Below are 57,671 nucleotides of genomic sequence, written 5' to 3'. Positions count from 1 at the left end.
ACCGCCGGCACCCCGCCCAGCAGGGTGCCGTTGCCTCCCTGCGCCTTCTCCAGGCTGTGGGCGCCGGCCTGGATCGCCATCCGCCCCGCCACCTCGGACATGGGCGCCAGCAGCGGCAGGCCGCCGCGATCGTCGGTCACCGTCTCGTAGGCGATGGCCACCGCCCCCGAGTGCACCAGCAGCTGGGTCTGCACCGGATCCGGCGCCAGGTGCAGGTAGGTGAACAGCAGCTGACCCGGTCTGAGCAGTTCGCACTCCTCCGGCTGGGGCTCCTTCACCTTCACTATCATCTCGGCCCGGGCGAAGATCTCCGCCGCGCTGGCCACCAGTTCGGCACCGGCTGCCTGGTACTCGGCGTCGGACAGCCCGATCGCCTCGCCTCCCTGCTGCTGCACCAGCACCTTGTGTCCCCGGGCCGTCAGCTCCTGCACTCCGGCGGGAGTCATGCCGACCCGGTATTCATGGTTTTTGATTTCCTTGGGTACGCCAATAATCATGCTCGCTCTCCTGCTGTGATCCCGCCGGCGGCCGTGTCGGCGCCGGGCAGGATGCCCAAAAATTGCAACAACCACTGCATCATGGTGGCCGAATCCACCTCTCCCTCCAGCGAGGAGAGGCTGCGCTGATAGCGGTCATCGGACAGGAAGTCCCGCCGCCGCTCGATCAGCGCCCGGTTGTACGCCACCGAGAATTCCGGATGTCCCTGGATGGCCACGATGTGGTCACCCTGCAAAAACATGAAATTGGGACAAAAATCATTGCCCGCCAGCCGGGTGGCCCCCGGTGGCAACTGCTCCACCTGATCCTGGTGACTGGCCAGGATCCGGATGGTCTCGAGCCCGGGTTCCATCCAGGGTTGCCTGGCCAGCATGGGATGGACCGACACCCCCAGCCCCCACCCCTTGGTGGACTTCACCACCTCGCCCCCCAGCGCCTGGGCGATCACCTGATGGCCGAAGCAGACCCCGGCCAGCTTGACGTCGGCATCGTGGGCGCGCCGGATCCAGTCGCGCAGCGCCTGGATCCAGGGGATGTCGCTGTAGGCATCGTGGCGCGAGCCGGTGATGAGCCAGGCATCGCACTCGTGCAGATCGGCCGGCAGCTCACCATCGAGCGCCGACCAGACCCGAAATTCCAGCCCGGGGGCCAGTGCCCGGAAGCCCTTGATAAACATCTCGGAGTAAACGGGGCCGAAGTCCCCCGCCAAATCGGGGTCCAGCCGGTCACAATCGAGAATTCCCAGTCGCATCTGTTACTCCTTCACAGTGATAGCGGCGAACGAAGGTGGATTCCTGCCACCGGGCCATGTCCGGGCTAGCTGCTGCATGGTTGATTACTTCATGGTCGGCATGGAGAACTCCGCGCCAGCCCGCAGGCTCTGGGGCCAGCGGGCAGTCACCGTCTTCATCCGGGTATAGAAGCGCACCCCATCCGGCCCGTGCATGTTGAGCGGCCCGAAAATGGACCGCTTCCAGCCGCCAAAGCTGTGAAACGCCATGGGCACCGGGATGGGAACGTTCACCCCTACCATACCGACCTGCACGCGAGCGGTGAAGTCCCGCGCTGTGTCGCCGTCGCAGGTGAAGATGGCGGTGCCGTTGCCGTACTCGTGCTCGTTGATGAGCCTGAGCGCCGTCTCGTAGTCCGGCGCCCGCACGATAGCCAGCACCGGGCCGAAGATCTCCTCCCGGTAGATGCGCATCTTGGGGCTCACCCGGTCGAACAGGCTGCCGCCGATGAAGTAACCCTCGCCGTGGCTCAGGCCGCGACCGTCCACCACCAGTTCAGCCCCCTCGGCCACCCCCTGATCCACATAGCCGCGCACCTTGGCCAGGTGCTCGCGGCTGATGAGGGGCCCCATCTCGTTCTCCGGGCTCTGGCCCAGCCCCGGGCCCACCCGCAGCGCCGCCACCAGCGGCGACAGCCTGGCCACCAACGCATCGGCCGTGTCGTCCCCCACCACCACGGCCACCGAAATGGCCATGCAGCGCTCACCGGCGGCACCGTAGGCCGCCCCCATCAGGGCGGAGACCGCCTGCTCGAGATCCGCATCCGGCATCACCAGCATGTGGTTCTTGGCGCCGCCCAACGCCTGTACCCGCTTGCCGTGGGCCGAGGCGGTGGCATAGATGTACTGGGCGATGGGGGTGGAGCCGACGAACGACACGGCGCCGACCCGCGGGTCGGTCAACAGCACGTCCACCACCTCCTTGTCGCCGTTGACCACGTTGAGCACCCCGTCCGGCAGGCCGGCCTGCTTGAGCAGCTCGGCCATCCGCAGGGAGAGGGAGGGATCCTTCTCGGAGGGCTTGAGGATGAAGGTGTTGCCGCAGGCGATGGCCACCGGAAACATCCAGAGCGGCACCATGGCCGGGAAGTTGAACGGGGTGATGCCGGCACAGACCCCCACCGGCTGCATCATGGAGTGGCTGTCGACCCCGCGGCCCACGTTGAGGGAATGCTCCCCCTTGAGTAGGTGGGGAATGCCGCAGGCGAACTCCACCACCTCGAGACCGCGGGTCAGCTCGCCCTGAGCATCGGAGAACACCTTGCCGTGCTCGCGACTGATCAGCCGCGCCAGATCGTCCCTGTGCTGCTCCATCAGCTCCTTGAAGCGAAACAGCACCCGGGCCCGCACCAGGGGCGGGGTCTGCGCCCAGTCGACCAGGGCGCGCTCGGCGCTGGCGATGGCATCCTGGCACTCGGCGGCGGTGCTGAGCACCACCTGGCCCTGCTGCTGGCCGGTGGCGGGGTTGAAGATGGCCCCGAAGCGCTCGCTGCGGCTCTCGGTCGTCTCGCCGTCGATGAAGTTGCTGACCCTGTATGTCATAAATCCTCCGTGATGGGTTATTCGTCCCTGCCCGCGCCGTCCCGGGGAGCAGGCACGGGCAAGTGGCGCCGCGACGGGCGCCATCAACCGGTTAAAAGTCAGTCCTGGGCCTGCAGGGCGTCCTGCAGCAGGGTGAAGAGATCGTCGATCTGGCTGCGCTCTATGATGAGGGGCGGCGACAGGGCGATGATGTCGCCGGTGACGCGGATAAGCGCCCCCTTCTCGAAGCAGCGCACGAACACCTCGTAGGCGCGCTTGCCCGGCGCATCCGGCATGGACTCGAGCTCGATGCCCGCCACCAGCCCGTAGTTGCGCACGTCCTTCACGTGCTTGCAGCCCTTCAGCGAATGGGCCGCCTCCTCCCAGTAACCCGCCAGATCGGCGGCGCGGCTCAGCAGGTTTTCGTTGCGGTAGATCTCGAGGGTCGCGAGGCCCGAGGCGGCGGCCACCGGATGGCCGGAGTAGGTGTAGCCGTGGAACAGCTCGATGGCTCCCTTACCGGCCGCCATCATGTCGTCATAGATGTGGTTCTGTACCAGCACGGCGCCCATGGGGATGGCCCCGTTGGTGAGCCCCTTGGCACAGGTGATCATGTCGGGGATGACGTCGAACTCCTGGGCGGCAAACGGGGAGCCGAGGCGGCCGAAACCGGTGATCACCTCGTCGAAGATCAGCAGGATGCCGTGTTTGGTACAGATCTCCCGCAGCCGCTTGAGGTAGCCTTTGGGGGGCATCAGCACGCCGGTACTGCCGGCAATGGGTTCGACAATTACCGCCGCTATGTTGCTGGCATCGTGCAGGAAGACGATCTTCTCCAGCTCGTCGGCCAGGCTGAGATCTTCCTCCGGCAGCCCCTTGGTGAAGGCATTCTTGGTGATGTTGAGGGTGTGTGGCAAATGATCCACCCCGCCCAGCAGGGAGCCGAACCACTTGCGGTTGCCGGGAATGCCCCCCACCGAGATGCCGCCGAAGCCGACCCCGTGGTAGCCGCGCTCACGGCCGATGAGCCGGGTACGGGTACCCTGACCTCGCGCCCGCTGCCAGGCCAGCGCGATCTTGAGCGCGGTATCCACCGATTCCGAACCTGAGTTGGTATAGAAGACGTGGCCGAAGCCCTTGGGGGCGATCTCCACCAGCCGGTTGGCCAGCTCGAATGGCAGGGGGTGCCCCATCTGGAACGTGGGGGCAAAATCGAGGTGGGAAATCTGCTGGGAGACCGCCTCGGCAATCTCGCGCCGACCATGACCCGCGTTGCAACACCAGAGCCCGGCGGTGCCATCCAGTATCTTGCGGCCATCCTCTGAGTGATAATACATTCCCTCGGCCGACTTCAGGATGCGCGGCGCCGCCTTGAACTGCTGGTTGGCGGTAAACGGCATCCAGAAGGCGGACATGTCGGAGGGCGTATTGATGTCGCTGATCGGTTTCATGGTCACCTCATCCTTAAGGTGTTTAGTAACTGTCGGCCAATGCCTATTAAATTAAACACCTAAAATCTTAAAAAAGGGCTCAAACTTGCCCCATATGGTGTCACCCGGCTAGCTGCTCTGAGCGGGGTGGTATAAGATATTTAACACAAATTTAATAATAGTAAACAGTCAAGGAGTGTCTATCGATGGATATCGGTCACCGCCTTAAGGCGGTTCGCACCAAAGCCGCCCTCTCCCAGCGCGAGCTGGCCAAACGCTCCGGTGTGACCAACGGCTTTATCTCCCAGATCGAGAAAAATCAGGTGAGCCCCTCGGTCGCCTCCCTGCGCAAGGTGCTGGAAGGCATTCCCATGTCGCTGGCCACCTTCTTCACCGATGAGACGGAGATGGATTCCGAGGTGATCTTCCGCGCCGCCGACATGCCGGATCTCGGCACCCACCCCATCAGCTACCGACTGGTGGGCCACAGCCGCGCCAACCGCGCCATCGGCATGATGCAGGAGATACTGCCACCGGGCGCCGACACCGGCGACGACATGCTGAGCCACGAGGGCGAAGAGTGCGGCATCGTCATCCAGGGCCAGGTGGAGGTCACCGTCGGCGAGCAGGTCTACCTGCTGGCGCCGGGGGACGGCTACTACTTCGACAGCCGCACCCCGCACCGTTTTCGCAATGTGGATGAGCACGAATGCGTGCTGATCTCGGCCAACACCCCCGCCAGCTTCTAAGCCATGAGAGGGGAGCTCCTCCCCTTTGGCGGACCCAGCAGCACGACCAGCCCCTTAGTACCGGGCGTCGGTTTGGCAGGCGTCGACGGCCCGCACTTGCGGTGCGGTTTGCCCCGCCGGATACCCTCGCCGGGACGGATTCCGGATGAGGCCAAACCGGCAAAGTGTTTAACGAATTGTTACAGGATGGATTTACAAGCGGCAGGATGTTTAGCATATTGATACGCGGAAACTGACTTTTTGCCGGTTCAAGGAGTGAACATGAGTGACCTGACCCTGGCCCAGTGGCAACACAAGGCCTCCCACCTGACCCTGCCCTCGCAAGCCTTCGTCGACGGCAGCTACCGGGACGCCATCAACGGCGCCACCTTCGACTGCATCAACCCGGCCAACGGCAAACTGCTGACCAAGGTCGCCGCCTGCGACGCCGCCGATGCCGAACTGGCGGTGCAGGCCGCCCGCGCCGCCTTCGACGACAAACGCTGGAGCGGTCTGTCGCCCAAGCAGCGCAAGCAGATCCTGCAGCGCTTCGCCGAACTGATGCGGCTCAATCTGGTGGAGCTGGCACTGCTGGAATCGCTCGACATGGGCAAGCCCATCGGTGACGCCATGGGTTATGACGCCCCCGCCGCCGCCAACTGCATCGCCTGGAACGCCGAGGCCATCGACAAGATCTACGATCAGGTCGCGCCGGTCGAGGAGTCCGCCCTGGCCCTGGTGACCCGCGAGCCGCTCGGCGTCGTGGCCGCCATCGTCCCCTGGAACTTCCCGCTGGTGATGGCCTGCTGGAAGCTGGGCCCGGCACTTGCCACCGGCAACTCGGTGATCCTCAAACCCTCCGAGAAATCCCCGCTCACCGCCCTGCGCATCGCCGGTCTGGCCAAGGAGGCCGGCATCCCCGACGGGGTGTTCAACGTGCTGCCCGGCTTCGGCCACACGGTCGGCGAGGCGCTGGCCATGCACATGGACGTCGACTGCATCACCTTCACCGGCTCCACCAAGATCGGCAAGCATCTGGTGCAGTGCTCCGGCAAGTCCAACCTCAAGCGCGCCTTTATGGAGTGCGGCGGCAAGAGCCCCAACATCATACTGGCGGATGCACCGGATCTGGACGCCGCCGCCCGCAGCGCGGCCGGCGCCATCTTCTACAACCAGGGCGAGGTGTGCACCGCCGCCTCCCGCCTGCTGGTGCAAAACAGCATCAAGCCGCAGTTCATGGAGCGGCTGCTGGCCCATGCCCGCGAGTGGATCTCGGCCAACCCGCTCGACCCCACCACCCGCATCGGCGCCATGGTGGATCACATCCAGATGGAGCAGGTGCTCAACTACATCGCCATCGGCCAGCAGCAGGGCGCCAAACTGCTGCTGGGGGGCAAGCGCACCAATACCGAGAGCGGCGGCTTCTATATCGAGCCCACCATCTTCGACGAGGTGACCCCAGAGATGCGCATCTTTCGCGAGGAGATCTTCGGCCCCGTGCTGGCGGTGACCGGCTTCGACACCCTGGAAGAGGCCATTGCGCTGGGCAACGACACCGACTACGGTCTGGCGGCCGCAATCTGGACGGCGGATCTCAACAAGGCGGTGAAGGGCTCCCGCGCCCTGCGCGCCGGCACCGTGTTCGTCAACAACTGGGATGGCGGCGACATGACCATGCCGTTCGGCGGTTTCAAGCAGTCCGGCAACGGTCGCGACAAGTCGCTGCATGCGCTGGAGAAGTACACCGAGCTGAAAAGCACCTGGATCCAGCTCGAATAGCATCAGAAATGACGCTCATTTATCGAAAAGGGGGGGAAATCCCCCTTTTTCATTTTTACCCTTTCATCGCCGGCCTCAATCGATATAATCATCAAATATACAAGCCCTTAAATATAAAGATAAAAATGTTATTTTTTCTGGGAAGTGTACTGTTTCTGGTAATAGGACTGCCGCTGCTGTTCTACATACTGGGACACGGTGAGGCCTACGTGACCTGGGGTCCGTGGATCTCAGCCATCGCACTCATGCTGTGGCTGCTGCTGGACGTGGACAAGATCCGCCGCGGCGGAGGCCGCTGAGCCGGGCAGTACGCCGTTAAAATCCGCTGATCACCATTTATTCGCTTCTTTCCCCGCAAAAGGATCGCTACACTGATTTTTTGCGATGCGTTCCAGCATCCGCCTCTCCAGTGAAGGTTATCCGCATGCAGCAACACGTTCAGCGCCAGGGCGTCATCTACGCCTTGTGCGCCTATACCCTTTGGGGCCTGGCGCCCATCTACTTCAAGACTATCGCCGCCGTGCCGGCCGCCGAGATCCTGACCCACCGGATGATCTGGTCGTGCGCCCTGCTGCTGGTACTGACCCTGCTCGGCCGCCAGTGGCACAAGGTACAGGCGGTACTGCGCCAGCCGAAGGTGCTGCTCACCCTGGCCTTCACCTCCATCACGGTCGGCGGCAACTGGCTGCTGTTCATCTGGGCCATCAACAACGGCCACATGCTGGATGCCAGCCTCGGCTACTACATCAACCCGCTGTTCAACGTGCTGCTCGGCATGTTGTTCCTGAGCGAGAAGCTGCGCCGCCTGCAGTGGTGGGCGGTGGGACTGGCCGCGATCGGCGTCGCCATCCAGATCATCGCCTTCGGCTCCCTGCCCTGGATCGCCCTGGTGCTGGCCTCGAGCTTCGCCATCTACGGCCTCATTCGCAAGAAGCTGGCCCTCGACGCACTGACCGGCCTCTTGATCGAGACCCTGATCATGCTGCCGCCGGCCGCCATCTATCTGTGGGGCATCGCCGACAGCCCTACCAGCCATCTCACCCAGAATGACTGGCACCTCAACCTGCTGCTGATCGCCGCCGGTGCCGTCACCACGGCGCCGCTGCTCTGCTTCACCGCCGCGGCCACCCGGCTCAAGCTCTCCACCCTGGGTTTCTTCCAGTACATAGGGCCGAGCCTGATGTTCATCCTGGCGGTCACCCTCTATGGCGAAGCGCTGGCGCTGGACAAGATGATCACCTTCGCCTTCATCTGGAGCGCGCTGGTGCTGTTCAGTCTGGACGGGCTGCGCAGCGGCAAGCGCCGGCAGGCTGCGGAGCAGGCTTGACGGGACGCCGCCCGGCGCTGCAATAATCTACAAGCCCATGCCCGGGTTTCAGGTTATCAATAGCCGATGAGCGCCCCCCAATCCCGCATCCACTACTGGCAATCCCGGCTGCTGCCGGGAGTTGAACTCTCCCACTCCCACCACAGGGAGTTCAGCTATGGCCGCCATGTTCACCTGGACTACCACATAGGTCTGGTGCAGCAGGGCGGCCAGAAATTCATCCACAAGGGCAACAGCCACCACCTGGTGCGCGGCGAGCTCTCCACCGTCAACCCGGACGAGATGCACGACGGCCTCAGCCTGCGGCCGGAAGGGTACGAGGTGCGGGTGTTCGCCATCGCCCCCGAGCAGCTGGCCCGCTGGCTGCCAGACAGCCCGGAGCCTTTCTTCGACAAGGGGTTGCAGAGCCGCCCCGATCTCTATCAGGGCTTCGCCCGGCTGCACATGTACCTGGACAACCCCAGCCCCGACGGCCTGCTGGCGGAGAGCCAACTGCTGGCCCTGCTCGGCGAGCTGCTGCACATCGCCCCCGAGCGCCACGCCCTGGCCGACCCTCAGCTCAGGTACCTGCGCGACTATCTGATGGCCCGGCTGGATCAGCGCCACAGCCTGGAAGATCTGGCCGCCCTGTTCGGGCTGGATCGCTTCGCCTTCCTGCGCCAGTTCAAGAAGAAGACCGGCATGACCCCCTACGCCTGGCTCAAGCGGCTGCGGCTCGAGCAGAGCAAGCGCCTGCTCGGCAGCGGCCTGCCGGTGAGCGAAGTGGCGCTGGCGGTCGGCTTCTTCGATCAGAGCCACTTCCACCACGGCTTTCGCCAGGCGTTCGGCCTCACCCCTGCCGATTTTCGCCAGCAGATGCTGGCCGCCAGCGGGCGCGTCGACTAACTCCGCACTGCAATCTTTTACAATCCTGCGCCCTCGCGATCCGCCATGCTGTCGCCTCGTACCATCATCGAGGTTTCACCATGTTCACCAGCCTGTTTCTGACCATAGGTCTCATCCACCTCATCGCCCTGGCGAGCCCGGGCCCCGACTTCGCGCTGATCCTGCGCACCAGCCTGCACAGGCCCACCGCCCTCGGGGCGGCGCTGGGCATCGCCTTGGCGATTGTGGTGCACGCCACCCTCAGCCTCACCGGCATCAGCCTGCTGATTGCCGAACACCCCTGGCTGTTCATGACGGTGAAGGTGGTCGGCGCCCTCTATCTTGGCTGGCTCGGCTGGGGGGCGCTGAAGGCGGCCTGGCACAGCTCGGCCGAGCTCGCCCTGCACGCCGGCGGCGAAGCGCAGGGCTGGCGCAAGGGGGTGCAGCGCGGCATTGCCACCAACCTGCTCAACCCCAAGGCGTTGCTGTTCTTCATGGGGCTGCTGGCCGCCATGGTGACGCCCCAGGTGGACGGCCTGACCCGCGGCCTGCTGGTACTGGAGCTGTTCCTGCTCTCGCTGGCCTGGTTCGGGGTGCTGGCCTGGAGCCTCTCCACCGTGCGAGCCCAGCGCCTGCTCGGCCGCGTGCAGCGTCCGCTCAACCTGGTCACCGGCCTGCTGTTCGGCGCGGTCAGCCTCTCCATCCTGACCGGCATGGCCGGCGAGGCCTCTGCCCTGGTCCTGCACTGACATCTGTTTTGCAGCCATGAAAAAGAGGGATGGCCCGGGCCATCCCTCTTTGCGTTCATTGTTCCTGACCGGGTAACCGGCCCTCTCACTGGCCCTTCATCAGAACCACTGACCGTGGCGCTTGATATAGAGGGTCTTGACGGTCTGGGTCAGCCCCATGTAGGCCAGCATGGTGATCACCAGCCACATGAAGTACTTGGGCCCATCCAGAGTGATGAAGCCGAAGTGCTCGGCCAGCGGCGAGAACGGCAGGTAGCAGCCGATGGCGATGGCGATCGAGGTGGAGAGCAGCACCGGCAGGGTGGCGGTACTCTGCAGGAAGGGGATCTTGCGGGTACGCAGCATATGCACCACCAGGGTCTGCGACACCAGCCCCTCGATAAACCAGCCGGAGTTCATGATGGCCTGACCGTTGACCAGCGGATCCATGCTGCCGTTGGCGGTGGCATAGAGGGCACCGGCGCCGAACACGAACCACATCAGGCAGTAGGTGCTGATGTCGAACACCGAGGAGGTCGGGCCGAGCCAGAGCATGAAGCGCTTGATGTTGCTCGCCTCCCACTTGCGCGGCCGCTTGAGGAACTCGGGGTCCATCTTGTCCCACGGCAGCAGCATCTGGGAGACGTCGTAAACCAGATTCTGGATCAGCATCTGCATCGCCAGCATGGGTGCCCAGGGCAGCCAGGCGGAGGCCACCAGCACCGAGAAGACGTTGCCGAAGTTGGAACTGGCGGTCATGTTGAGGTACTTCAAGATATTGCCAAAGGTCTCGCGCCCCTTGATCACCCCCTCCTCCAGCACCATCAGGCTCTTCTCCAGCAGGATGATGTCGGCGGTCTCCTTGGCGATGTCGGCACCGCTGTCCACCGAGATCCCCACGTCTGCATCCCGCAGCGCCGGCGCATCGTTGATGCCGTCACCGAGGAAACCGACGGTATTGCCGTTGGCCTGCAGCGCCTTCACCACCCGCGACTTCTGCAGCGGGGTGAGCTTGGCGAAGATGGTGGTCTGCTTGACCGCCTCGCACAGCGCCACGTCGTCCATCCCCTCGATATCCTTGCCGAGCAGCGGCACGCCGGGCGCCAGCCCCACATCACGACACACCTTGCTGGTGATGATGGGGTTGTCGCCGGTCAGCACCTTGACCGCCACCCCGTACTCGTTCAGCGCGCGGATGGCCGGCGCGGCCGAATCCTTGGGCGGATCGAAGAAGGTGAGGAAGCCGCGTACCACCAGCTTGGCCTCGTCGCGGGTCTGATAGCTCTGCTTGCACTCACCCGCCGGGATCTCGCGGGTCGCCACGATCAGCACCCGATAGCCCTCGGCGTTGAACTCCTCGCTCTGGCGCAGCAGGGCACGGCGATCCGCGTCGATCAGCTCCCTAACCTCCTGGCCATCGGCGATCTCGCTGGAAACGGCCAGCATCTCTTCCACCGCCCCCTTGGAGACCATCAGCTGCTGGCCCAGATCGTCCTGCACAATGACTGACAGGCGCCGGCGCACGAAGTCGAACGGCAGCTCGTCCACCTTGCGGTAGTTGGCCGGCTTGCAGCTCTCCCCCAGCGCATCGGCGTGCTCGACCACCGCGATGTCCATCAGGTTCTTCATGCCGCTCTGGTGAAAGCTGTTGAGCCAGGCCAGCTGCAGGATCCGGTCGTCCCGGTTGCCACGCACGTCGTAGTGGTGCTCGAGGATGATCTTGTCCTGGGTCAGGGTGCCGGTCTTGTCGGTGCAGAGCACGTCCATGGCGCCGAAGTTCTGCACCGAGTTGAGCCGCTTCACCACCACCTTGCGCTTGGCCATGGCCACCGCGCCCCGCGCCAGATTGGCGGAGACGATCATCGGCAGCATCTCGGGGGTGAGCCCCACCGCCACCGCCAGCGCGAAGGTGAGCGCCGACATCCAGTCCCCGCTGCTGATGCCGCTCAGCATGAAGACGATGGGCACCATCACCAGCATGAAGCGGATCAGCAGCCTGGTGACGCTGTTCACGCCGCGATCGAAACTGGTCTCGATGCGCTTGTGGCTCACCACGTTGCGGGCCAGCGAACCGAAATAGGTGTCGCTGCCGGTGGCCACCACCACGGCGCGGGCGGTGCCGCTCACCACGTTGGTGCCCATGAAGCAGATGTTGGGCAGATCGAGCATCCCCCCCTCGGCTGCAGCGCTCCCTTCCGCCGACTTGCCAGCCACGGCGCCCAGGGTGTCGTACTTCTCCACCGGCAGCGCTTCGCCGGTCAGCACCGCCTGGCTGATGAAGAGATCGCGGGATTCGATCAGCTTGATGTCGGCCGGGATCATGTCCCCCGCCTGCAAGTGCACTATGTCACCGGCCACCAGTTCGGTCATCGCCACCTCCTTGCGCTGGGGGGCGACTCCCGGCGAGGGGCGACGCTGCACGGTGGCGGTGTTGCGCACCAGCGACTTGAGCGCCTCGGCCGCCTTGGCGGAGCGGTACTCCTGCCAGAAGCGCAGCAGACCGCTCAGCCCCACCATGACGCCGAGGATGATCACCTTGACCCAATCCCCGTCGCCCGGCTCGGCCATCAGCACGTCCATCACGTAGCTGACCAGCCCGAGCACGATCAGCACCATCACGAAGGGGTTCTTGAACGCCTGCAGCAGCTGGATCAGCGCGTGGGGCGGCTTGTCGTGGGTCACCTCGTTGGGACCAAACTGGATCAGGCGGTTGGCGGCCTCGGTCGCGGTGAGGCCGTCGATGTTGCCGCGCACGGCGGTGAGGGTGTACTCGAGGGACTTGTCGGCCTCGTCGAGCACCCGGGAGGAGAGCTTCTCCTTCTGGCTGCCCGGGGCGACGAACCCTCTCTGCTTGTGCCGGCTGGCGGTATGTTGTTGCTTCATGACTCTTTATCCTGATTTTTACGCGCAAGCGGGCGCTGTCGCGGGCCGGGCCTGGCGTCAGTACTGAAATCGAAGGCTGTGAACCCAACACAATGCCGGCACGGTCAATCGCCGCGCGCAGGGCGGCCCGTCAGACAAATGTCTGCCGTCGTGCCTACCGGCATGGTCAGGTCGGATCAGGGGTCAGGACACCGCATCCCGTCCCGCAGGGATCAGGAGTGGGCAGGCGTGGACCCCGAGGGTCTAGGTTTGGGCTCTTCGGTCATGGCGGTTCCTCCGAGTTGGGCTGCAGCAAGCCGGCCCGACATATCGAGGGCACAGCTGGTCATCGCCGGCGGGCAGATCCGCGCGGCGGCATTATCGACAGGGCATGAATCGCGACGACGGCGACTCATTGCACAAAAGAAGATCAGGATAACGGCAAGCAACCATAACGGCATGATGGTCGAACAATAACGAGCGGCAGCTCATGGGCCGGTTAAGCAGGGAAACAACCGCACCCCATGAATATATTTCAAAAGCACCAAGGCATATTTTGAAATATATATGGCAAAAACTTTCATTATTTAAATTCGCAACCCGTCCTATCGAAAACAACATTGTTTTCAATACACACGGTCCATCCTGTTATTTCACGCCAGCCTGGCTGACCATGCTCACGAAGAAACTTTCGAGCGGCCATGACGAGCAGACACGTGCCCAGTACCAAGGGCTCGCGTGACAAGGCGTGCAATTGCTGGGGCGCGAGGCGGCATGGCTCGCAGAGGGAGTGGAACAATCCGGGGAGCAACACAGATCCCGGCGGGACTGGGTTGCAAGAGTCGGGATGACTCGCTAGATGCCACACTCTGAGCGATCAGAGTGAGGGAGAAGAAGGGATATCAACCTCAGTTCTGATTAGCCCACATCGCGCTGTGCAATCGGCTACAACTGTCGCTGTCCATAATATCCTTCCACCTGTTGATAACACGCCAAGATTCTACCCAGAAATATTGGGTGGCGCAAAATATAAATTCATCTTTCGTCATCAAATTCCAATTCAAGACGGCAGAGATATTAATTATTACGCGAAAACGGATTCATCCTCATTTCGCTCTGCAACACAGGGTTAATTGATCTGGATGGGGTTTTGCCCGAATTTTCCGGCCATCCACCGGATCCGGGCTGGAATCGGACTCAATGTGGGAATAGGATGCACGGCTTCCATCCATGACGCACAGGAAACAACAGGCATGAATCGAAAATGGTCGCTCCCCATCGTGGCAATCGCGGGGGGAGCGTTACTCTGGCTCGGCAACACCTTTGGTATGAAATGGGCTCTGATGGCCCTGATCGGATTCGGCTTCGGCTTCACCCTCTCCTTCAGTCGCTTCGGCATCGTGTTCGGTTGGCGCGAGATGCTGACCAAGCGCAACAGCTACTACGTGCGGGTTCACCTGCTCACCATCGCCATCGAAATTCTGCTGTTCACCTGCTTCCTCTCCTTTAGCCACGCCCTGTTTGGCGACGCCATGGTGGGCAACGTGATGGCCATCGGCATTCCCTTCATCGTCGGTGCCTTCCTGTTCGGCATCGGCATGCAGCTGGCGGGCGTCTGCGCCACCGGCACCCTCTACTGCTGCGGCGAGGGGCAACCCCGCTTCTGGCTGGTGCTGCTCTGCTACGGCATCGGCACCCTGATCAGCAACCAGTTCCGCCCCGAACTGGAGGCCACCTTCTCCAGCCATGTGGTGCTGGCAAAAGACCTGACCGGCAATATCTGGAGCGGCATGCTGCTCAACCTGGCGCTGGTCGCCGCGCTGTTCCTGCTGTTTCGCAAGAGCGAACTCAAGCGCACCGGTGAGCTCAAGCCCCTCTTCAGCGGCGGCAACCTGTTCTGGCGCGACGGCCGCTTCACCGTGCTGACCGGCGGCATCATCATCGCCGTGCTCAACTCCAGCGTGCTCGCCCTGCACGGCTCGGCCTGGACCATCACAGGCGCCGTCTATGACATGGCGCTGCGCGGCGCCTCCCTGTTCGGTCTGTTCGAGGGGCACCCCAAGCTGGCCCAGCCGCTGTTCATCAACCCCATGGTCGGCATGTTCTGGCTGGGGATCCTGGGGGCCATGCTGGCTCGCTGCATCAGCGGTGGCGGCCAATTCGCCCCGATGCGGCTCGGCAACAGCCTGGCCTCCATCCTCGGCGGCCTGCTGATGGGAATGGGCGCCATGTACAGCGCCTGCAACCTCGGCGGCTTCTTCGACGGCACGGCATCGGGCAGCCTGCACGGCTGGGTCTGGATGTTGATGGCCCTCGCCGGCAGCCTGATCGGTATTCGCCTGCGCCCGCTGTTCAAGCTCTGATAAAACAACGGGATGGCGCGGTTAAACGCCATCCCGCCACTATTCCCCTTTCAAGCCGGTTCGCAGATCCCACGCGGCCCCCCAGCCCCTTCTTCTCTATCTCAGTCCTTTAAACAACAGCAACAGGGCGAAGCCGGTGAACATCACCGCCGACAGCCGGTTGATCCCCCTGGCGAAGCGTTCGCCATAGCCTTGCGCCCCCACCCAGTGAAACACCAGACAGTAGCCGCCATGCACCACCAGCACCACGGCGCTGAAGGTGACTGCCAGCAGCATGCACTGACCCAGCGCCCCGTGTTGAAAGTCGATGAACTGGGGGAACAGGCTGGTGAAGAAGATGATCGCCTTGGGGTTGAGCAGGCTGATGAGCGCCCCCTTGATGAAGCTGCGACGGCAATCCCGATCCGGCCCTGCCCCCGGCACCGGGCTCACCGCCCGCTGGCGCCAGGAGTTGAGCCCCAGATAGAGCAGATAGAGCGCGCCGCCCAGGGTGAGGATCTGCTGGCCCGCGGCCAGCCAGCGGGTGAACCAGAGCACCGCCAGCGAGGCCAGGCTCGCCACCAGCAGGATGCCCACCGCCACCCCGCAAAAGCCGGCGATGGCATGGCGGGCGCCCCGGGTCAGGGTGTTGCCTATGGTGTAGATCACGGCGGGCCCCGGGCTCAGCACTGTGCCGATGGCGAGCAGCAGATAGAGGGCGTAATAGTCGAGCGTCATCGAGAGAGATTCCAGCGTGGATTGGCTGCCGCCCAGTATATTGACAGCCGCGACGCCAGCCAGACATAGTGGCGCCGGGCTTTATAAACCAGGAGTTTAGAGTGGACCGCTTGACCGCCATCGAGATCTTCGTCGAGGTTGCCCGGGCGGGCAGTTTCGCCGCCGTGGCGGAGCGCTTCGCGATGACGCCGGCCATGATCGGCAAGTACATCAAGTGGCTGGAGGCTAGGGTCGGCTCCCGTCTGCTCAATCGCAACACCCGTTGCCAGAGCCTGACCGAAGCGGGCCAGGAGTACCTCGCCGGCTGCCAGAGCCTGCTGCAGCACTACCGGGAGCTGGAGCAGAACACCCTGGCCAATACCGGCCAGGCGGCGGGCAGGATCCGCATCAACGCCCCCGTCACCTTCGGCAGCTACCGGCTGACGCCGCTGCTGTGCCGCTTCATGGAGCGCTACCCGCAGATCCGCATCGAGCTGGATCTGTCGGATCGGCTGGTGGACGTCATCGGCGACGGCTTCGACCTCATCTTCCGGATCGGCCAGCCCAAGGATGCCGGCTACATAGCCCGGCCACTGACCAGCACGGGCTCGGTGTTCTGCGCATCGCCAGACTATCTGCAACGCCACGGCACTCCCCTCACGCTGGCGGATCTGGCCAGCCACCACTGTCTGGGATTCAGCCCCTGGCTCGGGCAGTCACGCCTGGCCGAGGCCTTTCCCCTCGAACAGCTGCACCTGTGGGACAGCCCCTTCATCAGCAACCACGGCGGCGCCCTCAAGGTGGCCGCCCTCAACCACGCCGGCATCCTGCTGCAACCGCGCGCCCTGCTGAGCGAGGAGCTGGCGCGCGGCACCCTGCAGGAGATCCTGGCGGATGCGTTGCCCGCCCCGCGTCCGGTCAACCTGCTCTACCCGGCCAGGGAGCCGCTGCCGCTGCGCCTGCGGCTGCTCATCGACTACCTGATCGAGCAGCGCCACCAGCTGTAGGGGGCAAGCCTATTCGCCGCGCTGCTTCACCCGGCGCAGATAGACATAGCCCTCCCCCGGGCTGCCCCAGCGCTGATGAGCATCGGTGTCATAGGCCCGATCCAGCAGTCGCACGCTGTGGGGACCGATCCAGAGGTATTGCACCAGGGTGCTGGCACCGCCGAAATTGGTGGAGCAGCTGCCCACCTTGCTGTGGCCGGCGTACTCCCCCGACGGCTGGCGAGTCAGCCAGATCTCGCAGCCCTGGCGCAAAGAGAGTTGCTGCGGGGTGAGGGAGTCGAGCAGCTCGGGCCGGCGCCAGGCACCGGCGAAGTCGATGGCTCGCGGCATGGTCAGCTCGGCCATCAGGATGCGGCCATCGGGCACCAGCGAGAAGCGATAGATGCGCTGGCGAAACGGGCGCACCGCCCGCTCGGTCAGGTACTGCTCGGCATAGACCCAGCGAAAGCCCTTGTAGCCGGGCCAGATCTCCACCAACCGCAGCTCGGCGCTGGTAAAGCGGCTGTCGTAGCTGGCCTGCTCGCGGCTGGAGAACTCGCCAGTAAACCAGGAGAGCAGCGGCTCCATGCTGGCAGGCTGCGTCGTGGTGGTGCCGTCAGGGGGCGTGGTGACGAAGGGGTTGGGTGCCGCCCAGGCCAGGCAGGAGAAGAGCAGCCCCCACAGGGCCGCCATCAGGCTGGTCATCGAATCCTTCCGAATCAGTGTCATGGCGGCGATTATATGAGCGAACGGCGTCAATATCCGCAACCTTGATCAAATGATTGCCGATCCGAAACAAAATCATCGTATTGGCGTCATGTCCCGGCAACCGGACAGCCATCTACGCCAGGCTGGATCCGGCCTGAACACCCCGCATTCTGTCCTTGTGGGCGCTCTTTGAATCGGTTATCTCTCTTGCCATGCCCTGTGCAGCGGATGCCAGGGTCGGACAAGCAGCGCAATCAGGAGCAAGAGATGAAGAGAGCCGTAATCGCGGGCATGGTGGCCATTCTGCTGAGTGGCTGCGCGGTGAAGAACCAGGTCTCCCACAGCCTGCAGGCGATCCCGCTGACCGCCTTCCAGCAGAGCGAAAGCAACCCCAACCAGCGCATCTACAAGGAGTCCGGTGTGGATCTGCGCCAGTACCATCAGGTGCTGCTCGACCCCTTGCAGTTCATCCGCCAGGAGAACGGCCTGTGGTACCTGCTGACCGCCAACGAGCAGAACGAGATCGGCCGCTACTACCACGCCACCTTCCAGCGCGAGCTGTTGAATCACGGCGTCAAGATCGCCACCGCCCCCGGCCCTGGCGTGCTGCGGGTACAGGCCGCCATCACCAACTTCGACCTGACCCGGCCCGACCCCAAGCTGCGGGATCTGCTGCCCGCCAAGATCGCCATCAACGTCACCCGCGAGGTGATCGGCAAGGAGCCCTATCTGCTCAGGGTGGGCAGCATGGCTCAGCTGCTCGACTCCCAAAGCGGCAAGCTGCTGGTGCGGGTGATGGATGCGCGCGAGAGCCCGGACACCACCCACAAGGAGAGCCCCATCACCGCCGGCGAGATGGCGAAGATGATCGACCAGTGGGCCGCCGGCCGCGCCAAGCAACTGGCCGACAACCTGGGTCGCTGAACGGGCCGGCCGCCTCCCAAAAGGGGGGCTTTTGGAGCCATGACAGCTGCGTTATCGCCCGAATGTTGATAAGGTCATTACTTTATTGGCTGGAGGAAAATATATGAAAAAAGCGCTGTTTCCCATTCTGGTTGCCGGCCTGCTGAGCGCCTGCAGCATGGCTCCGCAGCAGCAGGAGTGCGCCCCCATGGCTGGCGGATGGCAGAGTCAGCCGTTGCCGAACGCAGAGGCCGAAGCGGCGCTGGCCAGCGTGCTGGCGCGCATGAACACCTCCGCCAGGCTGGAGCGCATTCTCGAGGTGCGCAGCCAGGTGGTCTCCGGGATCAACTACGACATCGCCTTCCAGCTCGACAACGGCGAGGTGTGGAATACCCGCGTCTATCGGGATCTCGCCGGCCACTACCAGATGACCCGGCCGGCATCCCAGGGGGAACTGCCCGCCATGCCTTGCGTCAAGGCCAAGTAGCCCCGACGATCGGGCCCCTCGCCAGAGGGGCTCATCTGACCAGCAAATCTCTGCTGTTCTCCCCGCACTCCGGCAGTCAGGATGACCCTTCCCGTGACCACATCCCCATAGAAAAGGAACCACTATGACCCGTCACCCCAGCATCAAGCACTGGCGCGAGCTGCAGGAGCCCGAACCCGGCCGCTACTCCGGCAGCCAGGAGCCGCTCTCTCTGGGCAGTGCCCTCGGCAGACACTACGGCTTTGCCCGTCTCGGCATTCACCACGAGCTGCTGCCGCCGGGTCGGCGCACCAGCTGGCCTCACGCCGAGGAGACCGAGGACGAGTTCGTCCACGTGCTGGAAGGCACTCCGGACGTCTGGCTCGACGGCGTGCTCCATCGGCTGCAACCCGGCGACTCAGTCGGCTTCAAGGCGGGCGACGGGCTGGCCCACACCTTCATCAACAACACAAATCAGCCGGTGCGGCTGCTCTGCGTGGGCGACACCGACCGGGCGGACAACCACATCCACTACGCCCTGCACCCCGAGCGCAATCGCTTCATCGGTGAGCGGCACTGGGATGCGGTACCCGAGCGCGAGCTGGGGGATCACGACGGCCTGCCCGACCAGCTGCGCGAGCGCAACGGCCCCTTCTAGGGCGCCGCAACCGGCCTCTGGTCGGCAAGCGGACGCAACCGACTATCCTTGATGGACCCAAGGCAACGAGGAAGAGAGATGAAGACAGGAACAGTGCGACTGCATCGGGTGCTCAAGGCGCCGCCGATGCGGATCTACCGGGCCTTTATCGAGGCCGATGCGCTGGCCAAATGGCTGCCACCCCATGGCTTCACCTGCCAGGTGGAACAGCTGGAGGCCAGGGTCGGCGGCCACTTCCGAATGGCGTTCACCCAGTTCGGCAACGGCCACAGCCACGCCTTTGGCGGCGAATACCTGGAGCTCGAACCGGGCAAGCGCATTCGCTACACCGACAGCTTCGACGACCCCAACCTGCCGGGGGTGATGCACGTGACCGTGATCCTGACCGGGGTGGTGTGCGGCACCGAACTCGTCATCGTGCAGGAGGGGATCCCCGCGGCCATCCCGGTGGAGATGTGCTATCTCGGCTGGCAGGAGTCGTTGGCCCAACTGGCGGCCCTGGTGGAGCCGGAGATCCCGCCGGGCTGAGTGACGCCCACGAAAAAGCCTGCCAGCCGGCAGGCTTTTTTTATTGCTGGTGGCCTGTGCGCCAAACCACCATCCGGGCTCAGCGGCCGGGGGCCTTGTCCAGCGGGAAGGCGAAGAGATCGCGGCGATAGGTCTCGACCACCAGGCTGAACGGCACGCCATCCCCCCGTGAGAGGATGGCCCTATGCTGCAACACCCGCTCGGGGATCGCCAGCGGTTGGGCACTGCTGGTGAGGGTGGGCATCTGCATCTCCCAACCGGCCGGCAGGGGTGCCCACAGCAGGGTGGAAGAGAGGGTCCGGCGGCTGAAGTTCAGCGCCTTGACGGCCAGGCCAAACGGGGTATCGCTGATGTCGAGGAGCCGGTTCATCTCGGGTGTGAGGCGGCTTTTCACATACCAGTTGTCCGCTTCGGAGAAGACATGATCGCCGCAGGCGAGCTGTACCCGGCGATAGCCGACGGGCTCGTCGGCCGCGATCTTGAGCTGCTCGCGGACGGCGGCATCGGCCGGTTTGCGGGTATCCTGATCACGCAGGGCGCGGATGCGCGGCTCCCCGGCCATCCGGTGGTCGGCGCACCAGTTCTGCAGGGTGACGGTGGCGCTCGGGTTGCTGAGCAGGGTGGCATTGAGGGTCTGCAGCAGCGCCTGCGCCTTGAGACGGGTGACGGGGGTGTCGGGCCAGCTTGCGGCGACGCTTTCCTGCGCCTGCGCGGCGCCATGGCACAGCAAGGCCGCCAGCATCATTACTCGGATCTTCATGTTTCTCTTACCCTTTCTACTTTGACGCCGGATTGTAACCGCGCGAGGGCCGAAGACCACGCCTTTATGCCCAGAGCCGTCGCCAGCACTCATGCAGCTAGATCTGATTCCCCCCCCCGTTCGCAGATAAAAAAAGCCTGCCAGCGGGCAGGCATTTTCGTTCCTGAATACAGCTTATTGCAGCTTGATGGCGCCCAGGTAATCTCCCTTGCCGAGCTCGACCCCGGCCTGGCGCAACAGGGCATAGGTCATGGTGAGGTGGAAGTAGAAGTTGGGGATGCCGTACTCGTGCACGCAGGTGTGACCGTCCATTCCCTTGCCACCGGCCCAGTAGGGGGTGTAGTGGCCGCTCGCATACTGGCTGAAGTCGGCATCCAGCTTGCTCTGCAGATAGGTGAGGGTCTTGGTCACATGGGCGCGCAGATCCGCCATGGTCTTGGGGTCATCCCCCAGCACCGGCGGCTCGCTCAGGCTGGCGGTGGCCACCACGGCGCGGGCGCTGTCGCAGCAGATCAGCACCTGCTTGGCCAGCGGCAGCATGTCGACGATGAGCCGCTCATTGAAGAAGTTCTCCGCGTTGAACTTCTTGGCGGCGGCATGGGCCTCGGCCTTGGCCAGACAGTGGTCGAGGTTGGTCAGCATCTTGATAAACTGGGCGGCGATCTCACGATTCATAATGCGCTCTCGGTTGGTTGAAGGCGGTTGCACGAGCGGCATCCACTATAGCGTATCCCCCCGTTTGTTCGAGCCCGCCCCCACAAAATGCCGGACCCGGCCAGCTGCCCAGCGACAGGATTGGACGGCCCCTGCGGCTGCCGATATGCCGAGGCCCTCTTTGGCTCTTTTTTGATCTGTGACATGCATCACTCTTTTACAGGGGCGTAGGCTGATTCGCGCAGCCCGGGCATGTCGCCGGGCACCATCAAAGGAGAGTGCCATGGAAATCTATGACCGAAACCGCAATGCGCTGACACCGGGTCAGCGGGTGATGAGCGCCGCCACCGGCGCCGTCGACGTACTGAAAGAGGCCCACACCGACAACCTGACCCCCTATCAGGCCGAGCACGAGCAGTGCGTGCTGCTGGCCAACTCCCGGGAGCGCTACGCCCCCATCGAGTTGATTAGACTAGGCTGATCCCTTTCCCTGTCACCCTACTCTTTACAATTCACCCGGCCGCCGCGCCCCGTTGGGGCCGGGTTTCTGCGCTCGACCTCAGTCCCCACACCGCGTCATGGGAGCATGCACGCTATCGGCAAGGGGATCACCATGAACAGGGTGTGGCTCAACCCCTTCCACTACATCTACTCACCTGTACGGACTACCCTCATCGGGGTGCCACATAACAAGGAGAGTGAGTCATGTACGGGAAAATCCTTCTGATTGTCTGTCTGCTATTACAAGGTTGTACCAATACTCCTCAACGCCGGCTTGCCTCGGCAGAAAAGCAATTGAGTACGGATGGTGAAACCACCATGCTGTATCACTCTGTTCTTTATTATCCGGATGAACTGAGTTTGCGTTTTGATGGTTATCTGATTGGCGTGGAGAAAAGCCCGCGTGATCTGGTCTCTACACCACAAAGCGTGAAGGTCAGCACACCCTCAGAGAAGACCTTGAAGACATCAACAGACGCATTATTAAACCAGCCCAAGTTGTTGTATATCTCGCATATTCTGCGAGAGCAGGCCCAGCCCCAATCCGCCGAAAACCATACCTGTGCCTTGTATAACCTTTATCAACGACTGGAGCCCGCACAATCCCAGCTGGTTGAACCCTGCGCCGAACAGAATTTGCTACCGATGGCCACCACGCATCGGCGTTGCCAGGATAAAGAGGTCTGCGGTTATGACGACAGTTGGGATGCGCTGAAGCTGTTAAAACAGAGCATGATTCAGCGCCTGATGACGCAGGCCAATACAGGCAAGCCTTACAGCGACATTGTGGTCATTGTCATGGGCTGGAATACGGTGCAAGAGGAGGCCATTCGCAACTTCAACTCCATCATGCTCAATGTGAAACGCAGTGCCCCTGCCGATTTCAATCCCCTGGTTATCGGTGTCACCTGGCCTAGCCAATGGAGCAGCAGTTGGATTGAACCGGTTTATCGACTCACCAGCTTCCCCACCAAGGCAGGCGACGCCGACGAACTCGGCCTGAGCTGGCTGGGAGTGCTGATACAGCAGACACTGCCGGAAGTAAAAGCCGCATTGCCTCAAGCCCAGCAAGCGCAACTCACGACCTCGCTGATTGGCCATAGCTTTGGCAGCCGTGCTTCCAATGTGGCTGCCTGCTTTGGTCCGGCCATTTATCAGGATCACTACCAGCTCCCCACGGCGGGCATTGATAACCTGATCAACCTGCAAGGAGCCTTTAAACTGACCCGGCTAACCGATAACGCCACATCGACCTCAGCGACGGTGTTTTGCCCTCTGGTCAAGCAGGTAGCGCTGACGGCATCGATCAATGACCAAGCCATGAACAAGGCGCCCGGGGGAGGCTATGCCGGCGATGCCAGGAGCTATGCAGAGATTTGCTCCAATACCAACACCCTTATTCGCTGCGCCTTCGCCGATCATCACGGTAACCTGTTCGGTGTCAGCGGCCCAGCCCGCAGCAACATCACATATATCGAGGCGAGCAGCCTCATCAGTGAGAACGCCTATCTAAGTGGTGGTGGCGCGCACAGTGACATCTATCGCAAAGAACATGGCCGCCTGATTTATCAGCTGATGCGACAGGGAAAAACTCCCCCTCTTGATTGAGAGAGCAGCGCAGGATTCACACAGAATCCGTCAGTCTGCTGCGCCATATCGTTCCGGCGGGTGATCACAACACCCCACCCGCCACCATCAACGACCTCAGGAGACGGGCGCGATGGCGCTGGCCGGGATCCAGCCCGATTGCCCTTGATCGTTATGTACCCAGAGCCAGCCTGCCAGCTCCAGCTCCACCCGTACCCGCTCCCCCGCCACCACATCCAGCTCGCGGGCGGTATAGTCCTGGCGTGCCAGCGCCTCCTCCGTGCTGATCGGCGTCAGCAGCGACAGGGGCGCCCACCCCTCGTTACCGTCTGCGGTAAAGGTGCGCACCCAGCCCGGAAACTCGTCATCCTCGTGGCCGATGCGCACCCGCTCTCCGGCCCGAAAGACGATGGGATTGGGGTAACAGGTGTGGTGTGCCGTGGTGATCAACGCCAGCATCATCGTGTCCTCCGACGGGTTCTGATGGGTGATGCCCCGAGTCATACCACAATCCAGGCCCCGTTGTGTTATCCGAGCTCACATCCTCTGGCAGGGGATACTATCCCCCGAAGTAGCCCCCCTGCCCCCTGCTATTCATTACTGGCAGTGAATTTTCATATCATCCGAGTGCCATTTCAGTGTACTTTCCACCGCCCTAGACTGCTTCTCGAACCTTAACGAGGAGTCTTGTATGAAACTCACCCATATTACTTTGCTGGCCGGCACCATCGCTTCGACCCTCTCTTTCAACACCTTCGCCGGTGACCTGGTCTCGGTGCAGTTCAGCGATGGCCGCGCCGCCGTGACCGGAGTCGAGGCGGTCAACAAAGCGCTCAACCCCATCGGCGTCAACGTGGTCACCGTCGACATCCCCGACGCCGCCAGGCCGCTGCTGGAGGCCTCCTACCGCCGCGCGTTGACCAAAGCGGAGCACGGCGCCCTGATTGCGGCCTTCAACCTGAGTCAGGGGGAGCTGCTGGAGCAGGCCAGGCTAGCAGGGCGTGCGCCCGCGGTGCAGGGGGGCGGCGTCGCCACCGAAGAGACAGGCGTCGGCCCCTACCCCAAGGTCTATGACCTGATGGCGCTGGACGAGCGCACCCGCAGCGCCGTACTGGGGAAATACGGCCGCATGCACGTCAACTCTGCAGAGGACGGCACCGACATCGACGAGGTGATGACTGTGGTCAGCGGCGGGCCGTTCCGCTGGGGCTTTACCCTGCAAGACGGCAGCATCGCCCGCTTCCAGATCGACAAGGTGGGCCTTGAGGACAAGGCCGTGCGAGTCAGCTATCACGGGCTCGGCATGCACGCCGGGTTGATGGATGCAAAACAGGGGCTGCTGGTGGCCTTCGCCCACGGCCCCAGGGCGTTCACCATGCGCTACCAGGCGGACGTGCCCCACGCCCAGCTGCTCGGCACCAACCCCTGGGCCGATGTCGGCATCAGCCTGCCCCCCGCCCCCGGCAAGGTGCAATAGGCCACCGCGACACCGGGCGGTCGGGTCAAGGCCCTGCCGCCCTTGTTGTGCCTCTCTGTTACCTGGCGCCCGGCGAGCCGGATTGGGTGAATTCACCGCGCCATAATGGCACCATCATTTACCAGTGGTGAATTATCGGGGGCAGGATGAACAAGATCACGGCGCTGAACGTCTTTCGCCGGGTGGTGGAGATGGGCACCTTCAGGGCAGCGGCAGATGACCTGCACCTCTCACAGGCAGCGGTCAGCAAGAACATCAACGAGCTGGAAGCCTATCTCGGCATCGCCCTCATCAACCGCACCACCCGGCGGCTGAGCGTCACCGAAGCCGGCATGACCTATTACCGCCAGATATGCGCCGTACTGGACGGGCTGGAGGCCGCCGACCAGTCCATCATGGCCACCTCTTTCACCCCCAGGGGCAGGCTGAGGATCGGCATGCCCATGTCCTACGGGCTGATCCGGCTCAACCCCCTCGTCTGCGAGTTTCAGCGCCGCTATCCGGCGATCGGTATCGAGGTGATCCTGAGCGACGCCTATATGGACCTGGTGGATCAGGGGCTGGATGTGGTGATCCGGGGGGCTGGCACCCTGGAGGACTCCACCCTGCGCGCCAAACCCCTGTGCCAGGTGCAGCGGGTGCTGTGCGCCGCCCCCGATTACCTGAAGGAGGCGGGTCAGCCCGCCCACCCGGAGGATCTCAAGGCCCACAACTGCCTGCGCTACAGCCTCTCAGCTTCCCCCGGCAAGTGGTGCTTTAGCCGGGCAGAGGAGAGCGTGACTGTGGACGTGCTCCCTGCCAGCTTCTGCGCCAACAACGGCATCGCCCTCAAACAGGCGGCAGTGCAAGGGCTTGGGGTGATCCTGGTGCCACACGAGTTCGTGGCAAGCGAACTGGCGGACGGCACCCTGGTCAAACTGCTCCCCGACTGGAAACCCCACCCACACGCCCTGTTCGCCGTCTACCCCTTCCACAAGGAGCAGTCCCCCAACGTGCGGCTCTTTATCGAATTTATCGTCAAGGCGTTTCAGTTGAGGTAGCCCGACAGGCGGGAGCTTGAGGCATTCACCTGTTGGAACCCGCCTGCATGTAGGTTCGATTAGCGAAGCGTAATCGGACGTTCGTGGAATCGGACGATCGCGTCATCGATCGCTCCCTCTGGCTACCGCCCGCCGTCCAGGATGACGCCCCCTGCCTGTGTTGCCGATGTATCCGCAAATAGTCGCCTGCCAAGCTGGCGGATCAGCAGCAGCGGCGACAACAGGGTGAGCAGCAGCCAGTGGGTGTGGGGCAGGAGAAAGCTCCAGATGATCTCGTGAGGTAGCCAGGTCGACGCGGTTGCCGTCATAAAGGCGATGTCATAGGTCTCCCACAACCAGAGTCCGGCAAAGAGCGGCAACAACAGCGGACGGGGTGTCAGCAAAAACAGCGGCAAGTAAACACAGGCAAGTACGGCGCTGAACTCCAGCATGGCCGGGGTCAGCTCAGCCAAGGTATGACTGGGGGAGAGACCGCTCCATTGGACAGGCGTCCCCTCGGCCAGTGCAGGCCACCAGGATGCGTATTGAAACAGGGTAAACGAAATCAGAAACAGCAGGCTGCTCAGCAGCGCCAGCGCCGTTTTTCGCAACAGCCAGCGCCCCATCCGGCGCAGTGTCGGCATCCACTTAGACATCAATGACTCCCATTTGGTGACGGGGCAGTATGCCTTGGCCGGCGGCGTGATCAAAGCCGCCCTGCAGACTCTCTTGCCTACGCCCACACGCTTTTCTGCCCCCGAGTTACAGCCAAGAGCGGCATGTTGGTTCCATTGACCAAACGTCATCGGGCATATGGGGAGCTAGACGGGTACCCGCATCTGAAGATGTGTCACTCGTTGACACCCTGCCTGGGTGATTGTTGATCACCAGGCTTCGTGCGAGACTCATCATCGCGTTATCCAGTGACAATTGAGACCAATTTGGACAACGTCGCCTTGACGACCCCTCTGTCCTGACAAGCCAGAAGGCCAGGGCCAAAAACAGGCCCATCCCATGATGAGGCAGCAAAACAGTCATCAGGACATGACGAGGGTACAGGGCTCAATGACATGACGCAGGAGCCTGCAAGATCACCCCCGCTCCATGACCAGACACAGGGGAGCAAACATGAAGGATCAGGCTGCAACCGTACTCTGCTTTGAGCATGTCACCATAGCGAGAGACTGCATGGACACGCTCCAGGCGTTGGGGTTTAACGTGATTCGCATCGCCTATTCTGCCGAGGTGTTTACCAGGCTGCCATTTCTCAATTTTGATTACCTTTTCAGCATCAACTTCAACCCTCTCCTCTCTCAAGCGGCCGAAGCGTTGCGCAAGCCCTACATTGCCTGGGTGGTCGATACACCTTGCTATGGCATGCATCATGACGCCATCTCCAACCCCCTCTCCTTCACGTTTGTCTACGACCTTGCCGTAGCAAGCAGGCTCAAGGAGCGGAGCAATGGCAACGTCTACTACCTGCCGGTCGCCATCAACGAGCAGCGCCAACTGCCAGCCGAGCCGGGTTATGATCACGATATCTCCTTCATCGCCAACCTGACCCCGCCGGAATACCAGACCCACATCAAGCCACGGCTGGCCCCCGGACCGCTGCAAACGCTGGAAGAGTTGATTGGGCACATCGATGCGCACCTGGAGGGGCGGCCCTTGACCGCACAACTCACGGAATCTCATATACGGCTTGTCAAAGAGGTGTATCCGCTGAGCGGGCTACCCTACCTGAGCGAATATGAAAAACTGGCGTATCTGCTGGGCCGCGAACACTCCTATCGGGAAAGGGTGTCCTGTATCCAGACTCTGGCGGCCCGGTTTGAGCGGGTCGCCGTGTATGGAAACCCGGAGTGGGCGACACACACGCAGAGCTATTGCGGATACGCAGAGCATTACCAAGCAATGCCACGCCTGTTTCAACGCAGCAGGAGCAACCTGAATCTGGTGCGCAGTTTCGTCGAGTCTGGGCTCCCCATGCGGGTGTTTGATATTCTTGGCGCCGGTGGATTCATGGTGACAAACGACAAGGAGGATCTGCATCATCTCTTCACCCCGGGCAAGGATCTGGTGATCTTCCGCGACAAGCAGGATCTGCTGGAAATCTGTCGCTATTACCTGCACCACGAGGAAGAGCGCGCCGCCATCGCCGCCCATGGGCAACAGACGGTGCTGACCCACCACACCTATCGAGCGCGCCTGATCAGCTTGTTCCAGACCGTCCAGAGTGAGCTGGCAAGCATGCAACCCCCTGGTGTACAAGCGCATTCGAATAACTGACGGCCATGTTTGATGTCAGACGGTGAGTGGCCATTCTCCCTGTCAGCCCGTGCAGGTTCGATCAGCGAGGTGTAATCGAACCTAAGTCCCTGGCCTGCGTAGCGTCAGCATCCATTTAGGCATCAATGACAAGCGGCATGCCGCGGTTCGCTGCACCGTCCAAGTGCCGCACCATGCCGGTAAATTGCCGGAATATTGAATCCCGTCACACCGGCAGCGGTTTCAGTGGTTGCCCAGCCACAAAGCCTCATGCGAACCTTTAAATCCCGTTAACTCACTCAAACCAAACCACTATGTTCAGGCAAATAATGATGGGGGCAGCCCTGCTGTCGGCGGCGCTGCTTTCCGGTTGTGCTTCCGTACCCATGGCCGATGCCACCGCAGACGCGCAGGCCAAGCAGTTTATGGCGCCCAAGGATGCGGCCAACCTCTATATCTATCGCAATGAAACCTTCGGTGCGGCGGTGAAAATGCCGCTGCTGGTGGATGGTATGGCGGTCGGCGACACCGTGGCCCACACCTATATCCTCAAGCAGGTGACGCCGGGTAGCCACACCATCACCTCCAAGTCGGAGAACGATGCCACCCTGACCCTCAGCACCGAGGCGGGCAAAAACTACTACGTCTGGCAGGAGGTCAAAATGGGCCTGCTGATGGCCCGCTCCAAGCTGAGTCAGGTCAGTGAAGAGGAAGGCAAACAAGGGGTGATGGAGAGCAAGTTGGTTAAGTGACCAGATATTTTCACCTCACAAGCAGGGCGTAGCCTTACCAGCTACGCCTCTGTCAGAAAGGTGGGTGGCCCATATTTCCTGTCCGTGTAGGTTCGATTAGCGAAGCGTAATCGGACGATCGCGTAATGGAACATCCGCGTCATCATGGCCTGCAAGCAGATCGAAGTGAGGCAAGGCTATGCTTGGCTTTTCGGCCGAGGCGAGAGGAAGGGGATGGCCAACTGGCGGCGGGCATGGTGGCCCGGAGGAACATGGTTCTTTACCGTCAACCTGCTGGAGCGGCGCAACAACCGGTTGCTGGTGGAGCAGATCGACCTGCTGCGCCACAGCGTTGCCAAGGTGCAACAGGCTCACCCCTTCGCCATTCACGCCTGGGTGGTGTTGCCCGACCATCTCCACTGCATTCTCTCTTTGCCGGAGGGGGACACCGACTTCCCCCTGCGTTGGCGGCTGATCAAAAGCCATTTTTCCCGCGCCTTGCCGGTGAACGAGCGACGCAGCCATACCCGCTTGCGCCACGGGGAGCGGGGCATCTGGCAACGCCATTATTGGGAACACCTGATCCGGGATGAGCAGGATTACCGCCGCCATATGGATTACGTCCATATCAACCCCCTCAAACATGGTCATGTCACCCGGGTGGCCGATTGGCCGTATTCCACCTTCCATCGTTATGTGACGAGTGGCGTCTATCCGCCGGATTGGGGCGGGTCGGTGGATGGGGTGGGGGGATTGGAGTAAACACCTAAAAGGGTTGTTCCGTTGTAAGCGTCCGATAACGCGAACGTCTTACGCGATCGTCCGATTACGCTTCGCTAATCGAACCTACGGCCCTGATGGCCCGCTCCAAGCTGAGTCAGGTCAGTGAAGAGGAGGGCAAGCAAGGGGTGATGGAGAGCAAGTTGGTTAAGTGATCCGATACATTTATCTAACGAACGAGGCGTAGCCTTACCGCTACGCCTCTATCAGAAGGGGGGACCAGAATTTATTTTCACTTTATGTGATATTTGATTTAGAATAATTTTCCTCTTTGCAGTGATAATGAGTTTTATATGAGAAACCTTGAATTTATATTCAGTGCTTTTATTAAGGAACATCATAATCCAATTGATTATGAACTTATGTCGTTTGAATTAAGGAAAATATTGCCACAAATTAATTTCATTTCACCATCCACATATATGAATATTCCATTCGATGCTCCTCCTGAAATTCCCAGGATGCAGATGACGCGAAGTGATGGAAAGGTAAAATTTACTTTTTCAAAAAACAGAATTGACTTGGCTTTTAATGAATCTTTTTTGAATGAAAGCTCAATGGATTCTCTAAGTAAAATAAATCCTTTGATTTCTAGTGTTATGCAGTTGTTGATGAGTTCTCTAGGATTGCATTTCAATAGGTTTGCTATCGTCAATAGGCGCTACGATGTTAACCCCGCACCTGAAAAATATCTATCAATGAAACTCCTGAAAAGTAGTGAAAATATTGATTCATTGGAGGTTTCATATTCTGTCAAGGAAGAGAGGGATGGCCTTACTTTAAATACTTCCTATCAATTCTCTCATGGGCATTTAAACGACTCTCGTGAAAATATTTATTTAGTGACTATAGAGGTTAATAATGAGGTTTCAAGTTCGATAGATCTCGGGAATATTAATACTATCTTCTCAACAGCTATTGAAAAATGTGAACGATTCGTTTTTTAAAAGATTAGAGAGGTTGCAATGGCATCTGATAACAACCCAAGTGATGAAGATGACAAAAACGGAAAATCCAGAGAGCAGGAAGGTTCACCTGACGCCATTCCTTTAGGGGAAGAGGATGAAAATAATGTTGTTTTAAAATCTCCATTTACAGCTACGAGAGATGCCTTCGATATATTAAGAGAAAATATATTTGGTGAGAAAAATATATTTGATACGACTTATTTTAATAAAAAATTAAATACAAAAACATTTAATTCAGAAAATACAAAATCTGAATTGAAATACTTAACTGATGAACAGTTTCAGCTATTAAGAAAAGATGTTTTTGATCATTTTGATGAAAAAATAAATAAGTTGGTGGGGGATTTGCAACCCAGTGCAATGTTTAGATTAGATGCGCTGGTTGAAGCGAGCAAAAAAGAATTACAGGGGCAGCTTAACAGTCTGATGGAGAGTGAGAAAAGTAAATTACAGGAAGATCTTAATAGTCTTATGGAGAGCGAGAAAAGTAATATAGATGGAAAAATAGATGAAAAGTTCGCATCATTCAATAAAAACATGGAAGATGCAAAGTCATCAATTCTCGGCAGTATTGCAATTTTTTCTGGGATTATTTCATATATTTCAGTGAGCGTAACCTTATTCGACAAGATACAAAACCCATTAGACATGATAGCATTACTACTTGCTATCATGTTATGTTTGATTTGTTTTTTGGCATTTATAGTTTCTTTTTTAAAAAACAAACTAGGCTTTGGTTTGTTTTTCGGAATATCAATGGCCTCGTTGTCAGCTATTGCCGTAGTCTTTTTCTCACGATATGGTTTCTTCTTTTTTTCATGAAAAAAACTGTGGGAAAGTATGAAAAATATATAACAAACCCGGCCTAAGCCGGGTTGGTTGCATCAAAAGGCGAGAATAATCAGAGCGCTTCTAACCTTGCATACGCCGTCACCAGCCACTTGGCGCCGACGTCGTCGAACTGGATCTGCACCCGGCTCTGCTGGCCGACCCCTTCGAAGTTGAGTACCACCCCTTCGCCGAATTTTGGATGGAGCACCCGCTGGCCGAGCTTGATGCCGCTGGCGTCGAAGCTCTGCTGCACCTCGTTCTGACTGAAGCGGCCGTACTGGGTGGGGCGGCTGACCTGGGTGCGCAGCCGGATCTCTTCCAGACACTCGGCGGGCATCTCGCGGATAAAGCGGCTCGGCTTGTGGAACATCTCGCGGCCATAGATGCGGCGGCTTTCGGCATAACAGATGTAGAGCTTCTCCATGGCGCGGGTCATGCCGACGTAACAGAGACGCCGCTCCTCCTCCAAGCGGCCCGACTCCTCGGTGGATTGCTGGCTGGGGAACATGCCTTCTTCCACGCCGACCAGCAGCACCAGCGGGAACTCCAGCCCCTTGGCACTGTGCAGGGTCATCAGCTGTACCGCGTCGGCATATTCGTCCGCCTGATTCTCGCCGGATTCCAGCGCCGCGTGGGCGAGGAAGGCGGAGAGATCGCTCATGTCTTCCAGCTCATCCGGACGCTGGTACTGGCGGCAGGCGGTGACCAGTTCGTCCAGGTTCTCTACCCGCGCCTGGGATTTCTCGCCTTTTTCCGCCAGATACATGGCCTTGAGGCCGGAGTGCTGGATGGCGATATCCGCCTGCTGGTGCAGGGGCAGCAGGGAGACCTGCTCCTCCAGCGCGTCAATGAGATCCACAAAGCCGCGCACCGCGTTGCCGGCGCGACCGGTCAGCACCTTGTCATTGAGCAGGGCCTTGGCCGATTGCCACAGGTTCTGGCCCTGATCGCGAGCGTTATTGCGCAGGATCTCGAGGGTGCGATCGCCGATGCCGCGGGTCGGGGTGTTGACCACCCGCTCGAAGCTGGCGTCGTCGCCACGGTTGTTGATAAGGCGCAGGTAGGCCATGGCATCTTTGATTTCCTGGCGCTCGAAGAAGCGCAGGCCGCCGTAGATGCGATAGGGCATGGCGTCCTGCATCAGCGCCTCTTCCAGCACCCGCGACTGGGCGTTGGAGCGATAGAGGATGGCGCAGTCGGCGAGCAAACCGCCCTTCTCTTTCCAGTCCTTGAGGCGGCCAACCACGAAGCGGGCCTCGTCCACCTCGTTGAAGGCGGCGTACAACGAAATCGGCTCGCCCTCGGCGCCCTCGGTCCACAGCTCCTTGCCGAGGCGCTCGGCGTTGTTGGCGATGACGCAGTTGGCGGCCTTGAGGATGTTGGCGGTGGAGCGGTAGTTCTGCTCGAGGCGGATGGTCTCGGCCCCCTGATAGTCGGTCAGGAAGCGCTGGATGTTCTCTATCTTGGCGCCGCGCCAGCCGTAGATGGACTGGTCATCGTCGCCGACGATCATCACCTTGCCGCTGTCGCCCGCCAGCATCCGCAGCCAGGCGTACTGGATGCCGTTGGTGTCCTGGAACTCGTCCACCAGGATGTTCTGGAAGCGGTCGCGGTAGTGCTCGAGGATGTGGGGCTTGTTCAGCCACAGCTCGTGGGCGCGCAGCAGCAGTTCTGCAAAGTCCACCAGCCCGGAGCGATCGCAGGTCTCCTGATAGGTCTTGTAGATCTGCTGATAGGTGCGGGTGACGGGATCGCCGTAGAGATCGATGTCGCCGGGGCGCAGCCCCTCGTCCTTCTTGCCGTTGATGTAGCCCATCACGGCGCGCGGGGCCCAGTGCTTCTCGTCGAGGTTGAGCGCCTTGAGCACCCGGCGAATGAGGCGGTACTGGTCGTCGGAGTCGAGGATCTGGAAATCCTGCGGCAAGCCCGCATCCAGATGGTGGGCCCGCAGCAATCGGTGGGCGATGCCGTGGAAGGTGCCGATCCACATGCCGCGCTGCGAGCTGCCTAACACTTTCTCGACCCGGCCGCGCATCTCGGCCGCCGCCTTGTTGGTAAAGGTGACCGCGATGATGGAGAAGGGTGAACAGCGTTCCACCTGCATCAGCCAGGCGATACGGTGCACCAGTACCCGGGTCTTGCCCGAACCGGCACCGGCCAGCACCAGCAGGTTGCAACGGGGGGCCGCCACCGCGTCTCTTTGCTTGTCATTGAGCCCGTCGAGCAGGGTTGAAACGTCCATCACCACTCCTGTTTATTTATACAGGCGGGGATTATACGACCTGCGGCGCCGCAGACCAAATCGGCGTATGAGGGATCGCCGCCCTCCGGCTTTACGCCGCCCCGAGCGGGGGCCTGACCACAGAGAAAAATCCATCAATTGGCACCATTGGAAGCCACTTTTTGGCCGATTTCAGGAAAACGCTTGCTTATAACCTCATGAATACAAACAGAAATGTCATTTGGAGCCAATTATTCACAGAATTTAAATCTAAAAACAGGCATCAAAACAACAACTTATAAAGTCATTTGCTTACATTTCAAACCGTTAACGCAAACGTTTTTCCTTTATGATCTCCTTGACCCGTACCACGGCTCACTTACAGTTAGCCGGCGTGCTTTATGGCCTGCCCCGGCAGGTTGTGGACCCTCACATAACAATCAAGGATACGATCGTGACTAAAGTGCTCAAGCTGGCCACCGTTGCCGCCCTCACTCTCGCTGCCCTTTCTGCCCAGGCAGCCTCCCAGCCCGCCGTCATCTACGACACCGCAGGCAAATTCGACAAATCGTTCAACGAAGCCGTGTTCCGCAATGGCGTCGAAGTCTACAACAAGGACAAAGGCGTCAAGGTCAAGGAGTTCGAACCCCAGAACGAAGCCCAGCGCGAGCAGGGTCTGCGTCGCCTGGCCAGCCGTGGCAATGGCCCGATCGTGGCCGTCGGCTTCAACATGGGTTCCGCGGTAGAGAAGGTAGCGACCGAGTTCCCGAAAACCCAGTTCACCATCATCGACATGGTGGTCGACAAGCCAAACGTCCAGTCCGTCATCTTCAAGGAGCATGAAGGTTCCTTCCTGGTGGGCGCCCTGGCTGCCATCGCCTCCAAGAGCGGCAAGGTCGGCTTCGTGGGCGGCATGGACATCCCGCTGATCCGCAAGTTCGAGTGCGGTTACGAGCAGGGCGCCAAGTACGTCAATCCGAAGATCGAAGTGTTCCAGAACATGACCGGCTCCACCCCGGCAGCGTTTGCTGACCCGGCCAAGGGTGCGGAACTGGCCAAGTCCCAGTTCGCCAAGGGCGCCGATGTTGTCTATGCCGCCGCCGGCGGTACCGGCATCGGTGTCTACCAGGCCGCCAAGGACGAAGGCAAGCTGGCCATCGGCGTGGACTCCAACCAGAACCACCTGCAACCGGGCACCATGCTGACCTCCATGGTCAAGTCGGTGGGCCTCGCCGCCTACCAGACCTGGGATGACGCCGCCAAGGGCACCTGGAAACCGGGTATCAAGAACCTGGGCCTGGCCGAGGGCGGGGTGGATTGGGCACTCGACAAAGACAACGAGAAACTGATCACCCCCGAGATGAAAGCCAAGGTGGAGGCCATCAAGGCCGAGATCATCTCCGGCAAGGTCAAGGTGCACGACTATATGAGCGACAGCACCTGCAAATACTGAGTAACCGCTACTACTCTCAACCCAACGACCGGCCCGCACGGGCCGGTTTTTAGTCTCTTTTCATGACCCGCAAGGACTGCATCATGGACCAGACAGATCGCTATGCCATCGAATTAAGGGGTATCGATAAGCGGTTTGGCGAAGTGTACGCCAACAAGCAGATCGACCTTAAGGTTCGTAAAGGCAGCATTCACGGCATCGTCGGCGAAAATGGCGCCGGCAAGTCGACCCTGATGAGCATCATCTACGGTTTCTACCACGCCGACAAAGGCGAGATGTTCATCGACGGCAACCCCTTCAAACCCCATGGCTCACAAGATGCGATTGCCGCAGGCGTGGGCATGGTGCACCAGCACTTCATGCTGGTGAACAACTTCACGGTTTTGGAAAACGTCATTCTCGGCGCGGAAAACGGCTGGCACCTGGGCAAGAGCCTGGCGGCGGCCGAAAAACTGCTGGGCGAGCTGGCACGGGACTATGGTCTCGAAGTGCCGCTGCACGAGAAGGTCGAGGATCTGCCGGTAGGCCTGCAACAGCGGGTCGAGATCCTCAAGGCGCTCTATCGCGGCGCCCGCATCCTGATCCTGGACGAGCCGACCGGGGTTCTGACCCCGCAAGAGGCGGATCACCTGTTCGAGGTGCTCAAGAAGCTGCGCGATCAGGGTGCCACCATCATCCTCATCACCCACAAGCTGCGGGAGATCCTGGCCATCACCGATCAGGTCTCCATCATGCGCCGGGGTGAAATGGTGGCCCACGTCGCCACCAGGGATACCGACAAGGAGCAGCTGGCCGAACTGATGGTGGGCCGCAAGGTGCGCCTCAAGGTCGACAAGGGGCCGACCCAGCCGGGCGACGCCAAGCTCAAGGTCAATGGCCTCAGCTATGTGGACGACGCCAGGGTGGAGCGGGTCAAATCCGTCAGCTTCGAGGTGCGAGCCGGTGAAGTGGTCGGTATCGCCGGGGTCTCCGGCAACGGCCAGTCCGAGCTGCTCAGCCTGCTCGGCGGCATCCTCAAGCCCAGCAAAGGCAGCTTCACCATCACCGGCAACGGTCAGGCCCACGAGGTGAGCGTGAGCCACCCGGCCGACCCGGAGCGGGTGCGCAACTTCGGCCTCGGTCACGTGCCGGAAGACAGACACAAGATGGGGCTCATCAACCGCTTCGAGGCGAAAGAGGCCTTCATCCTCGGCTATCACCGCCGCCCCCAGTACAACAAGGGCTGGCTGCAGAACAAAGAGGCGATCCTGCAGGATTGCCAGGCCAAGATGGACAAGTGGGACGTGCGCCCGCCCCATCCCGAGCACAAGACCGCCAACTTCTCCGGCGGCAACCAGCAGAAGCTGGTGATCGCCCGGGAAGTGGAGCAGGACCCGGACGTACTGCTGATCGGCCAGCCGACCCGCGGGGTCGACATCGGCGCCATCGAGTACATCCACCAGCAGATCATCGCCATGCGCGACAAGGGTAAGGCCGTGCTGCTGGTCTCGGTGGAGCTGGACGAGATCATGAGCCTCTCTGACCGCATTCTGGTCATCGCCGACGGTCGCATCGTCGGTGAGCTGGATGCCGCCAAGGCGGATGAACGCACCATAGGTCTGATGATGGCGAACATAGTTCCTGACGAGGTGGCGGCAAGCCAATCACAAGGAGCCACATCATGAAGCTCACCGCCACTTGTAACGGATTCGGCCTGCTGATGGTCAACACTCCCGTCTTCGACCAGATTGCCAAGGAGGCTCGTCCATGAGCCAAGCACGTATCCCTGCCTGGATCTCCGTGGGCGTACTGCCCGCGGTCAACATCCTGCTGGCCTTCCTGGTGTCGGCCATCCTGTTCTACTACCTCGACATCAACCCGGTCGATGCCGCCGAGCTCATGTGGTACGGCGCCTTCGGCACCGGTGAAGGGGTCGGTTTCACCCTCTACTACGCGACCGGCTTCATCTTTACCGGTCTGTCGGTGGCGGTGGCCTTCCACGCCGGCCTGTTCAACATAGGTGGCGAGGGGCAGGCCTATATCGGCGGCCTCGGCGTCGGTCTGGTCTGTCTGCTGCTGGGTGATTCCCTGCCGTTCGCCCTGCTGCTGCCGCTGGCCATCATCGCCGGCGGCCTGTTCGGTGCGGCCTGGGCCTTCATCCCGGCCTGGCTGCAAGCCAAGCGCGGCAGCCACATCGTCATCACCACCATCATGTTCAACTTCATCGCCGCCTCCCTGATGGCCTACCTGCTGGTCGAGGTGTTCAAGCCGGCGGGCTCCATGGCCACCGAGAGCAAGGTGTTCGCCGAGGCGAGCTGGCTGCCGAAGATGAGCGAACTGGCGGGGGCATTCGGCATGGAGATGTCGAACAGCCCGCTCAACATCAGCTTCTTCTGGGCACTGCTCTGCGCAGCTCTGGTGTGGGTCTTTATCTGGCACACCCGCTGGGGCTACGAGATCCGCTCGGTCGGCGCCAGCCAGAGTGCGTCCGCCTATGCCGGCATCTCCTATCCCAAGGTGGTGATCCTGGCCATGGTGATCTCCGGCATGCTGTCGGGCTTCTTCGCCCTCAACGTGCTGCAGGGTGAACTGCACCAGATCAAGCTCAACTTCGTGGAGGGCTTCGGCTTCACCGGTATCGCGGTGGCGCTGATGGGGCGCAACCACCCGGTCGGCGTCATCATCGCCAGCCTGCTGTTCGGCTTCCTCTATCAGGGCGGCGCCGAGCTGAGCTTCGAGTTCGGGGTGGACCGCAACATAGTGGTGGTGTTGCAGGGTCTGGTGATCCTGTTCTGTGGCGCCCTCGAGCACATGATGCGCCCGCGCATCGAGCAGCTCTATCTGGCGTTTGCCAACCGCTCTGCGCAAGTCAAGGGGGCCTGATCATGTTCGAAATTCTGATCCTGATGCTGGATGCCACCATCCGCACCGCGCCACCGCTGATCCTGGCGGCCATGGCCGGCATGTTCTGCGAGCGCTCCGGGGTGGTCAACATCGCCCTGGAGGGCAAGCTGCTGGCGGCGGCGTTCGCCAGCGCGGCGGCGGCAGCCGTCTCCGGCTCTGCCTGGATTGGGCTGGGGGCCGGGGTGGGCGTCTCCATCCTGTTCGCCCTGATGCACGGCTTTGCCACCATCACCCACCGCGGTGATCAGGTGGTGAGCGGCATGGCCATCAACATCCTGGCGGCCGGCCTGACCGTCACCCTGGGCCGTTACTGGTTCGATCAGGGCGGTCAGACCCCGGCGCTGTCCGGCGCTGCCCGCTTCGCCCCCATCGACCTGCCCTATGCCAAGGAGCTGTATGACGTGCCTGTCGTTGGCCAGCTCTACAGCGAGCTCTTGAGCGGCCACTCCCTGCTGGAGTACCTGGCGTTCGCCGCCGTGCCGCTGGCCTGGTGGGTGCTGTTCCGTACCCGCTTCGGCCTGCGCCTGCGGGCGGTGGGCGAGGCCCCGGCAGCGGTAGATACCGCCGGTATCTCGGTGGTGCGCATGCGCTACACCGCACTCATCATCGGCGGCCTGCTGGCCGGCATCGGCGGCACCTACCTGGCGGTGGCCCAGACTGCCCAGTTCATCCCCAACATGAGCGCGGGCAAGGGCTTCATGGCGCTGGCGGCGCTGGTGTTTGGCAAGTGGCGCCCCTGGAACGCCATGGCGGCCTGCCTGCTGTTCGGCTTCCTCGATGCGGTCGCCATCCGGCTGCAAGGGGTCAGCATCGGCAGTTTCCCGATCCCGGTGCAGGCCATCGAGGCGCTGCCCTACATACTGACCGTGTTCCTGCTGGCCGGCTTCATCGGCAAGGCGGTGGCACCCAAGGCGCTCGGCACCCCCTACGTCAAGGAGCGGGAATAGCCCGCCCTTCATGCCATGCAAAAGGCCCGCAGATGCGGGCCTTTTTTATTGAGCGAAGTCAGCCGACGGGGCGCACCAGCGCGGGCTGATGGGGATCGCTCAGCCGCTCGGCCAGATAGTCCACCAGCAGCCGTACCTTGGGGGAGAGGTGGCGGTTGTGGGGGTAGAGGGCCCAGATCCCCTCCGCCGGCGCCCGCAGCTCCGGCAGCAGCTCGATAAGCTCGCCTTGGGCCAGGTGGTCGCTCACGTAGTAGTCCGGCAGCTGGATGATGCCGATCCCCTTGAGCGCCGCATCCAGCAGGGCGTGGCCGCTGTTGCAGTGCAGCAGACCGTGCACCCGCACGCTGTGGGGGCGGCCATCCAGGGTGAAGTGCCACTCGTCGCTGTTGCCCACCAGGCAGGTGTGGCGGGTGAGCTCGGAGAGGCTGTTGGGCATGCCGTGGCGGGCGGTGTAGGCGGGCGAGGCGCACACATAGGGCACCCGCTGCGCCAGCTTGCGCGCCACCAGGCTGGAATCCTTGAGGTGGCCGAGGCGCAGCGCCAGATCGTAGCCCTCGTGCACCAGATCCAGCAGCTGGTTGGTGAGGTTGAGGGTCACCTCCAGCTGGGGAAAGCGCACCATGAAGTCGTTCACCAGCGGGGCGATACGGCTCTCGCCGTAGGAGACCGGGGCCGTGATGCGCAGGGTGCCCTGCGGCACCGCCTGATGGCGGCCCACCGCCAGCTCCGCCTCGTAGAGGTTGTCCAGCAGCTGGCGACAGTGGCGATAGTAGATCTCGCCGAGCTCGGTGAGCCGCACCTGACGGGTGGTGCGCAGCAGCAGCTTGGCCTGCAGCCGATCCTCCAGCTGCGCCACCTGCCGGCTCACTTGCGCCACCGACACCCCCAGCTTGCGCGCCGCCGGGGTAAAGCCCCCCTGCTCCGCCACGCTGACAAATTCACAGATCCCTTCCCAGCCGAACATTATTACCTGTCTGTAAAAGTGATTTCAGATTTCGCCTTATTATCACCAAATAAGCGGGAAACTACACTGGATGTCCGAACCCATTCTCCTCACCCTGCTCAACAATAAGGACATCCGTCATGGCACAGGTTCAAAGCATCAAGTGTAAGGCCGCCATCGCCTGGGGCCCGGGCCAGCCCCTCTCCATCGAAGAAGTCGAGGTCATGCCGCCCCAGGCGGGCGAAGTGCGGGTCAGCATCGTCGCCACCGGCGTCTGCCACACCGATGCCTTCACCCTCTCCGGTGAAGATCCGGAAGGGGTCTTCCCCTGCATCCTCGGCCACGAGGGGGGCGGCATCGTCGAATCCGTCGGCGAGGGCGTCACCAGCGTCAAGGTGGGCGATCACGTGATCCCGCTCTACACCCCCGAGTGCGGCGAGTGCAAATTCTGCAAATCCGGCAAGACCAACCTGTGCCAGAAGATCCGCGCCACCCAGGGCAAGGGGCTGATGCCGGACGGCACCACCCGCTTCTCCAAGGATGGCCAGCCCATCTATCACTACATGGGCACCTCCACCTTCAGCGAGTACACGGTACTGCCCGAGATCTCCATCGCCAAGGTGGACCCGGCCGCCCCGCTGGAAGAGGTCTGCCTGCTCGGTTGCGGCGTCACCACCGGCATCGGCGCCGTGATGAACACCGCCAAGGTGAAAGAGGGTGAGAGCGTCGCCATCTTCGGGCTGGGGGGCATCGGCCTCTCCGCGGTGATCGGGGCACGCCTGGCCAAGGCCGGCCGCATCATCGCCATCGACATCAACGAGAGCAAGTTCGAGCTGGCCAGCAAGCTGGGCGCCACCGACTGCATCAACCCGAACGACTACGACAAACCCATCCAGGAGGTGATCGTCGAGCTCACCGACGGCGGCGTCGACTTCTCGTTCGAGTGCATCGGCAACGTCAAGGTGATGCGCGCGGCGCTGGAGTGCTGCCACAAGGGCTGGGGCGAGTCGGTCATCATCGGCGTGGCCGGTGCCGGCCAGGAGATCAGCACCCGTCCGTTCCAGCTGGTCACCGGCCGGGTCTGGCGCGGCAGCGCCTTCGGCGGCGTGCGCGGTCGCAGCGAGCTGCCGAGCTACGTGCAGCGCTACATGCAGGGCGAGTTCAAGCTGGACGACTTCATCACCCACACCATGAGGCTTGAGCAGATCAACGAGGCGTTCGATCTGATGCACGAAGGCAAGAGCATCCGCACCGTCATCCACTACTGAGCATGATCACCCCGCCCGCCACCGTGGGCGGGGTGCAGGAGTTCCCCCGATGAATCTGGACATAATCAGCAGCAACAAGAGCTTCGGCGGCTGGCACAAGCGCTACAGCCACGCCTCCGAGGTGCTGGGTTGCGAGATGCGCTTCGCCATCTATCTGCCACCCCAGGCCCTCACCGGCCAGAAGGTGCCGGTGCTCTACTGGCTCTCCGGCCTCACCTGCACCGATGAAAACTTCATGCAGAAGGCGGGCGCCCAGCGCATCGCCGCCGAGCTCGGCATCGCCCTGGTGGCGCCGGACACCAGCCCGCGCGGTGAAGAGGTGGCGGACGACCCCGGTTACGATCTCGGCATGGGCGCCGGCTTCTACGTCAACGCCACCCAGCACCCCTGGCGCGATCACTACCAGATGTACGACTACGTCACCCGCGAGCTGCCCGAGCTCATCGAGACCCACTTCCCGGTCTCGACAAAACGGGCCATCAGCGGCCACTCCATGGGGGGCCACGGGGCGCTCATCGCCGCCCTGCGCGAGCCGGGTCGCTACCGCTCGGTGTCGGCCTTCAGCCCCATCAGCCACCCGAGCCGCTGCCCCTGGGGCCAGAAGGCGCTCGGCGCCTACCTCGGCAACAACCCCCTGCTGTGGCAGGAGTGGGACGCCTGCCAGCTGCTGCGCAATGAGTCGGTCAAACCACTGCCGACTCTGGTGGACGTAGGGCTGGACGATCCCTTCCTGGCCGAACAGCTGCACATCGATGCCCTGACCGATGTGGCCGCCACCAAGGAGTGGCCGCTGGAGCTCAACCGCCACCCCGGGTACGATCACAGCTACTACTTCGTGGCGAGCTTCATCGAGGCGCACCTGCGCTTTCACGCCAGCCACCTCTGATCGAAACAGGCCCGTCACGGGCCTGTTTTTTTCTGGTCGGTCGACAAGACCATTCAGCTGCCCTGCCGGCTCACCTCGCCGGAGCCGGCAATCTCGCTCTGCAGCACGGGATCACCCCAGTAGCTGACCGAACCCGAGCCGGCGATGCCCACCTTGAGCCGATCCTGCGCCCTGACCTCCACGTCGCCGCTGCCGGCGATATTGACCTCCACCTCGCGCCCCTTGAGCCCGGCCCCCAGCACATCCCCCGAGCCGGCGATGTTGAGCTCGACGGCCCTGGCCGTGCTGTTCCCCAGCGCCAGGCTGCCCGCTCCCGCGATGTTGCCCTCCAGCCGATCCAGCTCGAGCCCGTCGGCGACGATATCGCCGACCCCGGCCACCGACATCACCAGCGCCTCCCCCTTGAAGCCGCGCAGCTCGCCGCTGGCGACCCCTGCCAGCGCCAGCTCATGAAGCGCGGGCAGGGTGATGGTGATCTCCAGCGGCTCGGTCGGGTCGAGCCGGTAACCGTCCTTCACCTCGATCTCCAGCTTGTCGCCCCGCTCGCTCAGCACCAGGTAGGGCAGCAGGTTCTCCTGCCCACGGATGTGTACCCCGCGCGGCTCGCCGGCCACCAGATGGACACTGGCAGGCACCCCGGCCAGCACCCGGGTCACCTGCCGGCCCATCCCGTGCTGCTGCTCGATCACGGCCCCCGCCCCGCTCACCCGTGTATCATCCAGCCAGCTGCACCCGCTGAGCCCGACCGCCAGCACCACGCCCATCATCCATTTCATCGCCACTCTCCTCATTGTGTATTGGCCAGTCGCGGCCCCTTGGTCAGCATCCATCGCAAAGCCTGTGCCAGTTAATCAACCGCATGATTTTCAAGAAGATATCCATTTTTATGCTACATGACCGCAGCAAATAGAGAGTCATTCAGACCATAATCTGGCGAATCTGACCATCCCCGAACGGGTAGCTGAATGGCCGATTGGCGAGCCGTTCGCGGGGTCGCTATGCTGACAAACCGTGGAAGTTTTTGGTTGCCGAGCCGGTCTGTTGAGCCAATAGTGATACTTTGTGCGTACAAAGCTCTCCATTGCGGTAATGCCATTACCACTGTCTTGTCAGTCTTCACTGCCAACAAGGAGTCAGAGCGTGACCCAAGCCACTCTTCTCTATTCCACCGCCACCGGCCTGCCGGAACCGACCCGAACCCCGCTGCTGACTGGCAGCGATCCCGAACAAAAACGCCGCGAGCTGCTCGCCTACTTCTGCCAGACCTTCGATCTCTACGACTCGCTGTTCGACTGCCTGGCCGACGAGCGCGCCTGGTTTGACAAGGCGATCCCCCTGCGCCACCCGCTCATCTTCTACTACGGCCACACCGCCGCCTTCTTCATCAACAAGCTGCTGGCGGCACGCCTCATCGAGGGGCGACTCGACGCCCGCATCGAGGCCATGGTCGCCATCGGGGTGGACGAGATGAGCTGGGACGATCTGGACGAGACCCACTACGACTGGCCCTCCGTCAGCGAGCTGCGCGACTATCGTGGCCGGGTGCGCGCCCTGGTGTGTGATTTCATCGAGCGGATGCCGCTGACCCTGCCCATCGACTGGCAGAGCCCGGCCTGGGTCATCTTGATGGGGATAGAGCACGAGCGTATCCACCTCGAGACCTCCAGCGTACTGATCCGCCAGCTGCCGCTGGCCTGGGTACGCAGCCAGCCCCAGTGGCCGGTCTGCCCCGAGGCGCGCCATCGCCGTGACGAGGTGCCCGCCAACACCCTGCTGCCGGTGGCCGGCGGCCGGGTGCGGCTTGGCAAACAGGACGCCACCTACGGCTGGGACAACGAATATGGCGAGCGCCACGTCGAACTGGCCCCCTTCCAGGCCAGCCGCATGCTGGTGAGCAACGCAGAATTTTTCGATTTCGTGCAGGCGGGCGGCTACGAGACCCGTGCCTGGTGGGATGACGAAGGCTGGGGCTGGCGCCAGTATGCCGGGGCGCGCATGCCCACCTTCTGGGTCGGCGACCCCCTCGAACCTGAGCAACTGCAACTACGGCTGATGACAAGGCAGGTTCCTATGCCCTGGGACTGGCCGGTGGAGGTGAACCAGCTGGAGGCCGCCGCCTTCTGTCGCTGGCAGGCGGCCCAGACCGGCCTGCCCATCCAGCTGCCGAGCGAGGCGGAGTGGATGCTGCTGCGCGAACAGCTGACCGGCGATCAGCCGGACTGGATCGAGGCGCCCGGCAACATCAACCTGGCCCGCTTCGCGTCCTCCTGTCCGGTGGATGCCTGCCCGCAGGGCAGCTTCTTCGATCTGGTGGGCAACGTCTGGCAGTGGACCAACACCGCCATCGACGGCTTCGAGGGGTTCAAGGTGCATCCCCTCTACGACGACTTCTCCACCCCCACCTTCGACGGCAAGCACACCCTCATCAAGGGGGGCAGCTGGATCAGCACCGGCAACGAGGCGCTCAAGTCCTCCCGCTACGCCTTCCGTCGCCACTTCTTCCAGCACGCGGGCTTCCGCTACCTAGTCTCACGCCATCAGGAGCCCGTCATCGTGAACCCTTATGAAACCGACACCCTGGTCGCTCAGTATCTCGACTTCCAGTACGGGCCGAACCACTTCGGGGTCGCCAACTACGCCGAGGCTCTGGCCGGTCTTGCCAGCGAGCTGTGCAGCCGCCATGAGCGGGCGCTCGACATCGGCTGCGCCACCGGCCGCGCCAGCTTCGAACTGGCTCGCCGCTTCGCCCACGTGGACGGGGTGGACTACTCGGCCCGCTTCATCGACGTGGCCCTGACCCTGGCAAGACAGGACAGCTTCCGCTATGCGGTGCCGGTGGAAGGGGATCTGGTGGAATATTGCGAGGCGCGCCTCTCACGCCACGAGCTTGGTCGCGAGCAGAGCGAGCGGGTCCACTTCAGCCAGGGGGATGCCTGCAACCTCAAGCCCAAGTACGGCGACTACGATCTGGTGCTCGCCTCCAACCTCATCGACCGGCTGCGGGAACCCGCCCGCTTCCTGCGGGACATTGCTCCGCGCCTTCGCAGCGGCGGCCTGCTGGTGCTCACCAGCCCCTACACCTGGCTGACCGACTACACCCCCAAGGCGAACTGGCTCGGCGGGGTGCGAGAGAACGGCGAGGCCCTCGGCACCTATCAGGCGCTTCAGCGGCTGCTGGCGGAAGAGTTCGAGGAGCACATGCCCCCGCGGGACGTCCCCTTCGTCATCCGCGAGACTGCCCGCAAGTACCAGCACACGGTGGCTCAGCTCACCGTCTGGCGCAAACGCTGACGAGGTGGCAAACGAAAGAGGGAGGCCCATGGCCTCCCTCTTTTTTATCCCGATGGCTTACCCCTGCTGCACCTGAGGCACCGCCTCCTGCTCGTGGTAGCGGCGGGCCAGCACGGCGCACACCATCAGCTGGATCTGGTGGAAGATCATCAGCGGCAGCACCATGACCCCGACGCTGGCGGCGGGGAACATGACGTTGGCCATCGGCACCCCGTTGGCCAGGCTCTTCTTGGAACCGCAGAAGACGATGGTGATCTCGTCCGCCTTGCCAAAACCGAGGCGACGGCTGATCCAGACGTTCCAGCCCAGCACCAGTGCCAGCAGCACACAGCTCAGCAGCACGATACTGGCCAGATCATACCAGCCGACCTGATGCCAGATCCCCTGCACCACCGCCTCGCTGAAGGCCACATAGACCACCAGCAGAATGGAGCTCTGGTCCAGCTTGCCGATGAGTGGCCGGTGGCTGTCGACCCAACGGCCGATGAGCGGGCGCGACAGGTGGCCCACCACGAACGGCAGCATCAGCTGCACCATGATGGCCTGGATCGAGTGCCAGGTATCGACCCCCTCCCCCTGCACATTGATCATCAGCCCCACCAGCACCGGCGAGAGGAAGATGCCGAGGATGCTGGAGGCCGAGGCGCTGCACACCGCCGCCGACACATTGCCGCCGGCCATGGAGGTGAAGGCGATGGCCGACTGCACGGTGGCAGGCAGGGCGCAGAGGTAGAGGAAACCGAGGTAGATGGCCGGGCTCAGCCAGTGGGGTACCAGCGGCGTGAGCAGCAGCCCCAGCAGCGGAAACAGCACGAAGGTGCTGGCCATCACCACCAGGTGCAACCGCCAGTGGCCGAGGCCCGCCAGCAGGTTCTGGCGCGACAGCTTGGCACCATGCATGAAGAAGAGCAGCGCCACCGCCAGCTTGGTCAGTAGACCGAACCAGACGGCCACCTGCCCCTCGCAGGGGAAGAAGGAGGCCAGCGCGACCACCACGATCAGTACAGAGGTAAAGGGATCCAGACGCACGAGCGGTCTCCGGTGAAAGCAGATCCCGTCCCCGCGCGGGGCCGGTGATCGGGGACGACAGGAAACACAACAGGAGCTGTGGCACAGCTCCTGTTGAAACGGATCCCCAGCTTACCCCGATAAGCGGGAGGCGCAAAGTTGAGCGCCCCCCCTTTATCTGCCGGAAATTAAGCAAACCCGGCTGGCCACCGGATCCGGCCAGCCTTGTGCTTCAGCTCTGTTTGGCCAGCTTGCCGCTGGCTGTACCGGTTGCCTGCTTGCGGGCCTGGCGCTTCTCGAAGCGGGAGATCCACCAGTAGGCCAGCGCCGAGAAGACCGCCGTCATGAAGACGTTGATGAAGAAGGCGCGCACCAGATCCACCCCGCTCGGGAAGGCGGAGGCGCTCATGCTCACCACGAAGATGGCGATCAGCACCGACACCACCCCCATCCCGAATTTGCGCGACCCCATGCGGAACTCGCGCGGGGTGTCGTCATGTTTCCAGCGGAACACGAAGTAGGCCACCATGATGAAGATCGGCGGCAGCATGGCGGTACCCGCAGTGAGGTTGATGGCGGTGTTCATCATCTGCTGCACCGACTCGGAACCGAAGCCGTTGACCACCAGCATCACGAACACGAAGACAAACTGCCACCAGGCGGCGCGTACCGGCACGCCGTGCTCGTTGAGCTGGGTGGTCTTCTCGCCGTAGACGCCCTGGGGGATCTCGGAGAAGTGGATCTTCACCGGCGCCGAGGTCCACATCATCATGGAGCCGAACATGGCGATGAACAGCACCACGCCGACGAAGCGGCCCACCAGCGCCTCGGAGAGCCCGAAGTACTGGGCCATGCCGGTGAAGATCTCCACCATGCCGCCGGCATAGGTGAGGCTCTCGCGCGGTACGAACACGTTCACCAGCAGGGAACCGACCGCATACATGGCACCGATGACGATACCGGCGCTGATGATCACCTTGATGAAGGACTTCTGGCCCCCCTTCACGTCATTGAGGTAGGCCGCCGCCGTCTCGGCACCGCCCGCCGCCTGGAAGATCCAGCACATGATGCCGAGCGTCGCCCAGTTGACGGTGGGGGTCATCGCCTCCAGGGTGATGGGCTGGGCCGGCACATGATCCCCACTCAGAGCCATGAGGGCGCCCAGCACATAGATGGCGAACAGGGCAAATACCCCGTAGGCCACGATCTCCGCAATCTTGCCGAGCCAGCTCGCTCCCTTGGTGGAGATGTGGGTCGCCGCCGCAAACAGCACGATGGAGATGATCGAGGTGACCATGGGGGAGAAGCTGTACTCATAGCCCAGCATGGCGTAGGAGGCGTAGGCGATGACGTTGGGCAGCAATGAGACGAACCAGAACAGGTTCACGAACCAGTAGAGAAACGAGCCCAGATAGGCCATCCGGGTGCCGAGGGGCTTTTTCAGCCAGTCGTACATGCCCGACTCGGAGTTTTTGTTGGCCGAGACGAACTCGGCGATGATGAAGACGAACGGGATGAAGTAGACGAGGGTCGCCAGCAGGAAGATGGGGGCGGAGCTGAGCCCCAGCTCTATGTTGTTGTTGACGATGTTGCGCACGTTGAACACGGCGGCAAAGGTCATCGACAACAGGGCAAACTTGCCTATGGTGCCGCGTACGGATTCAGACATGGTGTCCTCCAGTGGACTCGCGCTCCCTGCGGGTAACGCTGTGACTCTGTGATGTGTTCGGCAAGGGTCTGTCGGCCCCGCGCTTTACTCTCTTGTTATGATCGGGCCACTTGGTGGCCTCGTTGGTGAACAGGTGCAGTCTCCCGCACCGGCTCGCAATCTCAGTCAGACGATCGGGGTGCCCGGCGCCATCGGCACCCGCGGCTGCAGCAGCACGCTCTGGCTCTCGTCCGGGGTCTCGGCGCACAGCAACATGCACTCGGAGCGTTCGCCGCGCATTCGGGTGGGCTTGAGATTGGTCAGCACCACCACCTCGCTGCCCATCAGCTCCTCTTCGCGGTAGTGGGGCACCAGACTGGTGACGGTCTGCAGCGGCCGCTCGCCCCCCACGTCGATCTGGACGATGTAGAGTTTGTCGGCCCCGGGGTGGCGCACCACCTCCAGCACCTTGCCCACCTTCATCTCGACCCGCTTGAATTCGGCAAACTCGATCGTCTCGCTCATGCTCTTCTCCTTATCTGGCTCAATGGTTTGCGGGTGGCCAACGGCCACCCGGTCTGATTGGGATTCAATGCAGTGCCTATGGCGCCTGCATGGCGACCTGCGCCGCCGGCTCGGCCTCTTTGGCGCGCGCCTCGGCGCTGAGGGAGGCCTCGTATCTGTTGTATTTCCACCAGGCGAAGCCGAGGAAAATCACGATCCCGCCGACGTTGTAGAAGATGATGGTCATGATGTCGGCGCCGGTCGGGAAGGTGGAGGCGAGGAAGCCCACCGAGAAGATGGCGATCAACACCGATACCACGGCGATGCCGGTGGTACGTGAGCCCATCTTGAACTCCCGCGGCAGGTGGTCGAGCTTCAGCCGCAGATTGAGGTAGGCCAGCATGATGAACAGCGGCGGCAGCATGGAGGCGGCGGCGGTCATGTTGATGACGGTGTTCATCAGATCCTGCGCTGTGTTGGAGCCCAGGGTCGGGATCACCATCAGCGGCAGCACGATGAGGTACTGGATCCAGGCTGCCCGGGCTGGCACGCCATTCTCGTTGAGCTCGACCGTCTTCTTGCCGAAGATGCCGGCCGGGATCTCGGAGAAGAAGATCTTCACCGGGGTCGCCGTCCACATCAGCAGGGAGCCGAACATGGCGGTAAAGGAGACCAGCCCCACGAAGCGGTTCATCAGGATCTCCGGCAAGCCGAAATGGGCTGCCAGCCCCTCAAACACCTGCACCGAGCCGCCGGTGTACTTCAGGGTGTCGCTGTGGACGAAGACGTTGATCAACAGCGATGCGATGGAGTAGAGCACGCCGATAAAGATCCCGGCGACGATGATCACCTTCACGAAGGATTTGGAGCCCCCTTTCACGTCATTGACGTAGACCGCCACCGACTCGGCGCCACCGGCCGCCATAAAGATCCAGGTGGTGATACCCAGGAAGGCCCAGTTGAAATCGGGGACCATGGCCTCTACCGTGATGGGGTCTGCCGGCTGCACGCCGCCCACCAGTGCCGCACCTGCCAGCAGGATGTAGGAGAGGGTCAGCAGCAGCATCAGGGACGAGGTCACCGAGGTGATGGGGCCCAGCATCCTGGCACCGTTGGTGGAGACATAGGTGGCAAAGGCAAACAGCACCATGCTCAAGGCCGTGGTCGCCACCGGGGTGAGAATGTATTCGTAGCCGAGGAAGGCATAGGAGGCGTAGGCGATGACCCGCGGCAGCAAGGAGGTGAAGAAGAAGAGGTTCACGAACCAGTAGGTGTAGGCGGAGATAAAGGCCCAGCGACCGCCGAGGGAGCTCTTCACCCAGGCATACACCCCCGCCTCGGAGTTTTTGTTCAGTGACACAAATTCAGCAATGATCAGGCAAAACGGAATGAAGTAGAAAATGGTGGCCAGAAAGAACATCGGGGCCGAAGCCAGACCGATTTCGATGTTGTTGTTGATGACGTTGTTGAAGCTGAATACCGCCGCGAAGGTGAGCGACAGCAGACCAAACTTGCCTATCGTATTGCGTTTGGAATCAGACATGGTGCATCTCCAGACCTGTAGTTATTGCAGCGAAAGAGCGGGGCATGATTTGTAGGGTGAGCCCCGCCCTTCCGGCTTTGTCAGTGCAGAACCGGCGGCTTGTTATTTGTTTTTGAAGTAGCCGCCTTCGACGGTGACCTTGATGATCACCTTGCGCACCGGGCTGTCGCCGACGAATCGGTAAGCCTCGTCGTTCTCGAAGATCACCACCTGGCCGTTGCCCACCTGCTGGCGCTCACGCACCTCACCGGCCAGCCACTCGCGATCCGTGGTGTCGTCATAGGCCTGCTCGACCCGCAGATCCGACTTGGCTGCCCACTCCACCGTCTCTGCCCCTTCCAGGTAGTAGTGAACGTCGAAGTAGCGGCGCTGCCCCTCGAACAATGAGGTGGCCGGGCTGGCCCCCTCCTGCAAGCGGTAGGTGAGGGAGTCACCGATGGAGTGGCAGATGCCGGGCTTGAGGTTGGCCAGGTTGTCGATGGCCTCCACGCAGCGGCCCCACTTCTTGCCCTCTCGGTAGATGTTTTTGAACAGGGTCAGGTTGTCCAGGGTGATCATGCGAGGTTCCTCCCGCCGTTGATGGTGAGATCGAGCCCGGCCAGCGCAGCCGGATTGAGGTTGCCACGGGCGATGGGCAGCAGGGTCAGACCGAAGCTGAACGGCTCGAAGCGCACCCGCCAGGAGTCCAGCACCTCGGAGCCCCAGGAGTTGGAACCTAGCCCCAGCACCTTGTGATCCAGATTGAGGGTGAGATAACCGCAGGGCTCCAGCTCGTTGATGTGCTGCGCCGCGTGGATATGCTCCCAGCTGTAGGGCCAGACGCTCAGGTTGATGGGGGCATCGGGGCGTACGTAGAGACCGGCGCCGTGACGGTTGGTCAGGGTCGCCCAGCGCACCTGCTGGCGGTTGCCGTTGTCCTGCGGGAAGGGGTAGTGCTCCCACATCTCGCCCACTGTGCTCTGGAAGCTGTCGATCCAGTTGCTCTGGCGGCTGTCCAGATAGTTCTCACCCGGCCCCATGCCGTAGTAGTGCACCCGGTCGAGATCCTGACGAATGCCCAGTTCGAAGCCGATCTTCGGGATGATGTCGTCATAGCCGCCGTAGGGCTGACCGGACAGCGCTACATGCAGTTGGCCGTTCGGGCTCAGGGTGTAGACGTAGCGGCAGCGCATGCCGAAGTCGAACACCGGCGGCGCGATCAGACTCTCCACCGTCACCTCGACCGCCTCACCCAGCTGACGCCAACTCAGAGTGCGGAAGTGCTCCTGCATGATCTGCAGGTGATTCGGGTGCCACAGGCTCTCGTACTCCTGCTTGTGGTTGTCGATCATCGGCTTGAAGAAGGTGAGACGCGGGGCTCGCTCAATCAGCTCGACACCATCCTGCTGCCAGCTCACCAGCTTGCCATCGAGGCGCGAGAAACGCAGGGCGAAGCCGCTGCCACTCAGGGTCAGCGCGAGGCGCTCGTCGGCAATCTGCAATGCTGTGGCGTTGGGATTGGCAAAGGGTCGCAACTGACGAGTCGACTCTTTCAGCTGGAACTGGTACTGGCCCAGCTCGTGCTCCGCCGCGCTGTAGCGGGTGGCGGTGGCCTTGATGACCCGCAGCTGGACGAAGGTTTCCCGCCCATCGAGGGATGGCAGTGCCAGTTGCAACTCGGTAATGGCACCGGGCGCCACCCCTTCCAGCCGGATTTGCTGGCTGGCCAGCAACTCGCCTTCGACCTTCACCTCGACCAGCAGACGGATGTCATCCAGATTGGAGAACCAGTAGCGGTTTTCCAGCTCAAGCCGACCGCTGGCCAGATCCAGCGCCCGCACCTTGACCGGGCAGATCACCTGCTTGTATTCACGCAGGCCCGGCCCCGGGGTCTGATCCGGATAGATGAGGCCATCCATGCAGAAGTTGTAGTTGTTGGGGTAGTCGCCGTAGTCGCCGCCGTACTTGTAGACCGGGCGCCCCTGCTCGTCCTGATCCAGAATGCCGTGATCGCACCACTCCCAGATGTAGTGGCCCTGAATGTGGGGATGACGGTCGAACACCTGCTGGTATTCGCTCAGGCCACCCGGACCGTTGCCCATGGCGTGGGCGTATTCGCAGAGGATGCGTGGCTTGTCCATCGGGAACTCGCCGAAGCAGTTCATCTGGGAGACGCGGGAGTACATGGTGCTCACCACATCCACCACCTCGGCATCGCGATCCTCTTCGTAGTGCACCAGCCGGGTCGGGTCGAGCGCCTTGCAGCGCCGGTACATGGCTCTGATGTTGCAGCCGTAGCCGGACTCGTTGCCGAGTGACCAGATGATGATGGAGGGGTGGTTCTTCTGGGCGTGCACGTGGCGCTCGATGCGATCCACGAACACCGGCTCCCAGAAGGGGTCGTCGGTGATGCGGCTGAGATCGCCGACGTTGGCAAAGCCGTGGGTCTCCACGTCGGTCTCCGCCATCACGAACAGACCGTACTGGTCGCACAGCTCGTAGAAGCGCGGGTCGTTCGGGTAGTGGGCAGTGCGCACCGAGTTGAGGTTGTGCTGCTTCATCAGCACGATATCGCGCTCCACCCGATCCATACCGACCGCGCGGCTCTTGAGGTGGTCGTTGTCGTGACGGTTCACCCCGTGCAGCTTGAGGTAGTGGCCGTTGACGTAGAAGAGGCCATTCTTGACCTTGATTTCACGCACCCCGACTCGCTGCGGGATCACTTCCAGCAGCTCACCCCGACCGTTGTAGAGGGAGAGTTGCAGCTGGTAGAGGTAAGGATCTTCGGCGCTCCACAGATGGGGGTTGGCCAGATCCAGCGTGAAGTGGCAATCACACTTGCCGTCGATGGCGAGATGATCGAGCGAGCCGCTGGCGATCTCGCGGCCCTGATCCAGCAGGGACCAGACCAGACGGTGCTCACGGGCTGCCGCCCCAAGATTTTCCAGCTGGATATCGCAGCTCAGGGTAGCGCTCTGATTGTCATCGGCCAGCGTGGTGCGGATGAAGAAGTCCTGCACATGGGCGGCCGGTTTGCCCACCAGATAGACATCGCGGAAGATCCCCGCCATCCACCACATGTCCTGATCTTCGATATAGGTGGAGTCAGCCCACTGCATCACCCGCACCGACAGCAGGTTCTCGCCGATGTTGGCGTAGGCGCTGATATCGAACTCGGCGGTGAGGCGGCTCCCCTTGCTGAAGCCGACATAGTGGCCGTTCACATAGACCTCGAAGTAGGTCTCCACCCCGTCAAACTTGATGATCACCTGCTCGCCGTCCCAGGCCGGGCTCAGCATGAAGCTGCGCTGATAGGCGCCGGTGGGGTTGTTGGTCGGCACGAAGGGCACGTCGATGGGGAAGGGAAAACCTTCGTCGGTGTACTGCAGCTGACCATGTCCTTCCATCTGCCACATGTTGGGCACGGTGATCTGGCCCCACTCGCTCATGGGGCTGTGATAGAAGGCCTCCGGCACCTGCAGGGGGTGATCGAAGTAGTGGAACTGCCACTGGCCACTAAGGCTCAGAAAACGGCGGCTCAGCTCGCGCTGCATGGTGGCCGCCAGCGCGTGGTCGGCATAAGAGAAGAAGTAGGCGCGCGGGGCCAGCCTGTTTTCACCAACGAATTGGACGTTTTCCCAGTTATTCACATGTCCTCCCGGAACAAGGCAACGTTAACTGGGTAAACTCTAGATAAACATTTACTAAATATCAGTTTTAGATCGGTAAAGTTTTAACCTGATCACAGTGAGCGGATGGTTTTGTGAGCGAGATCAGAAGCGGGAGACAAAGGAGGGCAAGGTATAGATGAGTGGCATGGATGTTGATAACAGCAGGCCATGATGTAATTAAATTAACTATAAAACAATATGATATGAGTTTATTAGAAGATATGGGAAAGCGGTTTACTTGGGAGAGATGTCGCACCACCGCAAGGTGGCGCGACTAAAAACAGAGGCATTTTACTAAAACTATCGTGTAGTACCGCGCAGAGTCAATTTGCTCGGTACCAGCACCCGCAGCGGAATGTCCCGCTCGTCACGCAGCCGTTCAACCAGCAGATTGACCCCCTGGGAGCCCATCAACTCGGAGTGGATCCGCACCGTGGAGAGGGGCGGAAAGGTGAACTTGGCGGTCGGGATATCGTTGACGCTGATAAGCTCGATCTGCTGCGGAATCGCCAGCCCCTTCTCGTGGATGGCACGCAGCACGCCGATGGCGATGGAGTCGGAGGCCACAAACAGTGCCTTGGGCCAATCCCCGGCCAGCATCTCTTTGGCCAACTTGTAACCGGAGGCGCTGGAGAAATCCCCACGATAGAGGTCGCTCTCCTGCACCACACCAAGGCGTTGACCGTAGTCGAGGAAGGCCAGTTCGCGCAGATCCGGGCCATCATCCTGACCGCCGATATAGCCGATGCGCTGGTGTCCCTGGGCCATGAAAAAATCCACGACCTGCTGGCTGATCAGCGCCAGATCCACGTCAATCGAGTCAAAGTCCCCCTGAGAACGGCAATCCACGAACACCAACTGGGCAGAGAGGGAGTGGAGCGCGGCGAGACGCTCTGCAGGCAGATGGCCGATGACCAGGATACCGTCGACGGCGGAGAGATCGCGCCCCTCGGCACCATTGTAGAAGTGGGTCAGTTCGATGTTGAGGCGGGCGCACTGGGTCTCGATGCCGTAGCGGATGGCCAGATAGTAGGGATCGTTGACCTCGGTGCTCTGCGGGTAGGCATAGACCGCCAGGAAGTGCAGCTTGCTCTTGTGAACCCCCTTGCGGGCACCGCTGGTCTTGTACTCCAGCCGCTCGGCGATCTCGAAGATCTTCTGCTTGGTCTCTTCCTTGACGCTCAGCGTCGGATCTTCATTGAGCACCCGCGACACGGTAGCCTGGGATACCCCCGCCTCCTGTGCAATTTCCTTCAACGTGGCCATGCATACTCCTCTGGCAATGACGCGCGACAACACCAGACCAAGAGTAACGGGCAACGTGCTGACATCCCAGCATTTTTACTAAAAGAAACCCATCAGACCGGCAAATTTCCAATGCAAAAAGGCCTCCCGAATGGGAGGCCTCTTCTAAATGGGTGCCTGACAGTGTTCTACTCTCGCATGGCGAATGCCACACTACCATCGACGCTACCGCGTTTCACTTCTGAGTTCGGCATGGGATCAGGTGGTTCCACGGCGCTATTGCCGTCAGGCAAAAGCTGTACTACTTGAAAATGGTGCTGATACCCAGAATCGAACTGGGGACCTCATCCTTACCAAGGATGCGCTCTACCGACTGAGCCATATCAGCACACTAACCGGTAAAGACCACGCTCACCGCGTAATCTAAAATTGGGTGCCTGGCAGTGTCCTACTCTCGCATGGCGAATGCCACACTACCATCGGCGCTACAGCGTTTCACTTCTGAGTTCGGCATGGGGTCAGGTGGTTCCACTGCGCTATTGCCGCCAGGCAAAATCTTCAATCTGAAAAAGCTGATTTAGTTATTCGTTCTCGGTATCTGCTACAAGTCTTCGAACACTTCTTGGGTGTTGTATGGTTAAGCCTCACGGGTAATTAGTATGGGTTAGCTCAACACGTCGCCGCGCTTACACACCCCACCTATCAACGTTGTGGTCTCCAACGGCCCTTTAGGACCCTCAAGGGGTCAGGGATGACTCATCTCAGGGCTCGCTTCCCGCTTAGATGCTTTCAGCGGTTATCGATTCCGAACTTAGCTACCGGGCAGTGCCACTGGCGTGACAACCCGAACACCAGAGGTTCGTTCACTCCGGTCCTCTCGTACTAGGAGCAACTCCCTTCAATCATCCAACGCCCACGGCAGATAGGGACCGAACTGTCTCACGACGTTCTGAACCCAGCTCGCGTACCACTTTAAATGGCGAACAGCCATACCCTTGGGACCGACTTCAGCCCCAGGATGTGATGAGCCGACATCGAGGTGCCAAACACCGCCGTCGATATGAACTCTTGGGCGGTATCAGCCTGTTATCCCCGGAGTACCTTTTATCCGTTGAGCGATGGCCCTTCCATTCAGAACCACCGGATCACTATGACCTACTTTCGTACCTGCTCGACCTGTCCGTCTCGCAGTTAAGCTGGCTTATGCCATTGCACTAACCTCCTGATGTCCGACCAGGATTAGCCAACCTTCGTGCTCCTCCGTTACTCTTTGGGAGGAGACCGCCCCAGTCAAACTACCCACCAGGCACTGTCCGCGAGCCCGATTCAGGGCCCTGCGTTAGAACATCAAACATACAAGGGTGGTATTTCAAGGACGGCTCCAGCGCAACTGGCGTCACGCCTTCAAAGCCTCCCACCTATCCTACACATGTAGGTTCAATGTTCAGTGCCAAGCTGTAGTAAAGGTTCACGGGGTCTTTCCGTCTAGCCGCGGGTACACCGCATCTTCACGGCGAATTCGATTTCACTGAGTCTCGGGTGGAGACAGCATGGCCATGGTTACACCATTCGTGCAGGTCGGAACTTACCCGACAAGGAATTTCGCTACCTTAGGACCGTTATAGTTACGGCCGCCGTTTACCGGGGCTTCGATCAAGAGCTTCGCTTGCGCTAACCCCATCAATTAACCTTCCGGCACCGGGCAGGTGTCACACCCTATACGTCCACTTTCGTGTTTGCAGAGTGCTGTGTTTTTGATAAACAGTCCCAGCCATCTGGTCACTGCGACTCCCGTCAGCTCCATCCGCAAGGGACTTCACCAACAAGAGCGTACCTTCTCCCGAAGTTACGGTACTATTTTGCCTAGTTCCTTCACCCGAGTTCTCTCAAGCGCCTTGGTATTCTCTACCCGACCACCTGTGTCGGTTTGGGGTACGATGACTTGTAATCTGAAGCTTAGAGGCTTTTCCTGGAAGCAGGGCATCAATGGCTTCCGCACCGTGGTGCGTTCGTCTCGTGTCTCAGTGTTGTGTCTCCGGATTTGCCTAGAAACACCACCTACGCACTTTCACCAGGACAACCGTCGCCTGGCCCACCTAGCCTTCTCCGTCCCCCCATCGCAATTACAAGTCGTGCAGGAATATTAACCTGCTTCCCATCGACTACGCCTTTCGGCCTCGCCTTAGGGGTCGACTCACCCTGCCCCGATTAACGTTGGACAGGAACCCTTGGTCTTCCGGCGAGGAGGCTTTTCACCCCCTTTATCGTTACTTACGTCAGCATTCGCACTTCTGATATCTCCAGCATGCCTCTCGACACACCTTCGCAGACTTACAGAACGCTCCCCTACCACTCACACTTAGTGTGAATCCGCGGCTTCGGTGCCTGGTTTGAGCCCCGTTACATCTTCCGCGCAGGCCGACTCGACTAGTGAGCTATTACGCTTTCTTTAAATGATGGCTGCTTCTAAGCCAACATCCTAGCTGTCTGAGCCTTCCCACATCGTTTCCCACTTAACCAGAACTTTGGGACCTTAGCCGGCGGTCTGGGTTGTTTCCCTCTTCACGACGGACGTTAGCACCCGCCGTGTGTCTCCCGGATATTACTTACTGGTATTCGGAGTTTGCATGGGGTTGGTAAGTCGGGATGACCCCCTAGCCCAAACAGTGCTCTACCCCCAGTAGTATTCGTCCGAGGCGCTACCTAAATAGCTTTCGGGGAGAACCAGCTATCTCCGAGTTTGATTGGCCTTTCACCCCCAGCCACAGGT

The 57,671-nt window shown here is 61.4% G+C and carries 49 protein-coding genes, 1 tRNA gene, 3 rRNA genes and 1 pseudogene (2 of these 54 only partly in view); 29 read left to right on the top strand and 25 right to left on the bottom strand.

The features are described from left to right. The 4 genes from ald to aptA form a co-directional block, all read right to left on the bottom strand. Window positions 1-497 carry the beginning of an alanine dehydrogenase gene (gene ald, locus CK627_RS05020; RefSeq protein ID WP_010635456.1) on the bottom strand. It extends 619 nt beyond the left edge of the window, so 497 of the gene's 1,116 nt are visible here — the first part of the coding sequence; it begins with the start codon at window positions 495-497; the stop codon falls past the left edge of the window. After that, the gene (locus CK627_RS05015; RefSeq protein ID WP_010635457.1) at window positions 494-1,249 is read right to left on the bottom strand and encodes a glutamine amidotransferase-related protein; all 756 of its coding nucleotides are present in this window, start codon (window positions 1,247-1,249) and stop codon (window positions 494-496) included. Before CK627_RS05015 ends, ald begins: the two co-directional genes overlap by 4 nt. Before the next feature lie 84 nt (window positions 1,250-1,333). After that, the gene (locus CK627_RS05010) at window positions 1,334-2,830 is read right to left on the bottom strand and encodes a CoA-acylating methylmalonate-semialdehyde dehydrogenase (protein ID WP_095591815.1); all 1,497 of its coding nucleotides are present in this window, start codon (window positions 2,828-2,830) and stop codon (window positions 1,334-1,336) included. A 98-nt stretch (window positions 2,831-2,928) separates the two neighbouring features. Further along, complete coding sequence (aptA, locus tag CK627_RS05005) at window positions 2,929-4,260, bottom strand: omega-aminotransferase AptA (protein WP_095591814.1); 1,332 nt, start codon at window positions 4,258-4,260, stop codon at window positions 2,929-2,931. Window positions 4,261-4,445: 185 nt separating this feature from the next. Here aptA and CK627_RS05000 point away from each other — a divergent pair, with 185 nt between their 5' ends. The 6 genes from CK627_RS05000 to CK627_RS04975 all read left to right on the top strand — a co-directional run bounded on the left by CK627_RS05000 (window position 4,446) and on the right by CK627_RS04975 (window position 9,686). Continuing rightward, entirely contained in the window at window positions 4,446-4,988 is a 543-nt protein-coding gene (locus CK627_RS05000; RefSeq protein WP_005307724.1) for a cupin domain-containing protein, read from the top strand. A 261-nt stretch (window positions 4,989-5,249) separates the two neighbouring features. Next, window positions 5,250-6,746: an aldehyde dehydrogenase gene (locus CK627_RS04995; RefSeq protein ID WP_095591813.1), complete on the top strand. Its 1,497-nt coding sequence runs from the start codon at window positions 5,250-5,252 to the stop codon at window positions 6,744-6,746. Between the two features lie 8 nt (window positions 6,747-6,754). Further along, a complete protein-coding gene (locus tag CK627_RS04990; protein WP_095591812.1) occupies window positions 6,755-7,045 on the top strand; it encodes a hypothetical protein in 291 nt (96 codons plus the stop codon). A gap of 125 nt (window positions 7,046-7,170) precedes the next feature. Further along, complete coding sequence (rarD, locus tag CK627_RS04985; protein WP_017766217.1) at window positions 7,171-8,073, top strand: EamA family transporter RarD; 903 nt, start codon at window positions 7,171-7,173, stop codon at window positions 8,071-8,073. Between the two features lie 66 nt (window positions 8,074-8,139). After that, window positions 8,140-8,958, top strand: coding sequence for an AraC family transcriptional regulator (locus CK627_RS04980; protein ID WP_095591811.1), 819 nt, complete (start codon window positions 8,140-8,142; stop codon window positions 8,956-8,958). An 80-nt stretch (window positions 8,959-9,038) separates the two neighbouring features. Then, a complete protein-coding gene (locus CK627_RS04975) occupies window positions 9,039-9,686 on the top strand; it encodes a LysE family translocator (RefSeq protein ID WP_095591810.1) in 648 nt (215 codons plus the stop codon). A gap of 99 nt (window positions 9,687-9,785) precedes the next feature. Here the strand turns inward: CK627_RS04975 and mgtA are convergent, their stop codons facing one another. Then, window positions 9,786-12,548, bottom strand: coding sequence for a magnesium-translocating P-type ATPase (mgtA, locus tag CK627_RS04970; protein WP_095591809.1), 2,763 nt, complete (start codon window positions 12,546-12,548; stop codon window positions 9,786-9,788). Window positions 12,549-13,780: 1,232 nt separating this feature from the next. On the opposite strand from mgtA, the gene CK627_RS04965 reads away from it, so the two are divergent. Then, window positions 13,781-14,890: a YeeE/YedE thiosulfate transporter family protein gene (locus tag CK627_RS04965; protein WP_174704172.1), complete on the top strand. Its 1,110-nt coding sequence runs from the start codon at window positions 13,781-13,783 to the stop codon at window positions 14,888-14,890. 96 nt (window positions 14,891-14,986) lie between these two features. Here CK627_RS04965 and CK627_RS04960 read toward each other — a convergent pair whose 3' ends face one another. After that, window positions 14,987-15,607: a LysE family translocator gene (locus CK627_RS04960; protein WP_005307702.1), complete on the bottom strand. Its 621-nt coding sequence runs from the start codon at window positions 15,605-15,607 to the stop codon at window positions 14,987-14,989. Between the two features lie 101 nt (window positions 15,608-15,708). Between CK627_RS04960 and CK627_RS04955 the strand changes: the two genes are divergently transcribed. Beyond that, entirely contained in the window at window positions 15,709-16,593 is an 885-nt protein-coding gene (locus CK627_RS04955; RefSeq protein ID WP_065017215.1) for a LysR substrate-binding domain-containing protein, read from the top strand. 9 nt (window positions 16,594-16,602) lie between these two features. On the opposite strand, the gene CK627_RS04950 is transcribed toward CK627_RS04955, so the two are convergent. Further along, window positions 16,603-17,277, bottom strand: a complete 675-nt coding sequence (locus tag CK627_RS04950; RefSeq protein WP_174704171.1) for a chromophore lyase CpcT/CpeT — start codon at window positions 17,275-17,277, stop codon at window positions 16,603-16,605. Between the two features lie 270 nt (window positions 17,278-17,547). On the opposite strand from CK627_RS04950, the gene CK627_RS04945 reads away from it, so the two are divergent. The 4 genes from CK627_RS04945 to CK627_RS04930 all read left to right on the top strand — a co-directional run bounded on the left by CK627_RS04945 (window position 17,548) and on the right by CK627_RS04930 (window position 19,835). Beyond that, window positions 17,548-18,204 (top strand): DUF3313 domain-containing protein, encoded by a 657-nt coding sequence (locus CK627_RS04945; RefSeq protein WP_095591806.1) that lies wholly within the window; start codon window positions 17,548-17,550, stop codon window positions 18,202-18,204. Window positions 18,205-18,307: 103 nt separating this feature from the next. After that, window positions 18,308-18,670, top strand: a complete 363-nt coding sequence (locus CK627_RS04940; RefSeq protein WP_017778631.1) for a cystatin family protein — start codon at window positions 18,308-18,310, stop codon at window positions 18,668-18,670. 124 nt (window positions 18,671-18,794) lie between these two features. Continuing rightward, window positions 18,795-19,307 (top strand): cupin domain-containing protein, encoded by a 513-nt coding sequence (locus CK627_RS04935; protein WP_095591805.1) that lies wholly within the window; start codon window positions 18,795-18,797, stop codon window positions 19,305-19,307. Window positions 19,308-19,385: 78 nt separating this feature from the next. After that, the gene (locus CK627_RS04930; RefSeq protein WP_005307686.1) at window positions 19,386-19,835 is read left to right on the top strand and encodes an SRPBCC family protein; all 450 of its coding nucleotides are present in this window, start codon (window positions 19,386-19,388) and stop codon (window positions 19,833-19,835) included. Between the two features lie 79 nt (window positions 19,836-19,914). On the opposite strand, the gene CK627_RS04925 is transcribed toward CK627_RS04930, so the two are convergent. Together CK627_RS04925 and CK627_RS04920 are read right to left on the bottom strand one after the other, a co-directional pair. Further along, window positions 19,915-20,580, bottom strand: coding sequence for a hypothetical protein (locus CK627_RS04925; protein ID WP_095591804.1), 666 nt, complete (start codon window positions 20,578-20,580; stop codon window positions 19,915-19,917). Window positions 20,581-20,769: 189 nt separating this feature from the next. Further along, the gene (locus CK627_RS04920) at window positions 20,770-21,270 is read right to left on the bottom strand and encodes a DUF1993 domain-containing protein (protein WP_095591803.1); all 501 of its coding nucleotides are present in this window, start codon (window positions 21,268-21,270) and stop codon (window positions 20,770-20,772) included. 262 nt (window positions 21,271-21,532) lie between these two features. On the opposite strand from CK627_RS04920, the gene ydfZ reads away from it, so the two are divergent. Then, on the top strand, window positions 21,533-21,730 hold the full coding sequence (gene ydfZ / locus CK627_RS04915; protein ID WP_095591802.1) for a putative selenium delivery protein YdfZ: 198 nt from the start codon (window positions 21,533-21,535) through the stop codon (window positions 21,728-21,730). A 224-nt stretch (window positions 21,731-21,954) separates the two neighbouring features. After that, window positions 21,955-23,358, top strand: coding sequence for a hypothetical protein (locus CK627_RS04910; protein ID WP_095591801.1), 1,404 nt, complete (start codon window positions 21,955-21,957; stop codon window positions 23,356-23,358). A 96-nt stretch (window positions 23,359-23,454) separates the two neighbouring features. Here the strand turns inward: CK627_RS04910 and CK627_RS04905 are convergent, their stop codons facing one another. Further along, window positions 23,455-23,799, bottom strand: a complete 345-nt coding sequence (locus CK627_RS04905) for an SH3 domain-containing protein (RefSeq protein ID WP_254425346.1) — start codon at window positions 23,797-23,799, stop codon at window positions 23,455-23,457. Window positions 23,800-24,028: 229 nt separating this feature from the next. Between CK627_RS04905 and CK627_RS04900 the strand changes: the two genes are divergently transcribed. Beyond that, on the top strand, window positions 24,029-24,814 hold the full coding sequence (locus tag CK627_RS04900) for a hypothetical protein (RefSeq protein ID WP_095591800.1): 786 nt from the start codon (window positions 24,029-24,031) through the stop codon (window positions 24,812-24,814). Between the two features lie 146 nt (window positions 24,815-24,960). Continuing rightward, window positions 24,961-25,854: a LysR family transcriptional regulator gene (locus CK627_RS04895; RefSeq protein WP_095591799.1), complete on the top strand. Its 894-nt coding sequence runs from the start codon at window positions 24,961-24,963 to the stop codon at window positions 25,852-25,854. Between the two features lie 122 nt (window positions 25,855-25,976). Here the strand turns inward: CK627_RS04895 and CK627_RS04890 are convergent, their stop codons facing one another. Beyond that, window positions 25,977-26,459, bottom strand: a complete 483-nt coding sequence (locus tag CK627_RS04890; protein ID WP_167385413.1) for a hypothetical protein — start codon at window positions 26,457-26,459, stop codon at window positions 25,977-25,979. 502 nt (window positions 26,460-26,961) lie between these two features. On the opposite strand from CK627_RS04890, the gene CK627_RS04885 reads away from it, so the two are divergent. The 6 genes and pseudogenes from CK627_RS04885 to CK627_RS22480 all read left to right on the top strand — a co-directional run bounded on the left by CK627_RS04885 (window position 26,962) and on the right by CK627_RS22480 (window position 31,402). After that, window positions 26,962-28,122, top strand: a complete 1,161-nt coding sequence (locus tag CK627_RS04885) for a CgeB family protein (RefSeq protein WP_095591798.1) — start codon at window positions 26,962-26,964, stop codon at window positions 28,120-28,122. 293 nt (window positions 28,123-28,415) lie between these two features. After that, window positions 28,416-28,853, top strand: coding sequence for a DUF2846 domain-containing protein (locus CK627_RS04880; RefSeq protein ID WP_095591797.1), 438 nt, complete (start codon window positions 28,416-28,418; stop codon window positions 28,851-28,853). Window positions 28,854-29,066: 213 nt separating this feature from the next. After that, the gene (locus CK627_RS04875) at window positions 29,067-29,594 is read left to right on the top strand and encodes an REP-associated tyrosine transposase (RefSeq protein ID WP_095591796.1); all 528 of its coding nucleotides are present in this window, start codon (window positions 29,067-29,069) and stop codon (window positions 29,592-29,594) included. A gap of 92 nt (window positions 29,595-29,686) precedes the next feature. Next, window positions 29,687-29,767: pseudogene (locus CK627_RS23230) on the top strand (DUF2846 domain-containing protein); the annotation flags it as partial. A 138-nt stretch (window positions 29,768-29,905) separates the two neighbouring features. Continuing rightward, window positions 29,906-30,559 (top strand): hypothetical protein, encoded by a 654-nt coding sequence (locus CK627_RS22485; RefSeq protein WP_115578006.1) that lies wholly within the window; start codon window positions 29,906-29,908, stop codon window positions 30,557-30,559. 18 nt (window positions 30,560-30,577) lie between these two features. Further along, the gene (locus CK627_RS22480; protein ID WP_157737151.1) at window positions 30,578-31,402 is read left to right on the top strand and encodes a hypothetical protein; all 825 of its coding nucleotides are present in this window, start codon (window positions 30,578-30,580) and stop codon (window positions 31,400-31,402) included. A gap of 79 nt (window positions 31,403-31,481) precedes the next feature. On the opposite strand, the gene uvrD is transcribed toward CK627_RS22480, so the two are convergent. Then, entirely contained in the window at window positions 31,482-33,653 is a 2,172-nt protein-coding gene (gene uvrD, locus CK627_RS04865; RefSeq protein ID WP_095591794.1) for a DNA helicase II, read from the bottom strand. Window positions 33,654-34,086: 433 nt separating this feature from the next. Here uvrD and CK627_RS04860 point away from each other — a divergent pair, with 433 nt between their 5' ends. From CK627_RS04860 to CK627_RS04845, 4 genes are all read left to right on the top strand, one after another. Beyond that, window positions 34,087-35,085, top strand: a complete 999-nt coding sequence (locus tag CK627_RS04860) for a BMP family lipoprotein (RefSeq protein ID WP_024943029.1) — start codon at window positions 34,087-34,089, stop codon at window positions 35,083-35,085. 83 nt (window positions 35,086-35,168) lie between these two features. Then, the gene (locus CK627_RS04855) at window positions 35,169-36,749 is read left to right on the top strand and encodes an ABC transporter ATP-binding protein (protein ID WP_095591793.1); all 1,581 of its coding nucleotides are present in this window, start codon (window positions 35,169-35,171) and stop codon (window positions 36,747-36,749) included. 82 nt (window positions 36,750-36,831) lie between these two features. After that, on the top strand, window positions 36,832-37,947 hold the full coding sequence (locus tag CK627_RS04850) for an ABC transporter permease (protein ID WP_095591792.1): 1,116 nt from the start codon (window positions 36,832-36,834) through the stop codon (window positions 37,945-37,947). Between the two features lie 2 nt (window positions 37,948-37,949). Continuing rightward, window positions 37,950-38,915, top strand: a complete 966-nt coding sequence (locus CK627_RS04845) for an ABC transporter permease (RefSeq protein ID WP_095591791.1) — start codon at window positions 37,950-37,952, stop codon at window positions 38,913-38,915. A gap of 58 nt (window positions 38,916-38,973) precedes the next feature. On the opposite strand, the gene CK627_RS04840 is transcribed toward CK627_RS04845, so the two are convergent. After that, window positions 38,974-39,879: a LysR substrate-binding domain-containing protein gene (locus CK627_RS04840; RefSeq protein WP_005307641.1), complete on the bottom strand. Its 906-nt coding sequence runs from the start codon at window positions 39,877-39,879 to the stop codon at window positions 38,974-38,976. Between the two features lie 119 nt (window positions 39,880-39,998). Between CK627_RS04840 and CK627_RS04835 the strand changes: the two genes are divergently transcribed. After that, complete coding sequence (locus CK627_RS04835; RefSeq protein ID WP_095591790.1) at window positions 39,999-41,126, top strand: S-(hydroxymethyl)glutathione dehydrogenase/class III alcohol dehydrogenase; 1,128 nt, start codon at window positions 39,999-40,001, stop codon at window positions 41,124-41,126. Between the two features lie 49 nt (window positions 41,127-41,175). After that, window positions 41,176-42,012: an S-formylglutathione hydrolase gene (gene fghA, locus CK627_RS04830; RefSeq protein ID WP_095591789.1), complete on the top strand. Its 837-nt coding sequence runs from the start codon at window positions 41,176-41,178 to the stop codon at window positions 42,010-42,012. 53 nt (window positions 42,013-42,065) lie between these two features. On the opposite strand, the gene CK627_RS04825 is transcribed toward fghA, so the two are convergent. After that, entirely contained in the window at window positions 42,066-42,788 is a 723-nt protein-coding gene (locus tag CK627_RS04825; protein WP_095591788.1) for a head GIN domain-containing protein, read from the bottom strand. A 364-nt stretch (window positions 42,789-43,152) separates the two neighbouring features. Between CK627_RS04825 and ovoA the strand changes: the two genes are divergently transcribed. Further along, complete coding sequence (gene ovoA, locus CK627_RS04820; RefSeq protein WP_095591787.1) at window positions 43,153-45,303, top strand: 5-histidylcysteine sulfoxide synthase; 2,151 nt, start codon at window positions 43,153-43,155, stop codon at window positions 45,301-45,303. A gap of 57 nt (window positions 45,304-45,360) precedes the next feature. Here the strand turns inward: ovoA and CK627_RS04815 are convergent, their stop codons facing one another. The 11 genes from CK627_RS04815 to CK627_RS04765 all read right to left on the bottom strand — a co-directional run. Beyond that, window positions 45,361-46,332 (bottom strand): bile acid:sodium symporter family protein, encoded by a 972-nt coding sequence (locus tag CK627_RS04815; RefSeq protein WP_017766188.1) that lies wholly within the window; start codon window positions 46,330-46,332, stop codon window positions 45,361-45,363. A 211-nt stretch (window positions 46,333-46,543) separates the two neighbouring features. Next, complete coding sequence (locus CK627_RS04810; RefSeq protein WP_095591786.1) at window positions 46,544-47,980, bottom strand: amino acid permease; 1,437 nt, start codon at window positions 47,978-47,980, stop codon at window positions 46,544-46,546. Window positions 47,981-48,145: 165 nt separating this feature from the next. Continuing rightward, a complete protein-coding gene (locus CK627_RS04805; protein ID WP_010635495.1) occupies window positions 48,146-48,484 on the bottom strand; it encodes a tRNA-binding protein in 339 nt (112 codons plus the stop codon). Between the two features lie 76 nt (window positions 48,485-48,560). Further along, window positions 48,561-50,006: an amino acid permease gene (locus CK627_RS04800; RefSeq protein WP_095591785.1), complete on the bottom strand. Its 1,446-nt coding sequence runs from the start codon at window positions 50,004-50,006 to the stop codon at window positions 48,561-48,563. A 102-nt stretch (window positions 50,007-50,108) separates the two neighbouring features. Next, window positions 50,109-50,564, bottom strand: a complete 456-nt coding sequence (locus tag CK627_RS04795; protein ID WP_017785276.1) for a beta-galactosidase subunit beta — start codon at window positions 50,562-50,564, stop codon at window positions 50,109-50,111. Further along, window positions 50,561-53,635 carry a beta-galactosidase subunit alpha gene (gene ebgA, locus CK627_RS04790; protein WP_095591784.1) on the bottom strand — a complete coding sequence of 1,025 codons (3,075 nt, stop codon included), beginning with the start codon at window positions 53,633-53,635 and terminating at the stop codon, window positions 50,561-50,563. The genes CK627_RS04795 and ebgA overlap by 4 nt, the downstream gene beginning before the upstream one ends. A 321-nt stretch (window positions 53,636-53,956) precedes the next feature. After that, window positions 53,957-54,922 (bottom strand): transcriptional regulator EbgR, encoded by a 966-nt coding sequence (gene ebgR, locus CK627_RS04785; RefSeq protein WP_017783352.1) that lies wholly within the window; start codon window positions 54,920-54,922, stop codon window positions 53,957-53,959. Window positions 54,923-55,076: 154 nt separating this feature from the next. Then, window positions 55,077-55,191, bottom strand: a 5S ribosomal RNA gene (rrf, locus tag CK627_RS04780). Between the two features lie 22 nt (window positions 55,192-55,213). After that, window positions 55,214-55,289, bottom strand: a tRNA-Thr gene (locus tag CK627_RS04775). Window positions 55,290-55,336: 47 nt separating this feature from the next. Beyond that, window positions 55,337-55,451 (bottom strand): 5S ribosomal RNA (rrf, locus tag CK627_RS04770). 83 nt (window positions 55,452-55,534) lie between these two features. Beyond that, a 23S ribosomal RNA gene (locus CK627_RS04765) occupies window positions 55,535-57,671 on the bottom strand (it continues 752 nt past the right edge of the window).

This window comes from Aeromonas dhakensis (assembly GCF_002285935.1).
Lineage (GTDB): Bacteria > Pseudomonadota > Gammaproteobacteria > Enterobacterales > Aeromonadaceae > Aeromonas > Aeromonas dhakensis.
The sequence above is the reverse complement of the archived record's forward strand: the minus strand, read 5'-3'. Positions and strand labels throughout refer to the sequence as shown.

What these genes read in the sequence shown, in the direction of transcription:
- CK627_RS05015 (WP_010635457.1), bottom strand. Translation starts at nt 1,249, where the DNA reads ATGCGACTGGGAATTCTCGATTGTGACCGGCTGGACCCCGATTTGGCG.
- CK627_RS05010 (WP_095591815.1), bottom strand. Translation starts at nt 2,830, where the DNA reads ATGACATACAGGGTCAGCAACTTCATCGACGGCGAGACGACCGAGAGC.
- aptA (WP_095591814.1), bottom strand. Translation starts at nt 4,260, where the DNA reads ATGAAACCGATCAGCGACATCAATACGCCCTCCGACATGTCCGCCTTC.
- CK627_RS05000 (WP_005307724.1), top strand. Translation starts at nt 4,446, where the DNA reads ATGGATATCGGTCACCGCCTTAAGGCGGTTCGCACCAAAGCCGCCCTC.
- CK627_RS04995 (WP_095591813.1), top strand. Translation starts at nt 5,250, where the DNA reads ATGAGTGACCTGACCCTGGCCCAGTGGCAACACAAGGCCTCCCACCTG.
- CK627_RS04990 (WP_095591812.1), top strand. Translation starts at nt 6,755, where the DNA reads ATGACGCTCATTTATCGAAAAGGGGGGGAAATCCCCCTTTTTCATTTT.
- rarD (WP_017766217.1), top strand. Translation starts at nt 7,171, where the DNA reads ATGCAGCAACACGTTCAGCGCCAGGGCGTCATCTACGCCTTGTGCGCC.
- CK627_RS04980 (WP_095591811.1), top strand. Translation starts at nt 8,140, where the DNA reads ATGAGCGCCCCCCAATCCCGCATCCACTACTGGCAATCCCGGCTGCTG.
- CK627_RS04975 (WP_095591810.1), top strand. Translation starts at nt 9,039, where the DNA reads ATGTTCACCAGCCTGTTTCTGACCATAGGTCTCATCCACCTCATCGCC.
- mgtA (WP_095591809.1), bottom strand. Translation starts at nt 12,548, where the DNA reads ATGAAGCAACAACATACCGCCAGCCGGCACAAGCAGAGAGGGTTCGTC.
- CK627_RS04965 (WP_174704172.1), top strand. Translation starts at nt 13,781, where the DNA reads ATGAATCGAAAATGGTCGCTCCCCATCGTGGCAATCGCGGGGGGAGCG.
- CK627_RS04960 (WP_005307702.1), bottom strand. Translation starts at nt 15,607, where the DNA reads ATGACGCTCGACTATTACGCCCTCTATCTGCTGCTCGCCATCGGCACA.
- CK627_RS04950 (WP_174704171.1), bottom strand. Translation starts at nt 17,277, where the DNA reads ATGACCAGCCTGATGGCGGCCCTGTGGGGGCTGCTCTTCTCCTGCCTG.
- CK627_RS04945 (WP_095591806.1), top strand. Translation starts at nt 17,548, where the DNA reads ATGAAGAGAGCCGTAATCGCGGGCATGGTGGCCATTCTGCTGAGTGGC.
- CK627_RS04940 (WP_017778631.1), top strand. Translation starts at nt 18,308, where the DNA reads ATGAAAAAAGCGCTGTTTCCCATTCTGGTTGCCGGCCTGCTGAGCGCC.
- CK627_RS04935 (WP_095591805.1), top strand. Translation starts at nt 18,795, where the DNA reads ATGACCCGTCACCCCAGCATCAAGCACTGGCGCGAGCTGCAGGAGCCC.
- CK627_RS04930 (WP_005307686.1), top strand. Translation starts at nt 19,386, where the DNA reads ATGAAGACAGGAACAGTGCGACTGCATCGGGTGCTCAAGGCGCCGCCG.
- CK627_RS04925 (WP_095591804.1), bottom strand. Translation starts at nt 20,580, where the DNA reads ATGATGCTGGCGGCCTTGCTGTGCCATGGCGCCGCGCAGGCGCAGGAA.
- CK627_RS04920 (WP_095591803.1), bottom strand. Translation starts at nt 21,270, where the DNA reads ATGAATCGTGAGATCGCCGCCCAGTTTATCAAGATGCTGACCAACCTC.
- ydfZ (WP_095591802.1), top strand. Translation starts at nt 21,533, where the DNA reads ATGGAAATCTATGACCGAAACCGCAATGCGCTGACACCGGGTCAGCGG.
- CK627_RS04910 (WP_095591801.1), top strand. Translation starts at nt 21,955, where the DNA reads ATGTACGGGAAAATCCTTCTGATTGTCTGTCTGCTATTACAAGGTTGT.
- CK627_RS04905 (WP_254425346.1), bottom strand. Translation starts at nt 23,799, where the DNA reads ATGATGCTGGCGTTGATCACCACGGCACACCACACCTGTTACCCCAAT.
- CK627_RS04900 (WP_095591800.1), top strand. Translation starts at nt 24,029, where the DNA reads ATGAAACTCACCCATATTACTTTGCTGGCCGGCACCATCGCTTCGACC.
- CK627_RS04895 (WP_095591799.1), top strand. Translation starts at nt 24,961, where the DNA reads ATGAACAAGATCACGGCGCTGAACGTCTTTCGCCGGGTGGTGGAGATG.
- CK627_RS04890 (WP_167385413.1), bottom strand. Translation starts at nt 26,459, where the DNA reads ATGGGGCGCTGGCTGTTGCGAAAAACGGCGCTGGCGCTGCTGAGCAGC.
- CK627_RS04885 (WP_095591798.1), top strand. Translation starts at nt 26,962, where the DNA reads ATGAAGGATCAGGCTGCAACCGTACTCTGCTTTGAGCATGTCACCATA.
- CK627_RS04880 (WP_095591797.1), top strand. Translation starts at nt 28,416, where the DNA reads ATGTTCAGGCAAATAATGATGGGGGCAGCCCTGCTGTCGGCGGCGCTG.
- CK627_RS04875 (WP_095591796.1), top strand. Translation starts at nt 29,067, where the DNA reads ATGGCCAACTGGCGGCGGGCATGGTGGCCCGGAGGAACATGGTTCTTT.
- CK627_RS22485 (WP_115578006.1), top strand. Translation starts at nt 29,906, where the DNA reads ATGAGAAACCTTGAATTTATATTCAGTGCTTTTATTAAGGAACATCAT.
- CK627_RS22480 (WP_157737151.1), top strand. Translation starts at nt 30,578, where the DNA reads ATGGCATCTGATAACAACCCAAGTGATGAAGATGACAAAAACGGAAAA.
- uvrD (WP_095591794.1), bottom strand. Translation starts at nt 33,653, where the DNA reads ATGGACGTTTCAACCCTGCTCGACGGGCTCAATGACAAGCAAAGAGAC.
- CK627_RS04855 (WP_095591793.1), top strand. Translation starts at nt 35,169, where the DNA reads ATGGACCAGACAGATCGCTATGCCATCGAATTAAGGGGTATCGATAAG.
- CK627_RS04850 (WP_095591792.1), top strand. Translation starts at nt 36,832, where the DNA reads ATGAGCCAAGCACGTATCCCTGCCTGGATCTCCGTGGGCGTACTGCCC.
- CK627_RS04845 (WP_095591791.1), top strand. Translation starts at nt 37,950, where the DNA reads ATGTTCGAAATTCTGATCCTGATGCTGGATGCCACCATCCGCACCGCG.
- CK627_RS04840 (WP_005307641.1), bottom strand. Translation starts at nt 39,879, where the DNA reads ATGTTCGGCTGGGAAGGGATCTGTGAATTTGTCAGCGTGGCGGAGCAG.
- CK627_RS04835 (WP_095591790.1), top strand. Translation starts at nt 39,999, where the DNA reads ATGGCACAGGTTCAAAGCATCAAGTGTAAGGCCGCCATCGCCTGGGGC.
- fghA (WP_095591789.1), top strand. Translation starts at nt 41,176, where the DNA reads ATGAATCTGGACATAATCAGCAGCAACAAGAGCTTCGGCGGCTGGCAC.
- CK627_RS04825 (WP_095591788.1), bottom strand. Translation starts at nt 42,788, where the DNA reads ATGAAATGGATGATGGGCGTGGTGCTGGCGGTCGGGCTCAGCGGGTGC.
- CK627_RS04810 (WP_095591786.1), bottom strand. Translation starts at nt 47,980, where the DNA reads ATGTCTGAATCCGTACGCGGCACCATAGGCAAGTTTGCCCTGTTGTCG.
- CK627_RS04805 (WP_010635495.1), bottom strand. Translation starts at nt 48,484, where the DNA reads ATGAGCGAGACGATCGAGTTTGCCGAATTCAAGCGGGTCGAGATGAAG.
- CK627_RS04800 (WP_095591785.1), bottom strand. Translation starts at nt 50,006, where the DNA reads ATGTCTGATTCCAAACGCAATACGATAGGCAAGTTTGGTCTGCTGTCG.
- CK627_RS04795 (WP_017785276.1), bottom strand. Translation starts at nt 50,564, where the DNA reads ATGATCACCCTGGACAACCTGACCCTGTTCAAAAACATCTACCGAGAG.
- ebgR (WP_017783352.1), bottom strand. Translation starts at nt 54,922, where the DNA reads ATGGCCACGTTGAAGGAAATTGCACAGGAGGCGGGGGTATCCCAGGCT.